This window comes from Cyanobacterium sp. Dongsha4, assembly GCF_036345015.1.
GTDB lineage: Bacteria > Cyanobacteriota > Cyanobacteriia > Cyanobacteriales > Cyanobacteriaceae > PCC-10605.
Genome location: NZ_CP084098.1, coordinates 2941245 through 2998915 on the forward strand (window position 1 = coordinate 2941245; position 57671 = coordinate 2998915).

Genomic DNA, 57671 nt, shown 5'->3' on the forward strand with positions numbered 1-57671 from the left:
AAAACTCTAAAGATAAGTGATTAATCATCTGATTTCCTCTCTTTTTTTGTAATGACGATTGTACCTAAAATTATTAAACTTTGGAAAAAAAAGGATGTGGAGGTTAAGAGTTAGGAAAGAGTTGTCAGGTTTCAGGTGTTTTTATTATTTATTATCAACTATAAACTATTGCCCATTGCCTCTTGCCTATTCCCTATTGCCTCGTCTTAATTACTAAATTATTCCTTTATCATTTTCTATGACTAAGTATTGCTTATTATTTTTGGAAAGTTTATCTAATTCCGACACATGATTTTCACTAGAAAACTGAGGTAATATTTCTTTGATAAAAGCCTCTGCCGCTTTAGAACGATAACGATTAGAATTAACAATGACAGATAGTGTTCTTTTTATCTCTACATCGTCAATATAGGCTCGGTGAATAATGCCCATTTTTAGCTCTTTCTCAATAGCAGTCACAGACACAAAAGAAGCCCCCAATCCCGATTGTACAGCGTTTTTAATAGCTTCGATCGAATTTAACTCCATTTCAATTTTCAAATCACTGGTATTAATCTCACAACGAGTTAAAACTTGATCTAAAACTTTACGAATAGTCGATTGAGAATCTAAGGTAATATAGTTGAGATTATATAAATCTTCTTTAGCAATGGTCTCTTGTTCCGCTAAAGGATGATTCGGAGGTATAATCAAGGCTAATTCATCTTCCGCATAAGGGATGATTTCTAAAACATCATGTAATTCTGTTGGCACTTCCCCACCAATGATAGCCAAGTCAACCTGCCCATTTGCCACTGCCCATGATGTGCGTCTGGTAGAGTGAACCTGTAGTTGAACAGAAACATAGGGATACTTTTGGTGAAATAAGCCTATCATACGAGGTAAAAGATATGTACCTGTAGTTTGAGAAGCCCCGACAATTAAAGTCCCACCCTGTAAATTTTGTAAGTCTTCGATCGCACGACAGGTTTCTTGACAAAGGGTAATAATTTTTTCACCATAGGCAAGAAGTAAATTACCTGCTTCTGTCAGTTGAGCTTTCCTTCCTCCCCTATCAAATAAGGGTACGGATAATTGTTTTTCTAAATTTTGGATTTGTAAACTAATAGCCGGTTGAGACACAAATAAGCTATCAGCCGCTCGTTTAAAGCTACCTTCATCAGCAATGGCTTTTAGAATCCGTAATTGGTCAAGAGAAAAAGGAATATCTGACATAAGTTGATTAAATTAGGTAATAGTGGCAATTATAGTCTTAATTCTGAGATGACTAATTTTCAATAAAAAGGGGGCTAATTTTAACTTTTCTTATTAATAAGATACCATTTACCAATAGAATAAGTATTAATTATATATCTATTCCCTAAGTATAAACTCTATGTTGCACTTTTTCTCAGAAAAGATGTTTTTTTTTGCGTATGAATCTATTTATCGATGTTTTTTTGCTCAATTCCACCTCAAACTGCCTTTATGGATGAACAATAGCCATTTTATCATCATTGCCCTACTATTCACATTTGCGATCGCACATAGTGGGTTAGCCGCCTTGAGAATGTGGGCAGAGAAAAAAATAGGAGCTAGGCTATACAGAGTTTTTTTCGCCCTTGTTAGCATACCTTTAGCCACTGTATTGATTATTTATTTTTTCAATCATCGCTACGATGGTTTGGTATTATGGCAAGTACAAGATATTTCAGGAATTAAAGAAACAGTGTGGATTCTCTCTTTCATTTCTTTTATCTTCCTCTATCCCGCCACTTTTAACCTATTAGAAATAGCCGCCGTTGCCAAACCAGAAGTTCATCTCTACGAAACAGGTATTATCCGTATTTCCCGTCATCCGCAAATGGTAGGGCAGGTAATATGGTGTATTGCTCACACCATTTGGTTAGGTACTACTTTTACCCTCGTTACATCCTTCGGTTTAATTGCTCATCATCTGTTTGCTGTTTGGCATGGGGATTATCGCTTAACAAAACGTTACGGAGAAGCCTTTATAAAAGTTAAAGAAAGAACATCTATAATTCCCTTTCTCGCAATAATAGACGGCAGACAAAAGCTAGAAATAAAAGAATTTTTCCGCCCTGCCTATGTGGGAGTAACGGGCTTTGTTTTGCTATTTTGGTGGCTTCACCCTTGGTTAATGACAGCAACCAGTAGAATAAATCTTTAATTTAACTAGATGAAACCCTCTGTTTCCTGCAAAATATAGTAAAGGGATCAACTAGAGTGATAGTGATATTTATTTTTCAACCAACAATCAATTACTATCAACTCTTATCACTTTCATAATAAAATACAAACAATTGCAATAATAATTATATATACACATGATTTCTGTCAACCAAGATACTTTTAATCAACAAGTTTTAGAATCATCTCAAACTGTGTTAGTTAATTTTTGGGCGCCTTGGTGTGGTTTATGTATGATGCTTAATCCGATTTTGAGTCAGCTAGAATCTCAGTGGGAAGGAGAATTAAAAATTGCGAGTATCAATGCTGATGACAACTTACAATTAGCTAATACTCACCGTCTCAAAAATTTGCCTACACTTATTCTGTACAACAAAGGAAAGATAATTCATCGTTTTGAGGGCTTTCACAGTCGAGAGGATTTATATAGTACAGTTAATAATATTATGCTTAGTTTTGTTCCTGAGTCAGCTTGAAATCAAAAAATTCATCTGAATTCCCTCATTAGTCAATTAACAGAAAAGACTATTATTTTAACCTTTTCCCTATTCTTTTTGAGCAGATAAATTTATACTAGATTGTTGATATTTAAAATTTGTATAGGATTAATAATTTATTCTTAGTAAAAAAAATTTATTGGCTTAGTTTAATACTTTAATATTTGATAATGATAGCTATTTACCCCGGCAGTTTTGACCCTATAACCTTGGGACATTTAGACTTAATAAAAAGAAGTAGTATTTTATTTGAAAAAGTTATTGTTGCAGTCCTAAAAAATCCTAACAAAAAACCTTTATTTTCCATCGAAAAAAGAGTTCAACAAATCACACAATGTGTAAATAATATTCCTAATATAGAAGTTGATAGTTTTACTGGCTTAACGGTGGAATATGCCAAGAAAAAAAAGGCAGGAGTATTACTCAGGGGCTTAAGAGTTATGTCTGATTTTGAGCAAGAATTACAGATGGCACATATTAACAAAACTCTTGAAAATAGCCTAGAAACCGTTTTTTTAGCAACTAATACGGAACTTAGTTTTATTAGTAGTAGTGTAGTCAAAGAAATTGCTAAATTGGGGGGAGAAATAGAGCATTTAGTTCCCCCTACCATAGCAGAAGATCTAAGAATTTATTTGAGCAAATAAGATACTTTAAATAAGTAAATCTAGTGTCTCTTTAGAATGTGATTATGGTAAATTACTATAAAATAATTAGTACAAACTTTAACTGACAAAGTTTTGCTCAGATCGAAAGTACAATTGTTATAAATTAGCAATTTTAATTCAACTAAAACCTACCACCTGATGCCTGATACCTTTTTTTTACAGATAATTTGTCATATCCAAAGTAAGAGAGCCAATTCTATTTATGACTGATGTTCAAAAACATTGTTGTAATACATCAAATCTAAGTCAACAAAAAGAGAAATAGCTTCAAAGCATCTTTGAGTTAATGACCAACGGTCTTCTCTTTGTAACATTGTAATTAATTTATCTTTCACGGGGATAAGATAACGAACATCATTGGCGGCATAGCTCAATTGTTCGGGTGTTAGACTATTAACATTCCCCCAATCGGAACTTTGGGCTTTTTTGTCTAACTCAACCCCTTCTAATTCTTGTACTAGACTTTTTAAGCCGTGACTTTGAGTATAAGTACGGGCAATTTTACTGGCGATTTTAGTGCAGAAAATAGATTTTGTTTCTACTCCAAAAGTATTTTTAAATTGAGCTACATCGAAACGGGCATAGTGGAAAATTTTAGTGATGTCAGGATTTTCTAAGAGTTTCTGTAATAAAGGGGCTTCTGTTTGTCCTTTGGCAATGCGAATGGCTGTAACTAAACCACTGCGATCGCACACTTGTACTAAACAGAGGCGATCGCGCTGAGGGATTAAGCCCATAGTTTCTGTATCCATTGCCAAACAGTCAGATTCTGAATATTGACGGAAAATTTCGGGAGATAAATCCCCTTCACACACCTGAAATTGATTTAAAGACATTCTTAATTGTGATTAATACAACTAAATACTGGAAAAAATAAGGCTACACGAAACCGGTAAATTGAAAATTAGAGGTCTTGATCCTGATGACGAGGGTAAATTTGTTCTGCTTCAGGACACTCATCAGAAACTAATAAATCCGTATAGCCCCGAGGAACAGATGCTAGTTTACGACTAACTGCACCAATACTATCTAAACGGACAAATTCTTCCCACGAGCTATTTTCGTAATCTTCGTCCATTTCATAACGGATGGTCACGATGTCACCTTCTATGCCGATGATACGTGCATCTTCAATCCAACGTTGTTGATCCCGCAAGAAAATAGAGACATCACAACCTTCTTTGTAAATTTGATAGATCTTGCGGTCTAACATAGACTTCTCCTTAAATTACTAAAGTTGAAAATGGATTTTAGGATAATTGTAAGGCTAAAAATTGTCAAGGTGAATTCTTTTTGTAGATATATTTTGTTTAGATCCTTTCTATTGTAACTAATTTTAGCTGATAGGCAATAGTTTTTGATGAAGTGGGAGAGTAAATCGAACAATCATTGTTCTTGTTTCTAATATTAATCCTTTCTTAAAGACTTTAATCTTTCTAATTCATTAATTGCGTTTATTATTTCTTGTTGATAAAAATCCATTTTTTCATAATTATTTTCTTGACTAAATTCACTATACTTTTGTTGGCAATATTGTTTATATTTTTCTAAATTAATAGTTTCTAAAGATGCGATCGCAGCTTGGATATAATGGGAAGGATCAGATAATATAGGTTGTCTATTTTCTTGAATATGAAATAAAGGAATTAATAATTGATTAAATTCGCTATTATCAATAATAGTTTCTTGGAGAGTTAGTAATAAATAATTAGTATTTTTTTCCATAACTTGACTAACAGGTACTTCGTGAATTTTTTGCCATAAAAAACGATGGTGAGCCAAACTAAAAACTAAATCTTTTTCCTCTAATAAATCAAGAATTTGCTCTCGATAACTAGGGCAGTGAATATAAACTAACAGTAATAAAAACTCAGCCTCAGATGTTTGTTGATTTTGAAAAGATTTTCCTAAAGACTTATAATATTTTTTGCGATTAAATCCATTATTAAACTGTTTTAGAGATTGATGGAGACTTTGATATATCCTTTTAAACTCCTCACTATTTAGACCAATTAAATTACTTCTCTTACTACTTAAAATTTCCGCACAAGAAGATAAATAAACATCTCTAGTCGCCTGATTACTAATTTTATTTAATAGTCGAGATAAAGCACTGAAAACAATTTCATAATCATCACTTTTAGTTAAATTATAACCCTCAATTAATTGCTCAATTTGCCAATCTAACCATAAGGGAGCTTTGCTAATTAATTCCTGATATTTATTAATACTATTTTCATCAGATTTTAAAAACTCATCTGCATCTTTACCTTCAGGAATCGTTAAAATTTTTAACTTAATTTGTCCTGCATAAACTAAACTTTCTACTTCTTTTATTGCCCTTTCCGTCGCTTTAACTCCTGCTTTGTCTGCATCAAAATTAACAATGATTTCCTTGGATTGAGTATAGCGAGATAGTTGTTTAATATGCTTTTCTGTCAAAGCAGTACCCAACACCGCCACCACATTTTTAATTCCTGCTAGTTGTAAAGCAATAGCATCAAAATAACCCTCTACTACTATTACTTTATCTTGTTTGATAATTTCTGATTGGGCGTAATTAATCCCAAATAAAGTTTTACTTTTAGAAAATAAATCCGTTTCAGGAGAGTTTAAATATTTTGGCTCACTTCCATCTAAACTTCTCGCCCCAAAAGCGATGATTCTACCTTGATTATCTTGAATAGGAATAGTAAGACGATCTCGAAAATAGTCAATGTAACCATCTCCTTTTGATTTTTTTTTAATTAATCCTGCTTGTTCTACTAATAATAAGGGATAGTTTTTAATTTCCACTAAATAATTATATAAAGTATTCCAACCACTAGGAGCATATCCTAATTTATATTCCTCAATATTTTCTTTGCTTAAACCTCTTTGATTAAGTAAATAGTCTAAGGCAAATTTTCCTTCCTCTTGCTGTAAACTATGTTGATAAAAATAATTTGCTACCGCTAAAATTTCATATAATTGCTCTTGTAAAGAAATCTGTTTTTGAATCTCTTTTTGCTCCTCAGCCCCCAAAGTTTTAACAGGTATTTGATACCTTTGAGCCAAATTTAAAATAACATCCTTAAAAGACTGTTTACCAATTTCCATTAAGAATTTAATCGCCCCTCCTCCTGCCCCGCAACCGAAACAGTAATATAATTGCTTGGTAGGATTGACGGTAAAGCTAGGGGTTTTCTCCTCATGAAAAGGGCATAATCCTGTATATTGTCTGCCTCTTTTCTGAATCACCACATAATCAGAAACAATTTCCACTAAATCAACTCTTTCTTTCACCTCTGCGATGGTATCTGGATGTAAGCGAAAATTTCCTATTTCCATAAATATAATTAGTAATCGAAATTGATTGTAGCTTTGAAGGAAATCTAATACGGAATTCAATTATTATAAAGGTTTTGCTTCTCTTAAAACACGATCTCTAATTAAATGATTAATTCCATCTTCGGTAACAATATCTACTTTACACCCCAATAAATCTTGTAAATCCATTAATAACCCTCCCGGAAACCAAGATGTAACCTTATGTGGGTCATAGTCAATTAAAAAATCTATGTCACTATTTTCTTTCTCTTTACCCGTTGCCACTGAGCCGAAAACACGAACATTAAAAGCCCCATGCTTTGCGGCGATTGCTATTATTTCTGCTCGTTTCTCTTTTAATAAAGATGTCAAGGACATTTGATGGTTGATAAAACTCTTTGATGACTTTAGTTACACATCTGCCGGGGATACATTTTGAGTAAAATACAGGCAAGATGCCTGTTTCACGGAGAGGAGAGGGGAAATTCTGATCTTTATTTTAACTCATCACTCTTATTGATTAACCATGATACCATGAGGACAAACTTGGGTTAACCAACAATCTAGGTTGGGATCATTTATACTTTCTTTTACTTCTTCCATGATTGTTTCGGCTTCCTCTTTTTTGTCGCACAATGCAAATACTGTGGGTCCTGAACCAGACATCATCGATCCTAATACATTTTTGCTTTTAAATGCCTCTATAAGTTCATTTACGGCATTATATTCAGGTAAAACGACTTTTTCAAGGTCATTGTACAGTAAAGCTCCAATTTGCTTGTAATCGCTTTTACTTATAGCTTTGACTAAGTTACCGCTATGAATTTCGTGGGTGCGTTGTTTCACTTCTTGGGGATTGGAAATGTATTCATGGTTAAATTGTTCTCGATAAGTATTGTATGCCCATCCTGTGGAAACGCTGATGTTACTGAATTTTGCGAGGATTACCCACAAATTTTTTAAATCGGGTAATGGCTCAATTTGCTCTCCTCTACCAGTAGCGATCGCAGTTCCTCCTGAAATACAAAAGGGTACATCAGAACCTAATAAAGCCCCTAAATCTTTTAATTCTGGTTGAGTTAAGCCTAAATTCCACATGAGGTTAAGCCCTACTAAGACGGCGGCCGCATTACTTGAGCCTCCTGCCAATCCTGCCGCAACGGGGATATTTTTCTCGATGGTGATGTCTATTCCGCCATAGTTACGACTGAGGGTAGGATATTTTTCTTGTACTAAACGCACTGCTTTATAGGCTAAATTAGTATCATCTAAAGGCACTTGAGGATTTTGACAAAAGAGGCGAATTTCGTCAGTACCATTGGCTCTTAAGTGAATTATATCTCCTAAATTAACGCTTTGCATGATCATCACTAATTCATGATAACCGTCAGCGCGATCGCCTATAATTTCCAAATGGAGATTAATTTTAGCAGGGGCAAAAAGAGAATAGGATTGCATACAGTTTTAATCAAAAATAGAGAGTTAGAATAAGTGGCGTTGGTGAATTAAGCAATGATTTTTAGTTTAGATCGGGAATGGGGAATAGGCAATGGTAATAAATATTACTATTATTAAACTGTTTCACTTTCATTTGAAACTAATATAGTTTACTGTTGAGAGTTGTTCATAAGCAACATTGTCTTAAAAACCTAAGTCAGAAAGGGCGGATTTGGCTTCTTTAAATACTTCTTCATCACTCTTATTTTGCCAGTCATTATCCCCTATTTCCTCGTAAAAAGTACCATCATAGGGACGAGTACGCACAACTACAGGCATAGGCACAGCGTGACCTAATACTAAGGCTTGTTGTTTTGAATCTAATTTTGATAAAACTGATCTTAACCCACTAGCGCCTGATACACCCGTAAAAATAGCATCAATGTCTTTCTCATCGTTAAGTAAGCAAGTTATTCTAGTGCCTACCTGTGACATTACTTCGTTGTCAATCCCTGATGGGCGTTGATCCACAATTAGTAAGGTAACAAAATACTTACGCATTTCACGAGCGATTGTACCGAAGATGGTTTGATGAACTATTTTGGAATCGAGAAAACGGTGAGCTTCTTCTATGGTAATCACTAATTGACGGGGGCGATCGAGAACATTTTTTGACTGGAGGAATTTTTCCGCTTTTTTCACATATTCGGTATGGATACGACGGGTAATCATATTGGTGACGAGCATATAAGAAAGCATACTTCCTTGAGAGCCAAATTCTACTACTACGTTTTTACCGCCATCCAATAAAGAGAGAATTTCTTTGATATAGTTGTGGGGACAAGCCGACTTCATATATTTTAAATCTTCAAGGCGTTTTAATTTTCTTTGTAATGCCATGATTGAGCCTTGATGCCCTTGTTTTTCGTTGCAAAATACGGAAATATCTTCATTTGTCATGTTTATTAGCTGATAAATCCAATCTTTGCCAAATTCTGACGCTAAAATGTTGGCGTTGTCGAGACTTGCTTCTGATAAACCTAATTCTCTGGCAATAAGTCGTAAATCTTCAATCTCAATTTGACTATAACTTAAATACAATTCATGGGCATTGGTGACACCCCGCCGACGGGTTGATTCTGCATCGAGGGTATAGATTTCCACTCGGTTAGGGAAAAGTTGTTTTAAACCTTTGACGGTAACGGCTTGTTTCGCTTCGCTGACTGCTTCCCAACCATATTCTGAGTGCATATCAAACATCAAGTTAACGGCGGCTTCTTTGCGAATAACCCCAGAAATCAATAGGCGAGTGAGAAAGGATTTACCTGTGCCAGATTTTCCAAAAATACCGTTACTTCTTTCCACAAAACGAGATAAATCCATACAGACAGGCACATCCATATCTAAAGGTTGTCCGATGGAAAAGTTACATTTGTAGGGGTCATTTTCCCACCCAAAGACGCAACGGAAGTCTCTTTCTGTGGATTCATATACTTGACTGAAGTGGCTAGGGATGGTTTTGACAGGTAATAGTTGCAGGTTGGTTTCTATGCCTTCTAATTGAGGAATATTGTCATAGTTAACTAGCTCTTTTTCTGTGTCGGTGAGAGTTAACATTAACATGGGGGCAATTTCAATTGTGCCGTAGGTGTCGCTACCTGCTAAAATGTCCATCCAAAAGCTATCATTATGATCGGGCGGATGGGTAAAGATTCGAGGGTTAGATGTGCCTAATGAGACATCCGTTAATAAACAAAAAAAGCGCGATCGAGTCCCTTGTACTACTAAAAACTTACCTACCCGCATATCTTCCACGGAAACATCGGGATGGAGTCTCACTTCTAATCCTTCACTTAATGAACCTTGAATGACTGATCCTAATGCTTGTGGTTGATTATTGGTCATGTTTACATCAATCTTCAGATTAAAATAATACCATTGTACAAGTTATTTAGTATTATTTAAAGTAATATAGTTATTCTATTAGAATCATGTCCTTATGGACAAAATTTAGAAGTTGCAGAGTAAGTATTTTTCATAACCAGAAAATTTTTTGTTATTTGTATATTTACTACAAACTTATTTATGATTGCTATACACCAATTTTTTTAGGTGAAACTTAGATGGATAGTTAATGGTTATGGGATTAGTAGTCAACTTTGACCTATTGTCATTATTTACATCATTATTTCTGTCGTTATTAGTATAATTAACCCTAGCTGTGAATTTTATTTATTCTCAAAATGGATGGTATTTTTGAACCCGATATTGCAGAAACAGCAGAAATACTGAAATTCGATCGCATTTTAGTTCTGAAGTTTAAATATAGTCATGTATCTCTAAAAAATATAACAGAAATTGTAGGTTCAACTAAAGTAGAAGTTTTATATCAATATGATTCTTCACAGCAAAACAGTAAAGAAAAAAGCGAGTTTGTTTATACATTATCTGATTCACCTCTCACTGCTTATGCGTGGGAAAAAGCACCAGAAATTATTAAAATAAATAGTAAAAAACAATTAGAAAAATTAGATATTCTATTAGATAAAGAAAAAGTTTTTCCCCTAGATTTAATAAAGTCTTTATTGATAGTTCCCCTATTTAAAAAAAGAGTAAATAGTAATAATTCTAAGCCTTTAATTTTAGGTTTATATATCGTTCAAAACAAGAAAGAAAAACGCTGGAGTAGTACCGAAGTTGAATTGGCAAAATGGATGGCAAAACAAATCACCAATTCTATTGTTAGCGAACAGGCTTTCTTAAAAGTTCAATCTCTTGTGGAAGAAAGGACATCTCAGCTACAAGTTAGTTTAGAAGTTCAGGCGAAATTAGGTCAAAAGTTACGTAATTATGTAGAGGAATTAAGAAGAGTTAATAAAATAAAAGATGAATTTATTGCTAGTTTAAGTGATGCTTTAAAAACACCTTTAGCTAATATGAAAATGGGGATAAAAATGCTAAAGTTACTCAACAAAAATGAACAAAGTATCCGTTACTTAGATATATTAACTGATGAGTGTGAAAAGGAAATCAATTTAGTTAATAATTTACTAGCACTGCAAACTTTAGAAAGCAATAATGTTACTATTGAGCCACAGAAAATTTATCTTCAACCACTATTAGAAGAATTTTATAATTTTTTCTCTCAAGAATTGCATTATAAACAAATTAATTTAGTAATTGATAATTCTTTAGACTATATTTATACTGACTTAAATAGCCTGAATTTGATTTTACGAGAATTAATTAATAATGCCTGTAAATTTTCTCATGAAGATACAGATATTATCTTACGAATTTATGAGCAAAATTCTGATAATATTATCGAGGTGACAAACTGCGGATTTCCCATTTCCATCGCTGAAGAGAGTTTAATTTTTCAGCCTTTTTATCAGGGTAGTCGTGTGGAGAATGTCACCAATAGCGGTACAGGATTAGGACTAGCTTTGGTACAATCTTTAGTGCAGAATTTAAACGGAATTATTACTGTGGAAAGTAATCCTTCTAGTCAAACTGATCATTTTTTGAATACTTTTGTTATTACTTTTCCGAGTTTAGGGAAGGAATGAGACTTATTAATTATAATTTATCATGGGAACGAAATCGATATTCTCTATTTGCTCGTCAGTGGGATATTACGATTACTTTTTTACAATTTTCTTGTTTATTATTAATAGATTTTATCAGCAAAAACATTAGCAGTTCACAAAAGAAAAAAAGAGCAAGATGGTTAGTAAAAAAATTAATTAAGTTAGGTCCTACTTTTATTAAAATTGGTCAGGCTTTGTCCACTCGTACCGATCTAATTCCTTTAGAATATGTGGAAGAATTTAGTCAATTACAAGATCGTGTTCCTCCATTTTTATCAGAAGATGCGATCGCACTTATTGAGTTAGAATTAGGGGATAATATTGAGACTATTTTTGGAGAGTTTGAACGTGTACCCATTGCGGCGGCAAGTTTAGGGCAAGTTCACAGAGCCAAATTAAAAACGGGAGAGAAAGTAGTTGTTAAAGTTCAAAGAAGGGGATTAGAGCAACTATTTCAATTAGATTTTAAAGTTTTAAAAATTTTAATTGGCATTGGAAATCAGTTTATTCCTAGTTTTAGAAAATATGAGTTAAATCTTATTTATCAAGAGTTTTTTGAAATTTTATTTGCAGAAATAGATTACTTAAAAGAAGGAGAAAATGCCGATAGATTTCGTTTCAATTTTCAAAAAGAATCTAAAATAATTGTTCCCAGAGTTTACTGGCAATACACCACAAAGAAAATATTAACCCTAGAATATTTACCCGGTATTAAAATTAATGATAAAGAGGCTTTATTAGAAAAAGAAATCCCCATAAAACCCTTAATCGAGCTAGGAATTTGTACATACTTAAAACAACTATTAGAAGATGGTTTTTTTCAATCAGACCCCCATCCCGGTAATATGGCTGTAAATGATGAAGGTGCAATTATTTTTTATGATTTTGGGGCAATGGCAGAGGTGAAGGGATTAGCAAAAGAGCAGATGGTACAAACATTCTTTGCTATGTTACAAAAAGATACAGACCAAGTCTTAAATACTTTGATTTATATGGGTTTAATTGAACCAGTGGGAGATATGACAGCCGTAAAGCGTTTAATCAGTTTTTCCCTGACAAGATTTTTAGACAAACCCATTGATGTCAATGCTTTTAAAGAAATCAGTGCAGAAATCTATGTTATGTTTGAACAACAGCCCTTCCGTTTACCACCCCAATTAACATTTATTATCAAGGCTTTAACCACCTTAGACGGTATTGCTCGTACTTTAGACTCAAATTATAGTTTACTAGCGGCGAGTCAACCTTTTGTCAGGAATCTCACTCGCTCTGGTAATCCCACTAATATTCTATTACTGATTGCCAGAGAAGGAAAAAATATTATTCAAAAACAACTATTAAAACCGAGTCGCCTAGAAACCGCTTTTTCTAACTTTCAACAACGCTTAGAACAAGGAGAATTACAACTGCGTTCTCGTTCTTTGGAAGCAGAAAGAATCAACAAAAGTATTTACCTAGCTATCAAAACTCTAATTTATGCCTGTTTGAGTGGTTTTTCTCTGTTGGGAGGCATTTTACTCGCATCAACCTTGTATCATATTTGGGCTTTTATTCTATTTGGATTAACTGGGTTATTCAGTTTGTTTTTGATGCGATCGCTCTTTCGCTTAATGGTAGCAGAAAAGCTGTTAAAATAATTGAGGGCAATAGGCAATTAGTCATTAAACCTGCAACCTACAACCTGACACCTCTTTCCTAACTCCGAACCCTTATGGGATATTCTTAAATAGAATTGAGGTTATATAAATAAATTACCACTACGGGGCAGTAAATTAAATACAATATTTTCTTTTCCGTCTATTTGTTCATAAATAAAGGTACTATCTCCAAAGATTTTTTCATTAATTTTAATGGGGAAGTTACAAAGATTTAGTGTTAAATTTCGAGGTTGCGTATCAATGTTAATAATAACAATAACTGTTTCTTCGCCATATTTACGACTAAAAATATAAATATGTTCGTCTGCATATAAAGGTTGATAATTACCCCTTCTTAAAGCAATATATTTATGTCTTAATTGAATCAAATTTTTATGGTATTTAAGTAAATCTTGATTCCATGATTGTGGTGGTGGAAAAACACGACGTGAATCAGGGTCTAAGCCTCCCAATAATCCTACTTCATCTCCATAATAGATGCTCGGTGCACCGGGGAAGGTAAATAACAAGAGAGTGGCGATTTCAACGGTTTTAATATCTCCTCCAGCGATGGTTAATAGCCTAGCGGTGTCATGACTAGCAAGAAGATTGAGTTGGGTTAGAGTAATTTCCCAATCATAAAGATTAAGCAAATGGTGAATTCTTTGGGCGTATTTACGAGGATTTAAGGGAGGATAGGGATAATAAGGCGGAATATCAACGTGTTGACGTAAAATGCGATCGCCTCCTGCAAAAGCCAATGTAGCTTCTGTAAATTGATAATTCATTACCCCATCAAATTGAGTACCATCTAGCCATTTTTCGGCAGGTTTCCAGATTTCTCCAACGATATAGGCTTCTGGGTTAATTTTTTTCACTCTTTCTCTAAATTCTTGCCAAAAACCCTCTGCTTTAACTTGATCTGGTACATCTAAACGCCAACCATCAATGCCTTGATGTAACCAATATTCTCCCACTTGCATAATATATTCCCTAACTTGAGGATTATTATGATTAAATTGGGGTAAAGCACGATTGCCCACCCAACTGGCATAATTGGCAGGTAAAGAGCCATCATAGGCAGAAACAGGCCATTTCTCCACCTTAAACCAATCTAACCAAGCAGAAAAAGGACCATTTTCCAGAATATCATTAAAAAAGAAAAATCCTCTCCCCACATGATTGAAAACACCATCGAGGACAACTTTAATATTGCGTTGATGTGCCTGTTTTAAAAACTCTTGAAAAGCGTAATTACCCCCCAATAGGGGATCAACTTGATAATAATCATGGGTATGATAACGATGGTTACAGGTGGACTGGAAAATAGGGGTAAAGTAAATAGCGTTAATACCCAAATCTTGAATGTAATCTAGCTTGTCGATAATTCCCCAAAAATTTCCTCCTTTGTATCCTTGAGGAGTTGGTTGACTGTGCCATGATTCAGTATTATTCGCACGGATATGCCCATAGTGTGATTGAGGCGGTTTACCTATGGAAAAGCGATCGGGAAATATTTGATAAAAAACTGCATCTTTAACCCATTCAGGTGTTTTGATAACCATTACAATGATTTTTTTGTTGTGCAACTTCTAGTTAACCATACAATGAATTACCTGAATTTTGTCAAGTTTGAGATGTTTCTTAATCTTAAATATGTGAAATGTTCCTAACTTATAAAATTTTATGGTATAATATTTACTTAGGACAGGGAGAAGGGAAAAGGATAACAATGGGCTTAAGCCCATTGCCTTTTTAAGATAATATACCCCCATGCCAAGTCTATATAGCTTAGAGGTTTCCTACACATACACTGAAAGCAAAAAGGCTTACCAACCACAAACTTCATAATAAAGCCCAGTGCGTTGAAGTCGTTGAATTAAAATATTATTTTCGTTGCGGGGGAAAAGGACAAAGTTAAAACACTTAGCTAAGGGTAAGAGGCAAACCTCCCTTTATCTCTCCTAAATAGACAGGGCTGTTTCAAAGTAAGCTGTTTAAAATCTTGGGATATTAGGGGATTAGGGGGATTTTTGATTTGCAGATTTTAAGTAATAATAAAAAATATTGAAACAATCAATTAATCATTTTAAATTATCAAAATTCATCACTCACCACTCGTTACTCATTACTCTTTCTTAACCAAAAATTAAAAAATGAAACAGTCCTGCCCCGAAATAGGGAGGAAGACAAAAGTGTTTAATTAACAACTAACCCTGACACCCTAACACCTTAAGCCTTTACTTCCTCAAGCCTTTATCTAATTCTATTGCTTATTACTACTGATTAAGACTTATTAACTAGCAGAAGTCAGTTCATAACGATGAGTTAATTTATCTAATTGTTGTACTAATAAACTGAGGAATAAGCCGACATCAGTGACAATACCAACAGATTCAACAGAACCTCGATCGCTCAATTTGGTTACAACCGCAGGATTTATGTCCACACACACCATTTTTACGCCAGAAGGGGTCATATTACCAACACCAATCGAATGTAGCATAGTGGACAACATTAAAATCATGTCTGTTCCCTTGAGAAGACGAGCGTATTCTGCTTGGGCTTTAACCAAGTCCATATAAGTGTCAGGCAGGGGGCCATCATCACGAATTGAACCTGCTAAACAGAAGGGAACATTATTCTTCACGCATTCATACATAATCCCCTGAGAGATAATGCCTTGTTCTACTGCTTGAGCGATGCTACCAGCACGACGCACCATGTTAATGACTTTTAAATGATGACGATGGCCACCGCTTACGGGTACGCCTTTACGCATATCTACCCCTAAAGATGTTCCCATCATGGATTGTTCCATGTCATGAACTGCGATCGCATTTCCTCCTAATAAACATTGAATATAACCTTCACGAATTAAGCGAGAAAGATGACCTGAACCACCAGTATGGATAACTACAGGACCTGCGACAACGGCAACTTTGCCTCCTTGATCTCGTATATGGCGCATTTCCCAGGCGATTTGTTCTACCAATAATTCTACACGGCGTTCACTAGAAACACCACCGCTCATAAAACTAAACTCTTGGGTTTTATTTCTTTCTTCTCGAGATTGGGGCGATCGCACTGTGCGGATTCCTTCCACACCAACAACTACTTTTTCTCCCGCTTCTAAATCTCGTAATAGCTTACAAGTAGCGGTTATTCCTTCGTTTTCTTCAGAAACTACGATCGCTGCATCCATGCGTTGATTCGTTACTCGTTCCCAATAACCGTTAATACGTACTTCTGTAGGATAGATAGTAGTCACATAAAAATCATCAGGAGAAACCCCTGCTTTCACAACGGTTTCGAGATTAGCGTCCACCTGTTTATCGGGAGTAGAAACAGCCCCTAAGTCAATTAATTGACTGATAATGTCCTCCATCACATCATTGGAAGGTGCAGACACTCGGACTTCTGCATTAGATGGACTTTGTCTTTCCAAACCGAGGTTAAAATTAAGAACTTTGAAACTACCGCCATCTTTAACAATAATATCTAAAGCCCGATTCATCAAACCAGAATCGAGAAGATGTCCTTCCATTTTCAAGACTTTACTAACCACAGAAACATTAGCATGAACATCCTCTAAAATAGGTTCAGTTACCCTTAAAGTGAGACATTTCGCCGCTCCCCCTGCTTTCAAAAATTCTGTCAGAGGTGTTTGAATAACTTTAAAACCCTTTTCTATAATTCGGCTATTTAAGTCATCACTAATTTTATTCATAATGACGACATCGTTAATATTTACCGCATTACAGGCAAAATTAACCGCATCAGCTTCATCAATAGCAATACGTTTTTCTGCGGGTACACGCATCTCAATTAAACGATTAGAATAACTATCAAAGGCTTCGGGATAGTAGAGTAAATAACCGTCTTTCAAAGGACAGAAACAGGTATCAAGATGATAAAAACGATTATCAATCAACCGTAAAGATAAAACCTCTGTATCTAACCACTTAGCAATGTAAGGGTGAGAATCCAATTCTGAGCGAAAACCATAACCTGCCCATAACCAACGCCCTTCTCTATCAAATAAAGCATCTCCTGCTCCTTCAAAGGGTAAATCCTTGGGTAATTCATAAACAGTGAAACCATTTTCTTCAAACCATTGTTTAAAAAAAGGCTCTTCTCCTTGTCTTTCAGGATGATAAAAGCGACTTAAAACAACATTATCTCCCAAAACTAAACCCGCATTAGCGGTAAATACCATATCAGGGACACCTTTTTGAGGAGTTACTAAGTCCACAATGGCATATTCTTTAATAATGTGGTATAATTTTTGCCATTGCTCAACGGCACGGTCTTGACTAGATTTGTGTATGTTTCCTTCCATCCAAGGGTTGATCACATAGTCAACATCGTAGTGATCGGGGGAACACATCAAAATGCGGATACTGTCAGTCATAAATAATTTATCTGATAACTTACTATAAGGCTTAAACTAAGATTCGGGGTTTTGTTAAAATAATTAGTTTGTGCCAACATTTAATTATATCTTTCCCTTGTGAGTATTTCTGCTCTTTTGTTTGCTATGTCTAGGAATCATGACATTTTAGGCAAAGGGTAAAGGGCAAGGGGCAAAGGGCAAAGGTAAATAGTTGATAATTAATAACTTCTAACTCTTAACCCCTAACTCCTAACTCGTTTCTCGTTTCTCGTTTCTCGTTTCTCGTTTCTCCCCAATACCCCGACATCTCAATCCGATATTCTTAAACCAAACGGAGGTTAATTAGTGACTACTTTTACTTGACTACCATCTTGTAAATAATTGACTCCTTGAAGTGCGATCGCATCTCCAACATCTAATCCCGATAAGATTTCCACTCTATCGTTACCAATTATTTCCCCTAATGTCACTAGCTGAGATTTAACCGTATTATCCGTTTGCAGGGTGTAAACCAATCCTTTCCCATCCACTTGAGGTAAAACCGCCGCCATAGGTACTGTTAAACTAGGTTTAATGGAAGTAATAATCGTTGCTTGTACAAACATCCCCGGTTGTAAATTAGTGTCAGGGGGCAAATCAACATTGACAATTCCTTGACGGGATTCAGAATCGATAATGGGGTTTATATCTCTGACTTTTCCTTTTAGTTGAATATTGTCATTCGCTGAAGAATAAATATTAACAACTTGTCCGCTTTTAATATCTTTTAGCTGGTTTTCTGGTACTTTTAACTGTAATTCTAGTCTTTTATCTTCAATGATCGTAAATAATTTTTGAGAATTAAAAGATGAAGTTACATCTCCTACTCTGGCATTTCTTTCCGCTATTTTACCCCCTGTGGGAGCAGTGATAATGGTTTCTGCTAATCTTGCTTGAATTAATTCAACTCTGGCTTTTGCCTCCCTTAAATTCGCTTCGGCTTGGGTAATAACTTCCTGTCTTTCTCCTGCTTCTAATTCTTGCAATCTTTGTTTTGCTTCTGCTAATCTTGCCCGTGCCTGAATTAAGTTAGATTCCTGACTCAATTTATTGTTAATAAACTCATCTAATCTATCTCTAGGAATTGCCCCTTCTGCTTCTAATTGTTTATTTCTTTCTAATCTGGTTACTGCTAATTGTAAATCTGATTGTGCTTGATTAACTTCTGCTTGGGCAAAGGTAACATTTTCTCTCGCCCTTGCTAATTCTTCTTTTCTTGTTCCCGCTTTTAATTCTGCTAATCTTGCTTGAGATTGACTAACCCCTGCTTGGGCTTGAGCTAATTCTGCCTTGAGAATGGTGTCATCTAAACGAAGTAAAATATCTCCCTGAGCCACTATATCTCCTTCATCGACTAAAACCTCTTTAATCTGTAAGTTACTGGCTGAAGACATTACAGGTATTAACTCAAAAGCCGAGACTGTGCCTGTGGTTTCTATTTTGTTTTCTACCTGTGTAATTTGTGCTTCCACTGTGGTTATTGTTTGACTAGAGTTGGTGGCAGGTATTTGCGTTTGAGGGGTAGAAATGTTATTTGTGGTCGTGGAAATTTTTGTTTCAATTACTTTCATGATAATGAATGTTCCGATAACCCCTAGTAATAAACCTAAAATGAGATTGTTACCGTGTGTTTTGTCTTGAGTTTGTGGGGAAATTTCTCGGTTTGGGAAATCATTATCTTTATTCTCATTGGATGTTACGAATGAATTTCCATTCATTGGTTGACTATCTTGCCATTTTTTAGTCATTTTTTGCCCCTAGTCGCTTCTGGTGGAAATAAGATTAACTTTTATTAAGATGCTTTTCTTATTCTAACCTGAGTTCTGAATAAATTTTCTTGGTCATGGGCAAAGTTAAAAGGTGCAACGATGCACAGGTGAATAGTTGATAATTAAAAGGTGACAGGTTTCAGGTTTCAGGTTTCAGGTGTTAGATGTTAGAAAATTTCCGAATTTTTAATTCTCCCTACTCCCTACTCCCTACTCCCCACTCCCCTACTTTTATAAAACCCCTAACTCCTAACTCCTAACCCCGAACCCCTACTTTCCTCACCGAGTATATTTTAGTAAGAGGGAGTTGGTGACGACAAAAATGGAGCTAAAAGCCATAAAAGCCCCAGCAGTGCTAGGATTTAACCAAAAATGTTGATAAGGTAAAAAACAGCCCACGGCAATGGGAAGGGCAATCAAATTGTAACTTAATGCCCAAAAAAGATTCTGTTTGATTTTCTTTAAGGTCATTTGACTTAGGTTAATGGCGGTGATTAAGTCTGGTAATTTCCCTCTTGTTAAAACTATTCCTGCTGATTTTAAGGCAACTTCTGCTCCTTGTGCCATAGCGATCGCAATTTGGGCGGTACTCATAGCTGGAGCGTCATTGATACCATCTCCCACCATTGCGACTAATTGATGAGGGTTTTTTTGTTGAATTTGTTGAATTAAATCACATTTTCCTTGTGGGGTTAAATCACCATAGTATTGCTCAATTCCTACTTTTTCGGCAATATATTTCACTACATCAGGGCGATCGCCACTCATGATCATGACTTCTAAGCCCATATTTTGCAAATTTTTCACTGTTTCACGGGCAAAAGGTCGAATCGTATCCCCAAGGGCAATTACTCCAACAATATGACTATTTTGGGCTAAATAGACAACGGTTTTTCCTTGTGCTTCTAATGGCTTAATTTGTTCTGTGATTTCATTAGTAATACTAATTTGATGATCTTCTAACCATGACGGATTACCTAAGTAAAACCATGATAATTGTTCCTTGATTTCTATTACTCCTTTCACTCCTTTGCCTGAAACTGTTGTCAATTCATAGGTTTTAAGAGTTGTTAAAGACTGATTCTGAGCCTGTTTAATAATCCCTTGGGCGAGGGGATGATTGGAAACCATTTCTAAGCTAGAAGCAATTTGTAGTATTGATTGATGATTAAATTCTGGATGGAAGGAAAGAATAGTTGTAATAGAAGGGATACCCTCAGTTATTGTGCCTGTTTTATCAAAAACGATGGTTTTCAGGTTTTTAACTTGCTCTAATATATCTCCTCCTTTGATTAATAGTCCTTTTTCCGCTCCAATGGTTGTACCTACTAAAATAGCGGTGGGAGTGGCTAAACCTAACGCACAAGGACAAGCTATAACTAAAACATCAATAGCTAATTTCACACTCAAAATGGCTTTGCTTGTATCTAATTCTGTTAATAGATTTGCCCAAATTTCAGTTCCCCAAAAATACCAAAAACAAAAAGTTAAAGATGCGATCGCAATTATGCCATAGGCAAAGTAACCAGATACCACATCAGCTATTTTTTGAATAGGTGCTTTTCGGGTTTGAGCTTCTTCTACCGTCGCAATAATTTGCCCTAAAATAGTTTTACTACCCGTGTTAACTGCTTCGACAATAACCATATTTTCCTGATTAATAGTACCAGCAGACACCTTATCCCCTTCGCCCTTGGATACAGGAAAAGACTCCCCCGTCAGCAATGACTCATCAACAATGGTTTTTCCTTTTACAATCAGCCCATCAACGGGAAACTGCTCCCCTGATAGCACCCTAACCCACTCATTAGCCTTAACCCCTACTGCTGGAATTTTAACACCTTGGTCTTCCTCATAATTGTTTTTACCCACTAAACGGGCGAATTGCGGCTTTAAACCTAGTAAGGTTTCCAGAGAATCCATAGCTTTGTATCTCGCATTTGATTCTAATACCCTACCTAAGAAAATAAAACCTAATAACATAACAGGCTCATCAAAAAAACATTCCCAACCCAATTCAGAAAAAATTAAAGCAATACAACTGGTGAGATAAGCGGTAGTTGCACCAATACCCACCAAGCTATTCATATTCGGTTTACCATGCCATAAACCCTGCCAACCATTAAGTAAAATATCTCTGCCAGGTATCAACAAAGCAAGGGTTGCTAATGCCCAATGAAACCAAATGTTACTGAAAAAAGCCCCTGTATGAATGCCAAAATGATGTAAATGCCCAATAGTAGAGAAAAGAAGCAGTAAACCTGCACTAATTAATTCATAAATCCTTTTTTGCTGTTCTTGTTTTCGTTTTTCTTCTATTTTGTTTTTTTGTTCCTCTTCTATTCTTTCTCCCTGCCTAACCTGACTAGGAAAACCCAATGCGGTTAATTTTTCCGCCAAAGATTGAGGTTGAATTGAGCCTTTTTCATACTCGATCGAAGCTACTGCGGTAATTAAATTGACATTGGCACAAATAACCCCTTGATGTCGAATAATTTGTTTTTCTACTGCTTTGACACAGGCGGCACATTTCATGCCTTGAATATCGAGAATAAGAGTATCAATAGAATTAAGTTTAGATTCAAGAGAAATCATTATGAATTAAATAAGTTATGGGAAATTATTAAAATAAGTGTTTTTAGTGATCAACTAATATTGATTTTTTCAAATAGTTAACAAGACTTTGTTCTTGACCACACTTAAACTAATTATAAATTCTAAATTTCCACTAACTTTCTTGTTTTCCCCTGTAATAGAAAAGTTTATTTCTCTCCTAGAGGTAAAATGATATGAACCACTGTCTGGTTGTCAATAAAACTTTCAATTCTCATCGAACCCTGATAGATATTAATTAATTTTTTGACGATTGCTAATCCTAAACCGCAACCTTCTTGAGAGAAAAATTCTTGGTGAAACTGTCGAAATGAACCAATTTCGTCTAATTGTTCGGCAGTCATGCCCTTACCTTCATTAATTACGAATAGATGGTAAGAGTTATCATCACTAACTTTACTCAAAATTTTCACCTGTTGCCCTTGAAGAGAGAATTTAAAGCCATTATTGACTAATTCTTTAACTATTTTGTGTAAATCATTTTCAGAGGTGTTAATGGATGCTTCTTCTATCTCTAGGACTAAATCTGATGATCTGTTAAATGTTTGGGCTTCTATTTTGGCAATGCTTTCAATAATAGTTTTTGTGAAACAATTATATTTTTTTTGTCGGACTTGCTCTAACTTTTCTGGATTACTAGTAAGAAATTCTAAATAGGTATAAAGAACAAATTTTTCACTAATTTGATGTAATCTTTGAGAAGAATCTAAAAGAGTTTTTGCCATGTCTTTAATTTCTTCAATGCTCATAGATTCAGCGTATTCATTCAGCAGTGAAGCCGACACCATCATGCCATTTAAGGGAGTATAAAGTTCGTGGGGCAAGGCTTTTTGTATCCGACTACTTAATTCGTCCATTTTTTCCTGTGCCTGTTTTTTCATTTTTTGATGTTTTGCGAGGCGTGTACTTACTGCTGTTAACAATTCATCGGGGGTGAAAGGTTTGGTTAAATAATCGTCTGCACCTAATTCCATTCCTTTACGAAAATCGGGGCGATCGGATTTTGCTGTTAGAAAAATAAAAGGAATATTCTCGGTTTTACTATCTTTTTTTAATTCCGTAAGAACCTGATAACCGTCTAAATTAGGCATCATTACATCGCACAAAATTAAGTCTGGTATTTCCTCTTTCGCTAGTTCGACTCCTTCCGCTCCATCTTCTGCCGTAATTGTATAAAAGTCTGATAAGTCTAGGATTTGTTTAATATTTCTAGCGATGTTTATTTCATCTTCAATGACTAAAATTTTTTCCATGACTAATAATTTTCTGTATGATTTTTACTGATAATTTTATTGTTTAGATAGTTTTCTCAAAGATTTTATAAATCAGTATTTTTTATAGCACCTTTTATTTTTAGCTTTTATATTTTTTACTTTTTTGATAATTATCTAAACATTACTTTGCTTAACAATTTTATTATAAGTTATTTGTTAATGGTATCATTCTTTATCTTAAATTATCATATTTTTACAAAATTATTTTATCTTTAATTATCCTTTTATATTTAGGTGCTAATATTCATTTTCAGATTGACACTTATGGATAAATACCTTAATCTTTTATTTCAACCATTTTGCATACTTACGTATATACTATTAATTTTTTAATTGTTGATTTTAAAGAGTAAGTATAATATGAAATATTCTTTTTTTAAGTTTAAAATATTGCTGATATAATAGAGTAAATTTATAAAATTTTCTTAACTTTGTTAGAAATATATAAAGTGACAAGTAAAAATTATTGTGGTTATTTTTTATTAATATTTGAAGCATTCAACAGAAATATTTAGCGTCCCTAAAAGATTGATAGATTGACTGTTGCATCGTTTACGAATTGTCAAAGATGTGTGGCACTTTTTTTTCGAGCTTTATTTCAATAATTCAAGAAAAAGGATGTTTAATAATACTGAACAAAAATCTATCAAAAAAAACTCTTATGATATAAAAGATATGATCGACTATCAACCTTTAACTGTCTCTTCAGAAACAAAACTATCGGCAGTTATTGCTTTAATGAGTGAATATAATAATCATTGTTCTCTACCTTCTGCTCATGGAGATGAATGTCAAAGATTTTCTCGTGGTAGTTGTGTTTTAGTGGTTGAAAAAAATAAAGTTAAGGGGATAATTACGGAAAGGGATTTAGTTCGATTAACGGTACAAAAAATTAACTTTAATCTGGTTTGTGCAAAAGAGGTAATGACTACTCAGGTGATAACTTTATCTGAGGACTCATTTACTGATATATTTGTTGCCTTATCTATTCTACGTCAAAATAAAATTCGTCATTTACCGATACTGAATGAAAATAAAGAGTTAGTGGGGATTGTAAACTCAGAAACTCTACGGCAGAGTTTAACCCCCAATGACTTATTAAAGGTGAAGTTAGTTAAGGAAATAATGGTTTTCCCGGTGGTAACGGCTTTTTTAGATTCTTCGGTGGAAGAGTTGGCAACTTTAATGAACTTTCATCAAATAAGTTGTGTGATTATTGTTGGCAATCAAGGGGTTAATTTACCGATGATTCCTTTGGGAATTGTGACGGAAAGAGATATTTTGCAATATAAGGCTTTAGGGCTTAATTTGTCGGAAACAAAGGCGAAAAAGGTGATGAGTAGTCCTGTTTTTTCTATCAGCCCTTCTGCGTCTTTATGGGAGTTGCAAAAACAAATGGAAACGAAAAAGGTTCGTCATTTAGTTTGTTGTAATAAAAAGGGGGAGTTGGTGGGAGTTGTTACTCAAACTTCTTTGTTGCGTTCTCTTGATCCCATCGAGATGACTAATGTGATAGAATTACTACACGATCGCATCCATAAATTAGAAAATCAATTAAAAGTTTTTACCCAATTTGTGAATCATGAACAGAGTTTAGAAAAAATAAAGTCAGTAAATATACTGATGATAGAAGATAGTATTACCACCGTGGAAATACTTAAAAGACGTTTGGGTTTAGAATCAGACTATAAGTTTGATGTGATTCACTATTCCACTCTCAGAGAAGGAAGAGATGCGATCGCAGTTTATGGCAGAAATTATTTTAATTTGGTGATATTAGATTTGAATTTGCCAGACAGTCAAGGATTGAATACCCTAGAAACATTTAAACAGAACTTCCCAGAAATTGCCACTATTGTTCTAACGGCTGAATATCAAAAAAAAGTTGCTTTAAATGCTATTAAAAAAGGAGCTCAAGACTATCTAATAAAATCTATCTTTTTAGGACAAAAAAATATTGAGCAGGATTGCTTTATTTTACCACTTTTAACAGCGATCGAAAGACAAGAAAAAGAAAACAAAATTGAAAAACAAAATATTGAAATTTACCTTGCTAATGAAAAGCTAAAACATTCATTAAATGAAAATAAACAAATCAAAAAAACCTTAGAAGACTTTAATTTATTATTAGATAATAGAGTTAAACAGAGAACTTCAACTCTTAGAAAAATAGTTGATAAACTCAATCAAGAAATTAAAGAAAGAAAACAAATTGAAAAGAATTTAACTTTAAGTGAAAATAAACTAGATAGAATTATTAATGATGCTTCTGATGGTATTTTAATTGTTGATTCAAAAGGTACTATTGTTTTTGCTAATGCCGAAGCCACAAGAATTTTACAAAAAGCAGATGAAAATATTATTGGGAATCAATTTGATATTCCGATTATTGATAACCAGCCTTTAGATTTAACATTAGTAGATAAAAATGGACAGCAATTATTTGAAGAAGTTAGGGTATCCTCCACTGAATGGGAAGGAGATTCAGCTAATTTAGTTATTTTAAGAAATATTAATGAACGTATAGAGTACGAAAAAAATCTTGCTGAAAATGAAGAAAAATTCCGTCAATTAGCAGAGAATATAGAGGAAGTTTTTTATATTTTTGATATTCAAGAAAATCAGTTAATTTATCTAAGTTCTGTTTTTAAGAAAATTTGGGGTTTATCAGAACAGAAAGTATTAGAAAATCCAGCAATATGGTTAAAATCTATTCACCCTCTGGATTACAAAAATTTAACTAACCATTGGCTAACAAATCCTGAATTAATTTATGACTATTATCGAGAAAATACAGAAGTTGAATATAGAATTATTAGACCTGATAAACAAATTCGTTGGATTAATCAAAAAAGTTTTATTGTCAAAAATAAACAAGGTTCAATTTATCGTATCGTAGGCATTTTGACTGATATTACCGAACGTCGTCAAACTCAAGAATATTTGCAACAGCTAAACCGAGAATTAAAAGATAAAGTTGATTTACATACTAAGGAGCTACTTGATTTTAAATCAGCTTTGGATCAATCAGCAATTGTTACAATTTCTGACCCTGATGGAAATATTACCTATGTTAATGACCAATTTTGCCAAATTTCTGGTTATTCCCAAGAAGAATTATTAGGAGAAAATCATCGAATTGTAAACTCTCACTATCATCCTGATGAATTTTGGCAAGAGTTTTGGATGACTATTTCTCAAGGTAATATTTGGCGTGGAGAAGTAAAAAATATTAAGAAAAATGGTGATTATTTTTGGGTTGATATGGTTGTTGTTCCCTTTTTTGATCACTATCAAACTATTTCCCAATATATTGCTATTCGTTATGATATTACAGCACGAAAAGAAGCTCAAGAAATTATTGAACGCAATTTAGCTACTTTTGATGTTGCCGCCGATGGTTTGGCAATTTTGGAGGGCGATCGCTATATATATATGAATAGAGTACATTTAGAAATGTTTGGTTATTCTGGTATGGAAGATTTACCCGAAAATAATTGGCGTTGTCTTTATGAAACTGATCAAGTTAATCTTATTGAAACACAGATTTTCCCTCTATTAATGGTAAATAAAAAATGGACAGGAGAAGCGATCGCAAAAAGGAAAGACGGTACAACTTTTCCTGAAGAATTATCTTTAACTCTTACTGATAAAGGATACTTAATTTGTGTTTGCCGTGATATTACCCAAAGGAAAAAATCAGAAAAACAATTAAGGGAAGCATTAGCCAAAGCCGAAGAAGTCAACGAATTGAAATCTCGACTAATTACCCTTACTAGCCATGAATTTCGTACTCCCTTAACAGTTATAGCCTCTTCTGTGGGGATTTTAAAGAGTTTTGGACATAAACTTTCCCCTGAACAACAAGCAGAACACTTTAATACTATAGAAACTTATATTCAACATACCACTCAGTTACTCGACGATATATTATTAATTAATCGTTCAGAAGCAAAACAATTACACTATCAACCCCAACAAATAAATATTAGGGATTTTTGTCTAAATCTAGTCAATCATTTACAAAATACCTATGGTGAATATCAAATCATATTTGAAATAAATAACGAATCATCCCTCAAAGAAGAGCAATATAATAGACTTTTAGATCCTAAATTATTAACTCAAATTTTGACGAATCTTGTATCTAACAGTGTCAAATACTCTGCTGTTAATAGTCGTATCGATGTTTTACTAACTGTAGAGGCTAAAAATATCATCTTGCAGGTTAAAGATAGGGGTATTGGTATTTCTGTCAATGACCAAAAATACTTGTTTGATACTTTTTATCGTGGAGATAATGTGGGCAATATTCAAGGCACGGGATTAGGACTCCCTATTGTTAAGGAATGTGTTAACCTTTGCAAAGGTACTATTACTTTTACAAGTGTTATCAATCAGGGAACAACTTTTTCTATTAATATACCTTGTTAACTTGAGTTCGGGATAAATTTTCCTAAGTACAGGACAAAAATTTTAAACAGTCAATAAGTTGAAAACTACTATCCATTTTATCTCAAATACTCTTTACCTATTTTATTATTCATATTAATCTGCTAAACGGTCAAATCTACCTCAAGTAAATGGGTCTTATGATACCATGTCACAAATATTATATTTTTAAAATTATAAAAAAAGTCGATCAATGAGTAGTTTTTTGATCCGTCAATGGTTATCTTTGCTCCCGTTTAAACTTTTATCTTTATTTTTTGCTTCTTATTTTTCTATATTATTAATAGGGTTTTGGAATGCTCCCATTTTTTCTCAGGATGCACCAGAAATTAGAGCAGTTTGGCTAACTACCAGTGATACTGATACACTACTTGACCGTCCAAAAATGAAAGAGGCGATCGCATCTTTGGCTTCCCTTCATTTTAATACTATCTATCCTGTGGTGTGGAATTCGGGTTATGCCCTTTATCCGAGCAAAGTGGCACAAGAGGCAAAGATACAACCATTTGTACATAAAGGATTACAAGGACAAGAACCATTAGGGGAGTTGATAGAAGAAGCCCATAAACATAAGATGTTAGTTTTACCTTGGTTTGAGTTTGGTTTTATGGCACCTCCTTCTTCAGAATTAGCCTTAAAACATCCTAATTGGTTAACCAAAGCCCAAGATGGCACTCAAACAACCTATAGTGCCGCCGGGGAGGTTGTGTGGCTTAATCCCTTTCATCCAGAAGTACAAAAATTCATTACTGCTTTAGTTATGGAAGTGGTGAATAATTATGATATTGACGGTATTCAATTCGATGATCATTTGTGTTTACCTGTGCAGTTAGGTTATGATGCTTATACTGTAAATCTTTACAAGCAAGAGACGGGTTTAGAACCTCCTAAGAATTATAAAGACGCAGATTGGATGCGCTGGCGAGCTAATAAATTAACGGAATTTGTCGCACAACTTAACCAAACAATTAAAGCCCAAAACCCGAATAAAATTTTGTCTATTTCTCCAAATCCTTACCACACCGCTTATAATTCTTTTCTACAAGATTGGTTAGACTGGGTGAGAAAAAACTTAATTGATGAGTTAATTATTCAAGTATATCGCTCTGATTTTGCTGTTTTTCAAAAGGAAATTAGTCGTCCAGAAATCAAGGAAGCAAAAGAGAAAATCCCCGTTGGTATTGCTATTTTAACAGGATTACCTAACCGTATTACACCCATCGAGTTTGTCAGGGAAAAAGCCTTAGCCGTTCGACAGCAAAGACTGGGAATTGCTTTCTTTTTCTATGGTAGTATGTGGAATACAAGCCCAGAATTAAAGAGCGATCGCAAATCTAGTTTTCAATCTCTGTTTCCTTATCAATCCCGTCGCATTGTAACGGTAAATCCGAATACTCCTATTATTACTCCCACTAATTCTGTTACTCCTGTCACTTCTACTAAACCTGTTACTCCTATAACTCCTTCTAATCCCATTACACCCGTCACTTCTACCAATAATGTTGTTAATCCTACTAATAAGGTGACTCCAACTAATGTCCCTATTATTGATTCAAGTATTGATCCAACTAATGTAACCAGTGAACCAATTCCCATAGATGAATTTTTAGAGTTTTCCCCATAAAAAAGGTGGGCATTACCCACCCTATAATTAATTACACGTCTAACTCTGTCAGGTTTAATCTCGGTCCGTGTGTCTCAATGAACTCTCTGCGTGGTGCAACGCGATCGCCCATCAAAACAGTAAAGATGCGATCGGCTTCGGCTGCGTCTTCAATCTCAACTCGTTTCATCATACGGGTTTCAGGATTCATAGTAGTATCCCAAAGTTGTTCGGGCATCATCTCCCCTAAACCTTTAAACCGTTGGATATTATAGTTAGCATTGGCAGGAAGTTCAGCTATTTTCTGCTGTAATTCTCGATCGCTATAGCAATAGAAATGATTTTTACCCCTTTCCAATTTATAGAGAGGAGGACAAGCAATATAGATGTAGCCTTGCTCTACCAATTCCCGTTGATAACGATAGAAGAATGTTAACAAAAGAGTACGGATGTGTGCGCCATCTACATCAGCGTCCGTCATGATTACAATATGATGATAACGTAGTTGACTCGCATCAAATTCATCCCCTTTAATACCCAATCCTAAAGCGGTAATTAAGGATTGAATCTCGTTATTTTTGTAAATCTTCGCATCATCGGTTTTTTCGATATTCAGGATTTTACCCCTTAAAGGCAGTATAGCTTGGAAGCGGCGATCGCGCCCTTGTTTAGCACTATTATGAACGAAAATACCACTAGCGAGGGCGAAATTATGGGTATGAGGCACTTCTATATCATAAACATCAAAAGTTTCTGTAACCGATTCAATTTTGACAACCCGATGATTATAGTTAGCCACTGCTTCTAAAACTTCGCTTTGATTACCATTGAAGAAGCGATCACAAAATGTCTCAAATTTCAATAAAGACTTATCCTTCGTTTGTAAACGATACTGACGATAAGCATCCAAATCGACACAACCGCAATCAATTTCGATTTGTTTTAGTGCCGATAAAGTTTTATTGTAATAGGTTTTAGCTAAGGCTTGACGGCGTTTTTCTCGAAACTCAGGAGTCCATTGTTTACTTGTAGTTTCCCGTCTCCATGCTAATAATTCCTCATTTTTCCACTGTTTTTGTGCCACAATGGACAATTCTTGACGAGCGGAGGGATTATCACGATAATATTCTTTTACCCTGTCACTTTGAGCTTTACGATTAGATTCTTGACTCCAATACTCTTGTTGTGCCAAGTATAACTGTTCAGCATTTTGTTGACGATAATCCTCATTACTGTTGTAAAAATCTTGCCACTGAGTCATCATATAGGCTTTATACTCAGGATTCTCCCATTGTGCCTTAGCTTGAGAAGATAACATTTGACGAGTATCCTCTTGTTTCATTCTCTCACTCATCATCTGACGAAAATCATCAGTTTGTCTTATCTGAGAACATTTTTCTTTCACATCAGGACGATGTAGAGTATGCTCTAAATGATTACGATGTAAAGCTAAATGCTCTTCTGCATTTAAACGGATTAAATTAGTGGGATTATTATTTCTTTTGTTAAAATCTACATGATGACAATGTTCTCCATCACCTTTTTTGTACACACCCTGCCAACGATTGTACCAGTCAGCAACTAAATGAGTAAATAACCATGAATCAGAACGAGGATTCCACACCATTTCATAACCATCAATGGTAATACCCTTTTCTTTGGTAGAAGAAATTTTCCGATATAAAGGCATCAAAGAATCATCCGCAGTTAAAAATTGAGCCTGTTTATAGCTACCATCTCGTAACATAAAACGATGATCAGGAGTACAAATAATTTCCTCGCCATTGTCTAAAGTAACTTTGATAACTTGGGCATTATGTTTCGTTATACGGGGATGAATAATTTTTTCTACCCCTACAGTGCAATCATGACGGATAGTATAACAGAAATGCTCTTTTCCTTCTGCTTGTTCTTTCACTAACTCTTTAAAGGAGATATGCCTTCCGTCAACCAAAGCTATCCTTGTATCCCCATGAAAACATCCCCCTGCACTATCACCTTCCACGAGGAAAATCTCGGATTCTGCTGGATCACGGGAGCTACAATCTGCTAACTTACCCGGTAGGGGTGAAGACTCTAACACCGATTTACGTCTCACCAATTCCCTTGCACGTCTTGCGGCTTCGGCGGCTTTAAAGGCTTGAATCGCTTTTTCAATGATACTATCAGCAACATGAGGATTAAACTCTAAATACTCGTTTAAGGCTTCTCCCACCAAAGAATCGACAATACCCCTTACTTCTGAGTTGCCTAATTTTGTCTTGGTTTGCCCCTCAAATTCAGGATCGGGTACTTTCACAGAGATAACCGCCGTTAAACCTTCCCTGACGTTTTCTCCCCCTAAATTAGAATCATTTTCCTTGATTTTATTTCTTTTTCGTCCAATATTGTTTAAAGTACGAGTTAAAACAGTTTTTAAACCTTCTAAATGTGTACCGCCATCAATAGTACGAATATTGTTCGCAAAGCCTAAAATAGTATCGCTATAGGCATCAATACACCATTGTAAAGCCACTTCTACCTGCACCCCATTTTTATCTCCAGAGGTGTAGATAATATCTTGGTGTAAAACTTCTTTTTCCCTCGTCATGTAGGCAACGTATTCTTTAATACCTCCTTCATAACAATAGGTTTCCTCTCGATTAGGAGTAATACGGCGATCGCAGAAAGTAATTTTCACCCCTGCATTCAAATAAGCTAATTCTCTTAAACGATTAGATAAAAGATTGTAGTCAAATTCGGTAGTTTCCGTAAAAATTTGATTATCGGGCAAAAAAGATACAGAAGTACCTGTAGAATGACCTGTATCATTATCTTTTGTTTCTAAATCAGTAAGAGGTTTTCCTCTCTCATAACGTTGGGTATGGACTTTATCACTACGCCATACTGTCACTTGCACCCATTCAGAAAGGGCATTAACCACGGAAATACCAACACCGTGTAAACCCCCAGAGACTTTATAACCACCGCCTCCGAATTTACCCCCTGCGTGAAGTACGGTCATAACTGTTTCTAATGCTGATTTTTTGGTGCGAGGGTGAATATCTGTGGGGATACCTCTACCGTCATCAGTTACACTGACTGAACCATCCGCATTCAAATCTATTTCAATATGAGTACAATAACCTGCTAAGGCTTCGTCAATAGAGTTATCAACTACTTCATATACTAGGTGATGTAAGCCCCTAGGTCCTGTTGAACCAATATACATCCCCGGACGTTTCCTAACTGGCTCTAACCCTTCTAGGACTTGTATCTGTTCAGCATCGTAATTACTTGAGTTACTTGTCTGATTGGTTGTACTCATCTAATATTCTACTCCAAATCAAGGAAATTAATTAACTTATACCTTGAATGACTTTTTTGTCAAAAACTAAGTTTCATTACAGTTTAGCATTATTTTAAGCCTATTTCCAAGAATATTTTTCATGGGGTGCAATTGACTTTGAATTTTATTAATTTAAACGAATTGTATGAGAAATTTGAGATAAAATGATATGTAACCTGAGTTCGAGATAAATTTTCGTCATTAACTCATAGATGAAAAGGGCAAGGGGCAAAGGTAAATAGTTGATAATTAAAAGGTGACAGGTTTCAGGTTTCAGGTTTCAGGTTTCAGGTGTTAGATGTTAGAAAATTTCCGAATTTTTAATTCTCCCTACTCCCTACTCCCCACTCCCCTACTTTTATAAAACCCCTAACTCCTAACTCATTTCCCCCCAATCCCTTAACAACTTGATACCTACTCGATATTATTAAACTGAACTGGGGTTATGTACTTAAAAAACTCCCATGTCATGTTTAAAAGTAAACTAGACCAAATCCTAGAAAATAAGCGTTTTCAACTAGAATCAAGGAGAAAGTATTTGTTAGAGAAAACCTAGCACTAGTTGGATAATTATGGTTCGGTATTATGGACAATTGAAGATTAATTTAGACAAATCATTATCTTTGTTCCCTTTATTGATTAATGATTTACAAATGTTTTTACATAAATTAGTCTCTGACACTTATATGAATTCTAATTCAAGACTAATATTTTTTGATAAATTTTTGTATGATTGCCAATGTGCAATTTTCTATCAGCTTTTCTTCTGGTAATATAAGGGTAACTGGACCATTCCCACACCTTCCAAAACAATATTTAGTGGTAAATTCCACCGTATTGTTAGCATTTTCCTTGATATATTTGATTAAATGATTTGCTCCATCTCGACGACAAGACTTCCCGTTACAAATAACTATAAGTCTATTTTTCTTATTCATCATTAGTTTTTTGTGCTGAAATTTCTTTGACTACATTAGGAAAATCTATTAATTTTTCATCAAGCAAATCTAGTTCCATGTTGATAATATTATCAATTAAAGTTTGAGCATAGTTTAATAAGATTGGATAATTATATTTTATGGCTTCCTTTTCTAAATTTTGAGCAAATTTACGAATGTGAGATGTTATTTTTGTTTGTTGTATTGTTTCCCATTCCTTTATATATTCAGATTGTAATTTTTGGATTAGTTTATCGATTGCTTCTTGTATATCTTCTATTTTTTCTGTTTTTTTAGTCCAAAATTTATTAATTTTTGAAGGAGATAAATTATCATCGTATAATAATACTTTTTTGAGTTCTTTTACTAATTCTTGTCTTTGAATTGGTTTCAATAAAAATCCTTGGACAAATTGTGATAAATTAAGTGTTTCTTGATAATTTATGGAAGCGGTAATTACTACAATTGGAATATTTTTTATTTTTTTATTTTCTCTAATTATTTTGATTACTTCTTCTCCATCCATTTTTGGCATTTTTATGTCTAATAAAATTAAATCTAAATCATATTTAATTGCCAGTGCGATCGCATCTTTACCATTTTTAGCCGTTAAAATTTGGTGAGAAGTTCCTTCAAAATAAGCCTTAATTAAATTAAGATTAGAGTCAATATCGTCCACTACTAAAATTCTGCTAGGATGAAATTGATCTAAATTATTATCTACCATTAAAAAATCGTCATTGGGAGCGACAGTTGTACAAGCAACAACGGGAAAATCAACAATAAATTTACTGCCAACATTCGGTTCACTTTCTACTGTTATCGTACCATTAAGCATATTGACTAATTTTTTCGTGATAGTCAAACCTAGTCCTGTACCACCGTATTTACGGGTGCTTTGTCCATCCTGTTGAGTAAAAGATTCAAAAATGCGATCGCACTGTGTTTTATCTATACCTATTCCCGTATCTTTTATTTCTAAACGAAAACCACAATTACGAAAAGAATTATCATTAATACCAAGGTTTTGGTCAGCAAAAATTTTCACAAAACCCCTATCTGTAAACTTAATAGCATTACCCACTAAATTAAACAAAATTTGTCTTAATCTGACTTCATCAAAAACAACAATATCAGGACAATTTTCACTAATTAATAACTGTAAATTTAACTTTTTTTCCTCTGCTTTTAAGGTAAAAATATTAACAATATCTTCTAATAATAATTTTAAATGAACTGGCTCATATTCTAAAGTCATTTTTCCCGCTTCAATCTTAGATAAATCTAAAATATCATTGATTAAAGATAGCAATGTTTGGCCACTGGTAATGATGGAATTAAGATAACTTTTCCCCGTCGAATCTAATACTAACTCCTGCAACAAGTCAGAAAAACCTAGAATTGCATTCATGGGGGTGCGAATCTCATGACTCATATTTGCCAGAAACTCACTTTTAGCTAAATTTGCCATTTCTGCCGTTTCCTTTGCCATTGCTAACTCTTGAGATTGTCTTTTCACCTCTCCAAAAAGTTTTGCTTGTTCAATCGCTATACCCAATTGACTAACTATCTGTTTTAATAAATAAATTTGCCGAGACTGCCACGAAAAAGAATGATGAAAATAACTACCTAATAAACCCCATAATTTATCACCGCAAAAAATAGGTACAACACATAAAGATTTTATTTTAAAATATTGATAAATTTCTCGATGACAGAGAGATAAATTTTCTTGGTCAATATCATTAATGGTGAAAATTTCCCCATAACGGTATCTTCCCCCCTGATTATCTTGAATATAAGTATCATTCCAATATCTTTTATTACTTGCAATCAAAGAAATATTATTATTATTTGCACTTTCAGAAACAAATTCCCCCCCCCAATCTTCATTAAATTGATAAACAGCAACATGATCACAATTTAATAAATTTCTTACTTCCGCAGTGGTTGTATCGCAAATTACCTGAAAATCAATACTTTCCCTCATTTTTCGCATAATTGAATTAACTGCCCTTTGTAATAATGCGTTTTCTCTTAGGGCAATTTCTCTTTGTTTTTCTATAGTTACATCAATAACAATGCCATTCCAAATAATTCCTTGATTGCCTAATTTTTGGGGAGAAGAATTAATGCGAATATACTTATGTTTTCCACTAGGAGTAATTATTTGACAATCAAAATTAAAAGAAGTGTAATATTTACGGGATAGGGTAATAACTTGATTTAATTCATTAATTTCTCTAGGATCAACTAAAGAAAAAATTTTTTTTGCATTATTTAAAACATCTTCCACGCTAAACTCAAAAATATCTTCCACTGCCTGACTAACAAAAGTGAAAAAATATTTATCTTGGGAATTATAAGTTAATTGAAATACCATCCCCGGAATTAAACTGGTGATTTGAGTTAACTGATTTTCATGACCCCAAAAATCTCCATTAATACTTAAGTTTTGAGAGCTAAGATATTGATAATGTTCACAATAGGATTTTAAAGCACTTATAATCTTATTTTCTAGGATTTGAAAGTTAATTTTTTTTAAATCTATATAATCAAAAATAGTTTCGTTATTTAATAATTTTTGTCTAAAATTTTCGCTTATTTCTCCGTCAAATAAAATTATAAACTTTACAAAAAGACTATTTATTTTTTTTCTAATTTTGTGCAAAAATACCTTAGATATTTTGTCATTCTTATCATTTTCATTGATTACAACAAAAACTAATGGAATATGATGTTGAGTAGATATGTCATCATTATAGTTTAATAAATAACAATTTTTTTCCTGAAAAGTTATATTGTCACAGTAATCTTTTATTTGTAAAAATATTTGACTATAATCCCCTATATATAATACATACCAATCTTTTTTATTATTACTTACAAGTCCTTTATCTTCTGAATCTAACATTATTTATATACTAAATTCTCTCAATGGAAAAATTATTTATTATGGGGATATATTATTTTTTACTTTCTCAGATTGTAATTCATTTTTGAAGATAATTCTCAGAAACAAAATAAAACTTAATAGAAGCTGGGTTCTGATTTAGGAGTTAAACTTAACGGATATTGATTGAAAAGTATTGTAATTAGCGAGGTTATTAAAAGATTTTACTAATAAAAATTATTTTTCTCTTTTGCTATTATTTGATCATGAATTTTTATGAATAACAGGCAGGATGATTTTATTTGAGAATAAAAGGTTTTTCTTGCCAATCTACAGACCAATTTTTTTCATTCAAATACTTTAATAAAACCATCGTTAATTCTATATTTCGACAAAACCAATATTGATTTTCCGTTTTATCATCCATGAATGTAACTTGATACTGATAAGCATGGGATAAAGTTCGTAAGAGTCCGGGATATTTTTGTAGTTCTCTTTCTATTTCTGTTTGAGAATAGGTAATAAGGGGATTTTTTTGAAAATGAGAGGGAATATTAACTCTTCTGGGAGAAGATAAGGGGAATGTTTTTTTCTGAGGGATAATGACTTTTTTATTCGGTTTACGAGGAGGAAAAGGGAACATTTAAAGAAATATATTAAAAAATTTTGTTATATAAATAAAGGGGGATATTAATATTATTAACCTCACTTAGGTTTAAGAATATCGGGTAGGTGTCAAGTTGTTGGGGGATTGGGGGGAAATGAGTTAGGAGTTAGGGGTTTTATAAAAGTAGGGGAGTGGGGAGTAGGGAGTAGGGAGAATTAAAAATTCGGAAATTTTCTAACATCTAACACCTGAAGCCTGAAACCTGAAACCTGTCACCTTTTAATTATCAACTATTTACCTTTGCCCCTTGCTCTTTACTCTTTTTATTATTACTCATAGATGAAAATTTATCTCGAACTCAGGTTATTATTAGTAAATTTTGAATTTCTCATTGATGCCTAATTCCTAATTTTATATCCCCAAGTAATCACTATTTTCTTGATTTTAAATCAATAATTAAATGGTTTATATCTTAAGCGGCAAAAGATTTTCCACAACCACAGGTTTGAGTTGCATTGGGATTTGTGAATTGGAAACCTCCACCTATCATGGCATCACTATAGTCCAACATTAAACCATACAAATATAATAAACTTTTGCGATCGCAAATTATTTTAAAACCATCGTAATCAAAAATATCATCATGTTCAGTAACATTATTAATGTTCTCAAAATCCATCATATAAGACATCCCTGAGCAACCCCCCTGCCTAACACCCACTCGTAAACAAAGGTCTTGATTTCCTTGTTGCTCTTTTAAGGTTAACAGATGTTTGAGGGCTTTTTCGGAAATTTGAATGCCTTTTTCTGAACCAGTAACTGCTTGTGTCATTATTATTTCAGGATAAAAAGTTTACTCTCTCTATTTTATACTTTACCAAAAATCTGTGGGTCTAAAGCCTTTATCATAATCTCGATTTGGTTGTGGGAGAATGTCAAAGTCTGTTAAAATAAATGTAAAGAAATCTTACAGAGACAGATGGGTTATTCCTACAGGTTTCCTTAAGATTAAACGACAACAAACATCTGACCGACAACTATCACACTTCATCGTAGTAGTATTGTCGGTTTTTTTTCTTTAGAAACCAACATCCAGACAAGGATTTAACCAACGGGAAATTTGTTGATGGAGGTTATATAAATCTCTGGAAAAATTGTCTTGAAACCACTGTGAAATTCCTGCGATAGGAGAGAATAATTGTCCGCCCATTTCCCAATCAATATCTTGCCCTAAAGGGGTGAGGTGATTTCCTGACAGTTGCAAAGCTGTAATCATATTAGGATGTAGTTGTTTTAAAATAGGATGAAGTTCGAGAGTTTGATCAATGGTATCATCACTAAATTTAATTAATAAATTACGTCTAATGTGATAGTTTTCTTGGATAATTGTATTTGTTTCTATGGGAGTAGGGGTAAAGTCTATGTCTAAATTTGCTTCTAACTGTAAATAGTTTTTTATATTATCTTGTAAATAAGGAATTATATTTTCTGCAAAAGGAATGGCTTTTTTAAAGGGATAGTTATTAAAAGAAATAAGTATATTTCCTGCTCTTTCTACTTTTAATAAGCTACCGATTAGAAGATGTAATTTACACCCCATGCTATGACCTAAACCATAAATGGGTAAGTAGTTTATATCAATACCTTGTTTGTATTCCAAACGATATAAAATATTTTCTAGGCGATTTTGAACATTAACTGCGATCGCTTTATGATCAAGAGTATTAAGAAAAGAGGTTGCAATAATAATATATCCCTGACGAGCTAATTTTTCCAGTAACCATCTATAGGTAATATGGGGTGCAGTTGCGACAAATGCTCCTCCTAAAAAGTGAATGATGCCTAAAGGATGAGGAGGTGTTAAAACCCAACTACCTGAAAATTCTTGCCACTCCATACCATTAAATTATTTGTTTTTTAATAATTATAAATTATTTCCGAACTCGTAACTCCGAACTTCTAACTCAAGCAAATCTATGTATCCTAAGACTGCTATAATAATAGGTTTGTGTAAGTTTACTTTCCTAAGTATGGGAAAATAGTTTATAAATATTTGTTATATAAAATAGCTTATTATTATGCGAACTCATTATTGTGGCGAATTAAGGTTAGAACATCTTGATAAAATTGTAACTCTTTATGGTTGGGTCGATCGCCGTCGGGATCATGGCGGAGTTATTTTTATTGATCTGCGCGATCGCACTGGCGTAGTACAAATAGTCAGTGATCCGCAACGCACTCCTGAATCCTACAAAAATGCAGATAGTTTAAGAAATGAATATGTAGTCAGAATCACAGGACAAATTTTTCAACGCCCTCCCGAATCTTTGAATCCGAAATTACCTACGGGGGAAATCGAGATTTATGCCACAGAAATTGAAATTCTCAACGGTGTTAATAAGCAATTACCTTTTCAAATTGCCACAGTGGAGGAAGAAAATATAAGGGAAGATTTAAGATTAAAATATCGTTATTTGGACTTGAGGCGCGAGAAAATGAGTCGTAACCTCAGCCTCCGTCATCAGGTAGTCAAAGCCATGCGTCGTTACCTCGAAGATGATTACAATTTTATAGAGGTAGAAACCCCTGTGTTGACTCGCTCTACTCCTGAAGGGGCTAGAGATTATCTTGTACCTTCTAGGGTAAATGAAGGACAATGGTATGCCTTACCCCAATCTCCTCAGTTGTTCAAACAATTACTTATGGTAGCAGGATGCGATCGCTATTATCAAATTGCTCGTTGTTTCCGTGATGAGGATTTAAGGGCGGATAGACAACCTGAATTTACTCAGCTTGATATGGAAATGAGTTTCATGAGCGAAGATGAAATAATTGAGCTGAACGAGGGTTTAATCTGTCATATCTTCAAAACTGTCAAAAATATTGATTTACCCCGCCCCTTCCCTCGTCTAACCTACGCAGAATCAATGAATCGTTATGGGTGCGATCGACCCGATACCCGTTTTGGTTTAGAATTAGTAGATGTATCCGAAATCGTCAAAGATTCAGGCTTTAAAGTATTCTCAGGGGCAATTAAAAGCGGTGGTATCGTCAAAGTTTTACCCATCCCCGAAGGCAACGACAAAATATCAAACGTCAGAATCAAACCCGGTGGAGACTTGTTTAATGAAGCAACTATTGCCGGGGCAAAAGGTATCGCTTATATTCGAGTCAGAGAAAACGGTGAAATCGATACCATAGGTGCAATCAAAGATAACCTATCAGAAGAACAAAAACAGACATTATTAGAGAAAACAGGAGCAAAAGCGGGACATTTACTCTTATTTGGAGCAGGAGACACCGAAACTGTCAATAAATCTCTCGATAGACTTCGTTTAGCCATTGGGAAAGAATTAGGCTTAATCGATGAAAATAAACTCAACTTTGTTTGGATTACCGAATTTCCTATGTTTGAATGGAATGCGGATGAAAAACGTTTAGAAGCCTTACACCATCCTTTCACTGCACCCAATCCAGAGGATTTAGACGACTTATCCAAAGCTAGGGCATTAGCCTATGACTTAGTATTAAACGGTATCGAAATCGGCGGAGGTAGCTTAAGAATTTATCAAAGAGAAGTGCAAGAAAAAGTATTTGCTACCATAGGCTTATCTGAGGAGGAAGCAAAAGAAAAATTCGGCTTTTTACTCGAAGCCTTTGAGTATGGCACTCCCCCTCACGGCGGTATTGCTTACGGCTTAGACAGATTAGTGATGTTAATGGCGCAGGAAAATTCTATTAGAGACGTAATCGCTTTCCCGAAAACCCAACAGGCTAGTTGTCTGTTAACAGAAGCCCCCGCAGAAGTGGATAAAAAACAACTCAAAGAGTTGCACATTAGTTCAACAGTTAAGTCTAAAGCAAATTAAAAGTCTTAGGGTGGGCAGTAATTGAGTTCGGAGTTCAGGGTTAGGAATTCAGTGTTAAAATAATTAGGAGTTGATTTTTTCAGTGATTTACTAATTTTAATACTGAGGATAAATCGGTAAACGAAATATTAGGTTTATCCAAATATTTATCTCTTAGTTCTACAGTTTGATAAAATCGTTCTTAATTAAAACTACTATAATTTATCTTGAGGTAGTTGATTTATTTGGGATAAAACTTGTTGCCGAAGATTAATTATACTGTCCATTATTATCTCCTAATTTGCACTTTATTGTATTGTATTTATCCTAGTCTATTCTAATGAATCTCATTCTAAGGATATATTATTGGTTATCATATTCTTTAAGTTGTATCACTTCTCGCAAATGAGTTTCTTCGACCTAAGAATTTTGCAACAATCGTCCATCAAATAGAGAAACAATGGTAAACACAGAAACTATCAACCCAAAGAAACCAGATTGGTTAAGAGTAAAAGCTCCTCAAATTCAGAGAGTAGGCACAGTTAAAGACATATTGAGAGACTTAGAATTAAACACCGTCTGTGAAGAAGCATCCTGCCCTAATATAGGAGAATGCTTTAATGCGGGTACTGCTACATTCTTAATTATGGGTCCAGCTTGTACCCGTGCTTGTCCTTATTGTGACATAGATTTTGACAAAACTCCTAGGGGATTAGATGAAACTGAGCCGTTACGATTGGCAGAAGCGGTAAAACGTTTAAAATTAAATCATGTGGTAATTACTTCGGTGAATAGGGATGATTTACCCGATGGTGGTGCATCTCAGTTTGTGGCTTGTATTGAAGAAACCCGTAACATTTCACCCAATACCACTATTGAAGTGTTAATTCCCGATTTATGTGGCAATTGGGATGCTTTAGCTACTATTTTAAAAGCTCAACCTGAAGTGTTAAACCACAATACGGAAACTGTGCCTAGATTATATCGTAAAGTACGCCCCCAAGGAGAGTATGTGCGATCGCTTCTTTTGTTGGAAAAAACTAGAGAATTATCCCCGAAAACCTATACAAAATCAGGGATTATGGTAGGCTTAGGAGAAACTGATGAGGAAGTAAAGCAGGTAATGTTCAACTTACGTAAAGTTGACTGCGATATTATCACCATTGGGCAGTACTTACAACCTTCTTCTAATCATTTAGCTGTCAAAGAATTTATTACTCCTGAACAATTTAAGGCATGGCAAGAATACGGAGAAAGTATCGGCTTTTTACAAGTGGTTTCTACCCCTTTAACTAGAAGTTCATATCATGCAGGAGAAGTAAGAAGATTAATGCAAAAATACCCTCGTTTTTAAGATATGTTTCAGGTGGCAGAGTTGAGGTTAACCTGAGTTCGACATAAAATTTTCAGTGAGGGTAAGTTGTCAGATGTCAGGTGTTAGGTTAAAGAATTGACAAAAAAAATATATTAATTGATTTTCCTGTTTTCAATTCTTGGATAAAATAATATAATCTTATGAAAATTAAACCTGCTACCTATTACCTGATGCCTGAAACCTACCTCAGTCGGATATTCTTGCATAGAGCAGAGAGTTAGGGGAAGAATTATAGAGTTTTTTTCTTAGGTTCTTCCGAATCCTGATGATAATAAGAATAGTTGTAATAGTAATAATAATTATTTTTGTCTGTAGTGAAACAATTGGGAATTAGACCTAATATATTAACTTCAGCTAATTCCAAGGATTCTTTGGTAATTGATAACAGAGAAGTATTCACTTTTCCTTGTCTAACTACTAGCAACATTCCATCGCTCATTCGCGCCAAAATTTGAGCATCGGCGGCGACGCTTACAGGGGGGGCATCAAGAATAATTAGATCATATTTTTGTCTGAATTCTTGAATTAAATAAGCCATTTGAGGTGAACCAATCAAGGCAACAGGATTATTTTTATTATTCCCTGCAAATAAAACGTCAAGGTTTTCTTGTTCTTTAATAATATACTGGGAAAAGTTGGATGGTTCATCTGTGCTTAATAAATCACCTAAACCTTTTTGCTCACCTTTTTCTGTCCATATTTTTTTCTGCCCTGGTTTACGTAAATCTGCCTCAATAAGTAAAACTCGATTGCCTAACCCTGAAGCTGCGATCGCCATATTTGCGGCAATAGTTGATTTTCCTTCTGCTGTGACGGAACTAGAAATAGTTACAACTTTAAGATTATTTTTAGGGCTACCATCTTGAATACCGATAAATTTAATGGCAGTACAAAGGGTACGGAATGATTCACTGATGGGGGAAGAAGGATGATCTCTTACAGGAAGATCACTGGTGATATTCTGCTTAATACTTTTACTTTTTCTGAAAAAATTGGGGATAGTTGCTAAGATGGGTCGATCGAAGTATTCTTTTATTTGTTCTACATCTCTAACGCCTTTATCTAGTTGTTCTAATAGATAAGCAACCAGTGAACCCATCAAAATTCCTGCTAAAAAACCTTGTATTAAGTAAGTATTTTTCCTTTCAATGGCTGGTGTGGTGGGAATTTTCGCCAATTCAACAAAACGGACGTTACCTTGAGTATTATTGAGAGCAATTTGGGAATCTTGATAATTTTTGATGAGACTTTGCAGTATTTCGTCTTTTGTCGTTAATTCTCTTTGTAACTGTTTTTGTTCAAATTCGAGAGATGGTAATGTATCGACTCTTTCTCTATAGGTATTGATTAAATCATTCAGTGAATCTAATTGAGCTTCTAGGCTTTTAATATTTCTTTCGGTTTCTGCGTATTGTACTAATAGTTGACTTTGAGAAGCTCCGGGTTGATATATATTATTTTCGTTTATATCTTGTTGAGTAACATTATTTTGGGGAGAAACATTTTTTAAATATTTTTCTAATTGTTCTTCTAAAATTTGTTTTTCCTTTTCCAGTCTGCTTACTTCAGGATGGCGATCGCCAAATCTTAACTTTTCTTGCTCAATTTTAGTTTCAATTCCTTCTAACTGTTGAATAAGAGAACTAACAATCGGAGATTCATTGATAAAGCTAGAAGTAACCGCCGTATCGGAATCAATTTGAAATAGTTTTCTTAAATCATCCCTACGAGATTTTTGTGCCGCCAACTGAGCTTTAGTTTCAGCTATTTGGGCATCTAATTCGCTGAGAATTTCTGTGGTTGAACTAGCTTCAGCATTAATATCAAGAATACGATTATTTTGCTTAAAATCCTTAATTTTTTCGGCTGTTGCTTCTAATGATTCCTGAGTTTGAGGTATTTGTTGTTGTAAAAACTGGGCTAACTCTCTTGTTTGAGTTTGTTCTAACTCTTTATCCAGTTTTACATAATTTTCAATCCAAGCGTTAACTATGGCGGCGGCTTTTTCAGGATCTTGATCGGTAAAGGATAATTGGATAACGTCAGTATTCTGGGGATTGGTAGCAACTAGGTTTTGTAGTAAATTCTGATTATTAACTTCTGTTCCTAACTGTAAATCGTTCCGTACTTGTTCAGCAAACGAGTCCGACTTCATTAAAACAAGATCATTGGTCAAGTTTTTTTCTTCTGAAAGTCCTAATTCGCTAGTAAGACTAGGAGTGCTAGATTGAAAAACTATTGTTCCATTTGCTCGATATAAAGGAACGGCTTTTCGAGATCTTTCCCATCCCATAATGATAAAAACCACTGCAAAAACTAAGGAAGCGGGAAGCCACCTTTTTTGTATTATTTTCAGATAAGCTATTAGTTCTTCCATGGAAAATGAAAATTATTTATTAAAAACTATGAAACATATAATAATAAAAATACTTTTTATTCAGAAAAACCCACTTTATCAATAACCTATAAATATTTGGTGATGACAATTTTTTTGTGAAATAGTCACAAAAGTACTGTCTGGAATTGTATCCTATTTCTCGACAAATCTGTAATAAATTCCGATTATTAACTTACGTACCTAAGTGTAAATCATTCCGTACTTGTTCAATCAATGAGTCTGATTTAGTTAAAGTTAAAATCATTGGTCAATTTTTTTCTTCTGGAGAACATAGTTTGTTGGCAATACAAAGAATTACATTAAAAGACTATTATTCCATGGAAAATGAAAATTGTTTATTAAAACAATGAGAAATATAATAATCAAAACAATACTTTTTGTTTAGAAAAACGCACTTTATCAATAACCTGTAAATATTTGCTAATGGCAATTTTTTTCGTGAAATAGTCACAAAAGTACCGTCTGGCATTGTATCCCATTTCTTGACAAAGTTGTTCGTTATTACTCAAATCAAGAAGAAAATTTGCTAGAGCCTCGCTTTCACCGTTACGGAAACTTTTTCCACAATTAGCAGTAGTCATTAATTCGTTTAAAAAGGAATTTTCTGGGCAAATTGTAGCTACGGCTTTTCCCGCCGCAAGGGTTGAATATAGTTTACTTGGCGCTACTACTCCAGCCATATTTTCACCCATAGAAATTAAAGACACATCACAAGCAGTTAAGGAGTAAGGTAAAACTTCTCTTTTTTGATAAGGAAGAAATAAAAAGTTTTGCAACCCCATTTGATTAATTTTTTCTTGTCCCCATTTTTGTTTACTGCCACCACCAATGAAAACAAACTGAATTTGACCTTGATATTCTTTAAGCAAACAAGCGGCATTAACAATTGTTTCCATATCATGACAACGTCCCATATTACCAGAATAGATAATGGTGAATTTTTTATCTAAACCGTATTGTTTGGCAAACCAGTTGTCTTCTTTCTTGATTGGTTTGATAAAGTCGCCATCTGCCCAATTATCGATAATAGTTATTTTATGTTCACAAGGAGGATAAATATCAGCAATTAAACTTTTCATGGGTTGAGATAAAACAATTATTTCATCTGCAAATTGCCATGTTTTTTGATTGAGTTTTTGCCAAAGCACTATTATGGGATGTTTTTCTGGTAATATTCCCAAAGCTGTAACGACGTTGGGATAAAGGTCATAGATTAAGCAGATATATTTTTTTTTCCAAATTAAATGAGCTAAGTAACCTAGCCATGTCATAAAAGCGGGAGCAGTAGTAACAATTAATAAATCTTCTTTTTTTTGATGACGGAGAGTATGTAAAAATGCTCTTATGAAAAAAAGTGTACTATTTCCAATCTTAGCAAGTATTCCTTGAGGTAACAAATTTGTAACGCGCGATCGCCTGATGTTTAATCGACCTTTTTTTTCGTTTCTAGGGGCTTTTTGAATATCGGTGGCGTATCCCGGTTGTCCGCTAAAAACTCTTATTCTGACACCTTCTCTACTAACCTCAGTGGCTAACTCCTCTATAAATTGCCCTGTAGCCGCATAATCTGGGGGATAAAACTGGTTAAAAATAAGAACTCTAAATAAATCTTCTGACGGGGAGTAACCCATAATGATTAGAATAAAGTGATGAACGACTATTTGTCTAAGTATATATCAAAACTTTTATTTTGTTATCAATTTTTTAAAGTTTAATTACTAGGATAAATCTATATCTTGTCTTCATGAAAATTATTAATAATTATTTGATTTACTACCATAAATTTACTGATTAAACTAGGTAATTTTACATAATTAAATATTTAAGTTTTACTTAATCAAATTCCTTAAAATATCTATATTCAATTAATCTTAAAGATAGTAAAATTTCGGCAAACATTCTCTGAAAAGCGTAATATATACCTCTCCAACCATCAAATATTCCCCCTTTAATAGTTAAACAATAGATAAAAATAATGAAAGGTGCAAATATGATTTGTTTACGTATTTTGTCGCCTATACTTAATTCACTTAAGGGAAGACTGGAAATTTTTTCTACTTCTAGTATCATATATTTATCTTGTGCCCATAGCCACCTACTTAAAGATTTGGCATACTTGTTACAAATTAACTTATTTATTTTGTTTTATTTTGTATTTTATTTCAAAAATTTTGGCATCTACTAAAAAACGATACCAAAAACCTTGTAAAAAATGGAACATCATTCCCTCTATACCATCTAAAAAACCTAAACCAATAGTATAGCGCAATAGCCAATAAATGAATGCTCTTAAAAATAAGGGGGATTTGCTATATAAATTTTTTTTAACCCATCGTCTTTGAGATGCTTGAGAAATTTGATTTTTTTTTAAAATATTTTGCTCATTTTCCTCGGCTTCTTCCATCGCTAACATATCTTTAACTTCCCTATCGGCATAGCTATTGTGTTTATTTACCCAAAAACTTAAACCTTTTTGATTTTCATCAATAATATCGTGTTGAAGATTGGCTATATTACCATTGGATAAGATAATATGTTCATCCATCCATCTTTGTTCACAAATACCATTGCCATTACGCCAAATTCTCAATAACCATGTGGGATAGTAACCTCCATGACGTATCCAACGCCCCATAAAATATACTCTTCTTTTCATTTGATAACCACCTATCTCTTTTGGAGTAATAGGCAATGTTTCCTTTATTTCTTTTACTAACTCTGGTGTTAAATATTCATCTGCATCTAAACGCATTATCCAAGAAGCTTTAATTGGTAAATTTTCTAATCCCCAATTAAGTTGCTGTGCGTAATTTGTCCATGAATTAATATATACTTGGCAATTATATTTTTGAGCAATTTCTAAGGTACGATCACTACTACCAGAATCAACAATAAATACTTCAGCCTCAAGATCCTGTAAACTGTCTAAACAGGTAGGCAAGTTAGCTTCTTCGTTATAAGTAAGAATGATTATTGATAAATTCATTGTCTTAATTTATTTATTTAATATCCAAAAAGAATAACTTTTTTTGCCTATCTGAATCAATTTAAGATACGGTAATTTTTTATCTGTGATTTGTTTTATATATTTTTGAGAGAATTTCTAAAAGCTCTTAAAACTGCTGTTTCTCCATCGATTAAACTTTGTTGAATTAACTCAGGAATCAAGTCTATATTGATAAAGGGAAAGGCTAAACTTTCCTCAAGCTCTCGGTAATTATTTGTCTCTTTTTCAAGGATAAAAACAGTTAATTTTTCCCCATCATAACGCCATATTTCTGGTATGCCTAAGTTAGCATAAATAGGTAATTTATGTAATGAACCGCTCGTTATATCTATTTCTAATACTAAATCAGGGGGAGGATCGATGGTTAAATCAATTTGTTGCTTATTTCTTACCTTTGGTTCATTTTGTAAATAATAACAAGAATCAGGCTCTACTGCTTGTTGAAATTGCTCAGATTTTAGAGTGAGTGAGCCGAATTTTTTGAGATTTAATCCTAATTCATCTGCGATCGCACGAATAAGATCATCAATAAAACGGTTATTATTTTCGTGTTTTCCTAATGGACTCATAATTTCTAAAATATGATCATGGTAAGTTAAACGTTGATTTCTTTTATCACCCAATTCATTGAGAAGGCGATTAAAAGTCTCCCAACTAACTGAATTTAACTTAACTATATTTTCCCCTCTCGGTTTAGTGATAACTGCTGTCATAGATTTTTATTAATGATTAATAAATAGTTTTACAGTAATTAAATAGTAATAGATTATTACGCAATTAGTTGTGGAATATTTATCTTGACTTCAGGGAAAGAAAGAGGTGAAATTTGACCAGTTTTCATGGTTAATTCTGATGTGTAATGACTATTAACTAAATCTCTAAATACTTTTAGCTGTAGATTTTTTAAATCTACCACCCAATATTCTCTAATACCAGCTTCAGCATAAATGTCTTTTTTTTCATTCAAATCTTTACTGAGGGTTGCTTGAGAAAATTCGATAATCCAGAAAATATCTTCAGGATAGGGATGGTGTTTTAAGTATTCTTTACCTAGCGGTTTAACTATAGCAATATCTGGCTCTGGTTCGGAATTATGAGGTAGTGTGATAGGTTTCGCATCTCTGATTTTAACTCGATTTCCCAATAAACTGCGGAGATAGTCAGCAACTTCGCTATTATAATAGGCATGAGGTTCTCTTTCTGGTGACATAATAATTATTTCTCCCCGCAATAACTCTACCGCTTCACCATTAAAGATGCCACTATCAAGGGCTTGATGATAAGTTTCTGTTGTCCATTTATAGGTAGTTAGGGTCATAGATAGTTACCTTTATATCGACAATGCCTACTCAATTATTTTACTCCAGTTCGATTAGGAGAATATTTGAAAAAAGCAGTTTATAGAGTTTAAATATGGCTATAACATATCATGTCTTTCCAAAGAAAAGGTAATCTTCCCGCAAATTTGAAGTTAATATTGCTAAAACCTTGAGACTTTAATAATTCTGTCAAAGTAGCTATGGAAAAAAACTTAATATGTCCACCATCCCATAAAACCGTTAAATGTTGATCCCATTTTCCCATGATTGAAAGGGCTAAATTCTTCCAATAGCCGTTGTAAGGTGTCGTTACAATCAAATATCCGTCGGGATTTAAACACTTTTTCGCAACTTTAGCTAATTCTTTGGGATAAAATAAATGCTCAATCACATCGATCGCAATTATAACATCAAATTTTTTACCTAATTTTTCAGGAGAAATATCGTATGTACTTTCTTGAATAAACTGGCAATTACCGTAAGTCTGTTGAGCAAACTTAATTCCAGAGGGAGAATCATCAACCCCTGTCACTTCATAACCTGCTTGAGCGATTATATTACTAAAACTACCATTGCCACAACCAAGATCTAAAATACTAATTTTTCTCTTGTTCCTATTAGGAGGGAGTGACATAGGCAACTCATTCAATAACTCTAAAATTGGCTTTTTTAAATAGCTATGATGATGGGATTTTTGACTGGATTGATAAGAATATTCGTATTCTTGATATTGATTGGTCATAGTGATAATTGAAGTTACATTAATTAATTTTTAAGTTTAAACGTTTTGATTTTTTTTTGAGATAATTTCTTGATAAACCGAGATTAAGTTACCTGCTATTTTATCCCATGTATAATTGTTTAAAATAAATTCTCTAGCTCTTAATCCCATTTCTTTTGTCTTTTGGGGGTGAGATAAACACCAGGATAAAGCGTCTGTAATTTCTTCTTCGTTTACTCCTACTACCTTTGCCGCTTGAGCTTCTTTTGCTTCAGGAAAGTTACAGGCATTGGTAAAAATACAGGGTAATCCCGAAGCCATGCCTTCCAAAATAGACATACTAAAACCCTCAGAGTAGGAAGGTGCAATGTAAATACTGGCTGATGCCAATGCAGAGTATTTCATTTCTCCTGTTAACATTCCAGTAAAGGTGACTTGATCTAAACAACCTAATTCTTGAAAATGGTTTTTTACTGTAGGTGAATATCCCACATTATCAGGTCCTGCGAGAACCAAATGAGTATCAGGAAATTGCTGATTAATTTTAGCGAAAGCCGATGCTAATAAATCTAAACCTTTTTTGGGATCGACTCTACCTAAAAATAAGATTAATTGACGATTTTTTGTTTCAGGAAATTTCTCTAAAAATAAAGACGAAGAAGGCAAAGATATAAAATCTTCGGCAAAAATACCATTAGGAATTAAAAATAATGGCGGTTTAAGATTGAGAGCTTGAATATTATTTTTCTCAGAAGTCGCTAATACTTGTATTCCACTAGCCTTATTTATTGCGGGTTTTTCTAGTAAATAGTAGAATAACTTTTTTTTATATGCTTTATAGGATAATGCCCAAGGTTCTAACATTCCACGAGGGGTTATGATATAGGGGACATTCTGTTTTTGACAAGCCCAGTAAACGGGAATATTTGGTAAAGAAAAAACTGCATTAGTATGAACAATGTCGTAATTTTTTATATTTTTATCTAGCCATTTAGTTAAGCTAAAACTAAATTTATAATCTCCCCAACTAATATAAGGAAAATACTGAATTTTTAAATCATCATGCTCAATCCATTGGAATTTGCGAACGTCTAATTCTGTTTCACCGTTGGCAGTGGTAGTCACCAGATCAACCGTTACCCCCTGTTTGGCAACTCTTTTAGCTAGCTCCAATACACTTTTAGAAGGGCCACCATATACTGAACCAATAGCAGGAATCATCATTAAAATTTTCATAGAGCAATATGTTAAAAATGAAATTAAAATATTATTGAGACTTAAGTTTTCATTTTCATGAGGTTCGATCGAGCTACTGTTAATATACGGAAGCGAAGTAGCACTGCACGATCAGGGCATCGCTTCATCATCTAATCCGCTACGTACTTGTTTAAGGACTTCTTTTTCTATTCACATTAAATCAATCTAAGTCCCGAATAGACGAACTTTCTTTAATAATAATCGGTAATTATTTTTTGATAATGGCTTTTATTTCTGGTCATTTTTTATCGATTCAATTTTTCTCTTTATTTACTATAATACGTGTTTAAGAATCAGGGAAAAAAGTTCGATCGAGATTGAAACAGTGTGGTAAATATATTTTTCATACATTGAGCTATCTCGGCGAATAATGAAAGATGAGCATTTAATTTTTTGATAAAAATAAGCAAACCCGTCATAAATATAGTTATGGAAAAACTCGCTGATTATAATAGTCCAAAAGAATGGTATCAGGCAAATAAAAAAGAACTAAAAAAATATCGTGGACAATGGATTGCTTACACCAAAAAAGGAGTTATCGCCCATCATCCCCATTGTAAGGAAATGTTAGCTCAAATTCCCGATAAAACTATTGATTTTGTCATTGAAAGAATTTATGAGACAGAATTTATTGAACCTTTGAAATTCTTACCCATTCGTTTCCGAAATGTCAAAAAACATGAGTAGCTCTGGTTTTCACCAAAATCAAAATACTATGGATGAAATTACTTTTTTCCCATAGCAAATTCGATCTCACTTTTCAACCCTTGAGCAAAATAATCAGGGGAATAGTTCTCAATATGGCTCAAAGATGCCTTACCCATAGCTTCCAAATCTATATCTTCCGAACTCATTTTCACCATTAAATTAGTTAATTCTTCTTGATTTTCAGGATTAAAACCAAAACCATTAACTCCTTCCATCACCAAATCCTCAAAACAACCACAACGATTAGAGACAATTACGGGCAAACCTGCCGCCATCGCCTCATTTACTACCAATCCCCATTGTTCCGTTGTACTAGCATGAATAAAAGTCTTAGCATGGGCAAAATAGGGTAAGAGTTCATCCTGTTGTAAAAATCCGGGGAGATGAACATGATTTTCTAATTGATATTGCTGAATTAAACCTTCAATTTGAGGACGTAACCCACCATCACCACACAAAACTAAATCCCAAGCCTTCTCTTCTACTTTCTGATGATAGTAAGCATAAGCAGTAATTAGTAAAGGTAGATTTTTCTTGGCAACAAAACGATTAATACTCAAAAAGTAAGGCTTATGAATAGGAGAGGGTAATTGTTTGATTTTGTCGGGATGAAAAACGCTATTGTCAACCACATCGTAACCCATAAAAATAGCATCTTCAGGAAAACCTAATTTTATTAAATATCTTTTGTGAGGATGTCCACCAACTAAGGCACTAGAGTATCTCTTGACAAGGAAACTTTTAATGGCTTCTTTCCACCAAATACGAGATTCATCATCTTCTTTTGATTCTGAGAAGATAATTGTAGGTTTTTGACGCCAAAGACTCCAAAATAATGCTGATAGCATGGATAAATAGCCATATCCGGCAATTACTAACGCATCAGGATTAATGCGGGATAACAGATCAAAAGTTTTTTTGATTATAATGTTTTTACTAACTTTATCAGGTCTTAGACTGCCTAATATAGAATATATTTTTAGATCGCTATTTTCAATTTGAGTTTGCCATTGATAGTCAATGCTATCACGACTTATTTCTATAGCAACTACCTGACAAACATTATTTTTTTTAACTAGACTTTGAAATGCCTTTACTCTAGCTAAATGATATGGTCCATAATTAGCAAATAAAATTGCCACTTTATGTTGATTCATTTATTTTTATTTTCCAGTATTGGGTTTTGATAATAATTGCTGACAAATTCTATATACTTAATTGGAATTGAAAAAATAAAAAAAGTTATCATATTATAGATAAATCCATCTAAACCTCCTAAGAAAAGTGGAAATGTAAATACTAAAGCAAGAGGGTATAAAATTTGATTTGATATTTTAAATTTTTGATTTACGGATAACCATAAATTTTTAAATTGCTTTCCGATAAAATAACAAATAAAAAAGCCAAAAAACCAAAACTGAGAGAATAAATCCCCCATAATAGGTAGAATATAACCTGTTTGAAAAGTTTGAGTAGAAAAATAATCAAAAATCCTAACTTGAAACGATTCATTAACTTGTAAATAGAATGATTCTTTAAAAGTTTTCCCCAAAAACTGGGCAGGAATAAAACCAAAAATAATTCTGTTCCAATAGCGTGTACCATAATCAAATTGACTGGTTTCACTTGTTACTTGAATCACGGAAGCCGCATATTTAGTTTCTGAGGAGTGAGTCGTAAATAAATAGTCTTCACTTTCTGATGATTGAAAAAATTTTATGTTTTCTTCCCACCAATCAACATTTTGAAAGGCGGTTAGCCAATCATCCATCCAATTAAAACTAAAAAAGTCTTGCCAATTAGAATATCCTATATTGATTTGTGCAAGTTCTGCCCGAAATGCTCCAATAGCATTAATAAAGAAAAAGCCTACAATTATTCCAATCAGGATTAATTGACGTTGAGGTATAAATCCCTTAATAAACCAAAGAGTTAACAAAACAATGGTAATATAGGTTACAGCTTCAGTCCTTCTAGCATAAAACAACATTTTGAAGATAGGCCAAAATGCGGAAACCCCAAAAACAAACCAGTACAGAAAATGACGTTTAATAATGGCAAAATAGAGATTAATAGCAAATCCGAAATATAAAAGTCTTTGAAAAAAAGCATAAACTGTCAAAATACCTGTCCATTGAGTAATTCTTTGTTGTTCAATATCAATATTTCCGATTGCTAGATTACAAAAAAGACCAATTACTGTATAAACAATTCCTATATAAAAAATTCTTTGATCCAAGTCTTGAATATTATTCTTTTTATTGATAATTTCTTGATCTTTATTTTTTTTAACATAGCCATAAAAGAATAGAAATAAAGATAAAATTGTCAGAAAAATTGTTAAATCAACATAATCAGGACTAACAGGGTAAGGATCTTCGATTAAAGCAAGAATTTGAGGTACAATATATACGAAACAAGCGGTAGTTATAAAGAAAGGAAATTGATAAAGTCTCAGAGGTTCTTTAAAACTCCACCAAATTAGATAAACACAAAAACATATTAGAATAATAAATAGAATATAACTAAAAATCATAACAAGTTCGTCTATAAGAAAAAATTGTAAAAAATCAAGAAATAAGACTAAGTAAATTTTTTAGTCTTATACCTGTTTCTTCTATGTTAAAAATTTTGATTTTTTCCCAAGCATTTTGCCCATGTAAATCTACCAAGTTAATATTTTCCATATACATTAATAGTGATTTAACAATTTGCTCAATACTTTGTTCTTTTATGATTTGTCCCTCCATGCCATGAGTTACCCATGAACCTGATAATTTTGTGGTTATAACTGGCAAACCAAAAGCCATTGCTTCATAAATAACTCCTGCACTCCCTTCAGATAAACTAGGGAAAACAAATACATCTGCCCATTCATACTGTTGAGCTAACTCTGGTTTGTTCATTTTACCCATAAAGGTGGCAATATCTGAATATTCTTTAACTTTACTCTCATTAATTTTTATAGAACCAACAATTCTAGCGGTAAATTTATGAGGATTTAATTTTCTGAGTGCTTGTAGTAAATAAGGAATACCTTTTCTCAGATCAACACTACCCACAAACAAAATTCTTAACTTACCCTTCGAAGTGGAACTTCTCATAATCCTAGTAGAATTTTTCTTGAAACAAGTATTGTAGTCATATAACCAAAATGGAGCAGGGTAGGGATTGAGGAATACTTTTTCTTCATCAATACATAAGTCATTAATTAAGCTTTCTTTGACTGAATTTGATGGAGCAAAAAAATAGTCTGTTGATTCTTTATCTTCTTGTTCCATCTTCATCCACCAATCTTTTATACCATTAATCATTGTTTTATCTTTTACCCAATCAGAATTTTTTTGTAGTTCAGATTCAATCATTGGAACAAAAAACTTTATCACAGATTGAATCTGGTCAGTTATGACAGGAGTATTTTCAGAAAATGTTTTACAGTTTTTAGAATTCCATGTATAGCAGTAAATATGACTTATCTCTTTCCTATGATTTTTAATTAGTTGAGCTATAGAAAAAGATATTTTTTGATTAAGTAAATATGATTCTTGATAGGAAAAAATTTTTTTGGATGGGCGAGACAACAAAAATAACCAATCTAAACTAGAAACTTTATCATCTGGTAAATCGTGTTGTCTTCTTTTAGATAACTTCTCAGTTACTGATATTTTACCATTGCTTAATTTTTCTATGACTTTTGCCCATTCCATCATCCAAGAGTAGGCATAAAAGTCTGTGAATAAGTTTTCTAGCAACCCTTGCTGATATAAAGCTAAGGGAAGAGCATAATTTCGCCTAGCACCAGGTTGATGAAAAGCTATATTTGTATCTTTCATATGCGAAATATCCTGTGTATAAAAAATAAGTAGAATTGATAATAATTAGTCTAGCTTTGATTCATTTAATTCATCTCCAGTCAACGCTCTATGTAACTTAATAAAGTTGATTTCTGTGGAATAATCTGATTCCACAATCTTTCTACTTTTAGCTCCCATTTTTTTTCTTAATTCTTTATTTTTACAAAGTAATAATAAGCTGTCTAACCATTCTTCAGAAGAACTACAAAGAAAACCGTTATCTCTAACAACTTCCTTATTCATGCCCACAGGAGAAGCGATGACTGGAATACCCACTGCCATATACTGTAATAATTTAAAAGAGCATTTTCCTCGACTAAAAGGATTGTCTTCCAAGGGCATTAAGCCAATATCAAAAGATTGTAAGTCCGCCAATTCTTCTTCTGCACTCCATTGTTTTAACTCCGCAATATTTTTGAGATTTAAAGGTAAATCTTCGATATTGGTAACAATTTTAATCTTGATATTGGAAATTTGGCTTTTAAGATTCTTTAAACTGGAAATAATCAAGTTGAGATGGATTAGATTAATCCATCCTCCCATCCAACCAACTGTAATCTTATCCTCATCCTGAGTATCGTAGTCTGTTTTGGGAACATAATAATTAGTTTCAATTGGTGTGGGAATAATGTGAATATTTTTTTGATATTTATGAGCAAATTCAGCTAAATACTTATTGCCAACTATTACGGCATCACAAAGAGGCAATAGTTTTTTCAGCTTCATCTCTGTTCTTTTATTTGTAGCAAATATAGCATCATCCATATCTAATACCATTCTTAAAGATTTTTTTCTTACCACTTGGGCTAGATAGTCTGTTTCTAAAAAAGGGGTCAAAAAGGAGTGTATATACACTATAGTGTCTGAATCATTTATTTGATTAATCTTTTGCCAACGATTAACTACATTTTTCAATTCTGTCGAATATCGTGCAATGTTAAAAATCAAAACAGAGATCGAAGATTCTGACTGAGGTTTTTTTATGCTAGAAGCTAAAGATGTGCAGAAGATAGTTGTATATCCATACTGGTGGAAATATGACAAATACTGTTGCGATCTAAACCTTGTTGTGGGATATTCTGGAGGATTTGTGAAGAAATAAATTTTTTTTGTCATTATTATTTTTATTAAGCTATATTTGATTCTCTTCTTTGACACATATTACGGTTAATCTTTCAGCTTGATTCTTCCCGAAAATTAAATAAACGAAAATAGATAAGAATCGATCAATAAGTTTATTGACAAAATTAATAGGAGTCCATTGTTGATTTAAAGTAACACTTGTTTTACCCCTCCATAATAAAATGCTTGGGAAAAGACACCCTATAGTATTCTGTCCGTAAATCTCAACTATATTTAGCCCAGATTTTTCAACTACTTGACGAATACTTTTCTCAGAAAAATGACTGACGTGAGTAGGAACTTGTAATCCTGCCCATTTATTTTTAAAGAGATGAAATTGCCAACAGTCAGAATTGGGAACACTAAAGGCAAATATCCCTTGAGGTTTAAGGACTCGCTTAATTTCTTCTAAAGTTTCAATGGGTTGATAAAGATGCTCTAAAACTTGCCAAGCAAATACTGCATCGAGGTGATTATCAGGGAGATTGATCGATGGAAGGTTGGTTTCAATAAACTTTGCCCCCATATTAAAAATAGTGGATTGTAAATCTCGATTAAGATCTGTTCCGATCGTATTCCATCCACGAGAAATACATTCTCGAATAAAACCCCCACTGCCACATCCTAATTCTAAAACTGTTGCACCTTTGTTTAAGTTAGGAATAGCCCAGCCTCTACTCCCCCAAAATCCTCCGTAAAAACCGTATTTTACAGAGTCATTGCTTTGTATTTTTTCAGAAGTTGAAGATTCGATAATTTTATTGGTAGAAATATTATCATCTCGATAACAATGATAGTCCCTGGTATAATAGTCAAAAATAT

42 protein-coding genes (2 of these 42 cut by a window edge) are annotated in these 57671 nt (G+C 33.7%); 10 read left to right on the forward strand and 32 right to left on the reverse strand.

From position 1 onward, the window contains the following. Together psb35 and Dongsha4_RS12625 are read right to left on the reverse strand one after the other, a co-directional pair. Positions 1 to 28, reverse strand: the beginning of a protein-coding gene (psb35, locus tag Dongsha4_RS12620) for a photosystem II assembly protein Psb35 (RefSeq protein WP_330202724.1). The gene continues 185 nt to the left of window position 1, outside the view; only the first 28 of its 213 coding nucleotides appear in the window; its start codon is at positions 26 to 28; its stop codon lies off the left edge, out of view. A gap of 185 nt (positions 29 to 213) precedes the next feature. Then, positions 214 to 1215 (reverse strand): LysR family transcriptional regulator, encoded by a 1002-nt coding sequence (locus Dongsha4_RS12625; protein WP_015218700.1) that lies wholly within the window; start codon positions 1213 to 1215, stop codon positions 214 to 216. A 256-nt stretch (positions 1216 to 1471) separates the two neighbouring features. Here Dongsha4_RS12625 and Dongsha4_RS12630 point away from each other — a divergent pair, with 256 nt between their 5' ends. The 3 genes from Dongsha4_RS12630 (at position 1472) to coaD (ending at position 3334) form a co-directional block, all read left to right on the forward strand. Beyond that, positions 1472 to 2170, forward strand: a complete 699-nt coding sequence (locus Dongsha4_RS12630; protein ID WP_330205435.1) for an NnrU family protein — start codon at positions 1472 to 1474, stop codon at positions 2168 to 2170. Between the two features lie 157 nt (positions 2171 to 2327). Continuing rightward, positions 2328 to 2666 carry a thioredoxin family protein gene (locus tag Dongsha4_RS12635; RefSeq protein WP_330202725.1) on the forward strand — a complete coding sequence of 113 codons (339 nt, stop codon included), beginning with the start codon at positions 2328 to 2330 and terminating at the stop codon, positions 2664 to 2666. A gap of 191 nt (positions 2667 to 2857) precedes the next feature. Continuing rightward, entirely contained in the window at positions 2858 to 3334 is a 477-nt protein-coding gene (coaD, locus tag Dongsha4_RS12640; protein ID WP_330202726.1) for a pantetheine-phosphate adenylyltransferase, read from the forward strand. Between the two features lie 221 nt (positions 3335 to 3555). Here coaD and Dongsha4_RS12645 read toward each other — a convergent pair whose 3' ends face one another. The 6 genes from Dongsha4_RS12645 to Dongsha4_RS12670 form a co-directional block, all read right to left on the reverse strand. Then, a complete protein-coding gene (locus Dongsha4_RS12645; RefSeq protein WP_330202727.1) occupies positions 3556 to 4191 on the reverse strand; it encodes a ribonuclease D in 636 nt (211 codons plus the stop codon). Between the two features lie 68 nt (positions 4192 to 4259). Beyond that, the gene (locus Dongsha4_RS12650; RefSeq protein ID WP_015218707.1) at positions 4260 to 4568 is read right to left on the reverse strand and encodes a DUF6679 family protein; all 309 of its coding nucleotides are present in this window, start codon (positions 4566 to 4568) and stop codon (positions 4260 to 4262) included. Between the two features lie 194 nt (positions 4569 to 4762). Further along, positions 4763 to 6685 carry a DNA primase gene (dnaG, locus tag Dongsha4_RS12655; RefSeq protein ID WP_330202728.1) on the reverse strand — a complete coding sequence of 641 codons (1923 nt, stop codon included), beginning with the start codon at positions 6683 to 6685 and terminating at the stop codon, positions 4763 to 4765. Between the two features lie 63 nt (positions 6686 to 6748). Further along, entirely contained in the window at positions 6749 to 7042 is a 294-nt protein-coding gene (locus tag Dongsha4_RS12660) for a nucleotidyltransferase family protein (RefSeq protein ID WP_330202729.1), read from the reverse strand. Positions 7043 to 7177: 135 nt separating this feature from the next. After that, a complete protein-coding gene (ispE, locus tag Dongsha4_RS12665) occupies positions 7178 to 8122 on the reverse strand; it encodes a 4-(cytidine 5'-diphospho)-2-C-methyl-D-erythritol kinase (RefSeq protein ID WP_330202730.1) in 945 nt (314 codons plus the stop codon). Between the two features lie 183 nt (positions 8123 to 8305). Beyond that, on the reverse strand, positions 8306 to 10006 hold the full coding sequence (locus tag Dongsha4_RS12670; protein ID WP_330202731.1) for an ATP-binding protein: 1701 nt from the start codon (positions 10004 to 10006) through the stop codon (positions 8306 to 8308). A gap of 338 nt (positions 10007 to 10344) precedes the next feature. On the opposite strand from Dongsha4_RS12670, the gene Dongsha4_RS12675 reads away from it, so the two are divergent. After that, complete coding sequence (locus Dongsha4_RS12675) at positions 10345 to 11670, forward strand: HAMP domain-containing sensor histidine kinase (protein ID WP_330202732.1); 1326 nt, start codon at positions 10345 to 10347, stop codon at positions 11668 to 11670. Next, entirely contained in the window at positions 11667 to 13328 is a 1662-nt protein-coding gene (locus tag Dongsha4_RS12680) for an AarF/ABC1/UbiB kinase family protein (RefSeq protein WP_330202733.1), read from the forward strand. The genes Dongsha4_RS12675 and Dongsha4_RS12680 overlap by 4 nt, the downstream gene beginning before the upstream one ends. A gap of 101 nt (positions 13329 to 13429) precedes the next feature. Here the strand turns inward: Dongsha4_RS12680 and Dongsha4_RS12685 are convergent, their stop codons facing one another. The 5 genes from Dongsha4_RS12685 to Dongsha4_RS12705 all read right to left on the reverse strand — a co-directional run bounded on the left by Dongsha4_RS12685 (position 13430) and on the right by Dongsha4_RS12705 (position 23398). Further along, the gene (locus Dongsha4_RS12685; protein ID WP_330202734.1) at positions 13430 to 14893 is read right to left on the reverse strand and encodes a glycoside hydrolase family 13 protein; all 1464 of its coding nucleotides are present in this window, start codon (positions 14891 to 14893) and stop codon (positions 13430 to 13432) included. A 731-nt stretch (positions 14894 to 15624) separates the two neighbouring features. Continuing rightward, positions 15625 to 17742: a TIGR00300 family protein gene (locus Dongsha4_RS12690; protein WP_330202735.1), complete on the reverse strand. Its 2118-nt coding sequence runs from the start codon at positions 17740 to 17742 to the stop codon at positions 15625 to 15627. Between the two features lie 320 nt (positions 17743 to 18062). Continuing rightward, positions 18063 to 19511 carry an efflux RND transporter periplasmic adaptor subunit gene (locus tag Dongsha4_RS12695; protein ID WP_330202736.1) on the reverse strand — a complete coding sequence of 483 codons (1449 nt, stop codon included), beginning with the start codon at positions 19509 to 19511 and terminating at the stop codon, positions 18063 to 18065. 300 nt (positions 19512 to 19811) lie between these two features. After that, entirely contained in the window at positions 19812 to 22127 is a 2316-nt protein-coding gene (locus tag Dongsha4_RS12700; protein WP_330202737.1) for a heavy metal translocating P-type ATPase, read from the reverse strand. 167 nt (positions 22128 to 22294) lie between these two features. Then, positions 22295 to 23398, reverse strand: a complete 1104-nt coding sequence (locus Dongsha4_RS12705) for a hybrid sensor histidine kinase/response regulator (RefSeq protein WP_330202738.1) — start codon at positions 23396 to 23398, stop codon at positions 22295 to 22297. Positions 23399 to 24037: 639 nt separating this feature from the next. Between Dongsha4_RS12705 and Dongsha4_RS12710 the strand changes: the two genes are divergently transcribed. Beyond that, the gene (locus Dongsha4_RS12710; protein WP_330202739.1) at positions 24038 to 27853 is read left to right on the forward strand and encodes a PAS domain S-box protein; all 3816 of its coding nucleotides are present in this window, start codon (positions 24038 to 24040) and stop codon (positions 27851 to 27853) included. 211 nt (positions 27854 to 28064) lie between these two features. Further along, positions 28065 to 29495 carry a glycoside hydrolase family 10 protein gene (locus Dongsha4_RS12715; RefSeq protein ID WP_330202740.1) on the forward strand — a complete coding sequence of 477 codons (1431 nt, stop codon included), beginning with the start codon at positions 28065 to 28067 and terminating at the stop codon, positions 29493 to 29495. Positions 29496 to 29526: 31 nt separating this feature from the next. Here the strand turns inward: Dongsha4_RS12715 and gyrB are convergent, their stop codons facing one another. The 6 genes from gyrB to Dongsha4_RS12745 form a co-directional block, all read right to left on the reverse strand. Then, positions 29527 to 32781, reverse strand: coding sequence for a DNA topoisomerase (ATP-hydrolyzing) subunit B (gyrB, locus tag Dongsha4_RS12720; protein ID WP_330202741.1), 3255 nt, complete (start codon positions 32779 to 32781; stop codon positions 29527 to 29529). Between the two features lie 725 nt (positions 32782 to 33506). Beyond that, entirely contained in the window at positions 33507 to 33743 is a 237-nt protein-coding gene (locus Dongsha4_RS12725; protein WP_330202742.1) for a (2Fe-2S) ferredoxin domain-containing protein, read from the reverse strand. Next, complete coding sequence (locus Dongsha4_RS12730) at positions 33733 to 36654, reverse strand: ATP-binding protein (protein WP_330202743.1); 2922 nt, start codon at positions 36652 to 36654, stop codon at positions 33733 to 33735. The genes Dongsha4_RS12725 and Dongsha4_RS12730 overlap by 11 nt, the downstream gene beginning before the upstream one ends. 277 nt (positions 36655 to 36931) lie before the next feature. Next, entirely contained in the window at positions 36932 to 37276 is a 345-nt protein-coding gene (locus Dongsha4_RS12735; protein ID WP_330202744.1) for a hypothetical protein, read from the reverse strand. A 436-nt stretch (positions 37277 to 37712) separates the two neighbouring features. Continuing rightward, a complete protein-coding gene (locus Dongsha4_RS12740; RefSeq protein WP_015220917.1) occupies positions 37713 to 38072 on the reverse strand; it encodes an iron-sulfur cluster assembly accessory protein in 360 nt (119 codons plus the stop codon). A gap of 246 nt (positions 38073 to 38318) precedes the next feature. Continuing rightward, positions 38319 to 39137 carry a DUF1350 family protein gene (locus Dongsha4_RS12745; protein ID WP_330202745.1) on the reverse strand — a complete coding sequence of 273 codons (819 nt, stop codon included), beginning with the start codon at positions 39135 to 39137 and terminating at the stop codon, positions 38319 to 38321. A 181-nt stretch (positions 39138 to 39318) separates the two neighbouring features. Here Dongsha4_RS12745 and aspS point away from each other — a divergent pair, with 181 nt between their 5' ends. Further along, complete coding sequence (gene aspS, locus Dongsha4_RS12750; RefSeq protein WP_330202746.1) at positions 39319 to 41109, forward strand: aspartate--tRNA ligase; 1791 nt, start codon at positions 39319 to 39321, stop codon at positions 41107 to 41109. A gap of 439 nt (positions 41110 to 41548) precedes the next feature. Continuing rightward, complete coding sequence (gene lipA, locus Dongsha4_RS12755) at positions 41549 to 42442, forward strand: lipoyl synthase (RefSeq protein WP_330202747.1); 894 nt, start codon at positions 41549 to 41551, stop codon at positions 42440 to 42442. A 250-nt stretch (positions 42443 to 42692) separates the two neighbouring features. Here lipA and Dongsha4_RS12760 read toward each other — a convergent pair whose 3' ends face one another. From Dongsha4_RS12760 to Dongsha4_RS12795, 8 genes are all read right to left on the reverse strand, one after another. Next, complete coding sequence (locus Dongsha4_RS12760) at positions 42693 to 44840, reverse strand: GumC family protein (RefSeq protein ID WP_330202748.1); 2148 nt, start codon at positions 44838 to 44840, stop codon at positions 42693 to 42695. Positions 44841 to 45223: 383 nt separating this feature from the next. After that, positions 45224 to 46492 carry a glycosyltransferase family 4 protein gene (locus tag Dongsha4_RS12765; RefSeq protein ID WP_330202749.1) on the reverse strand — a complete coding sequence of 423 codons (1269 nt, stop codon included), beginning with the start codon at positions 46490 to 46492 and terminating at the stop codon, positions 45224 to 45226. 202 nt (positions 46493 to 46694) lie between these two features. After that, positions 46695 to 46931, reverse strand: a complete 237-nt coding sequence (locus tag Dongsha4_RS12770; protein ID WP_330202750.1) for a hypothetical protein — start codon at positions 46929 to 46931, stop codon at positions 46695 to 46697. A gap of 61 nt (positions 46932 to 46992) precedes the next feature. Further along, entirely contained in the window at positions 46993 to 47847 is an 855-nt protein-coding gene (locus Dongsha4_RS12775; protein WP_330202751.1) for a glycosyltransferase family 2 protein, read from the reverse strand. Positions 47848 to 47942: 95 nt separating this feature from the next. Next, positions 47943 to 48581 (reverse strand): Uma2 family endonuclease, encoded by a 639-nt coding sequence (locus tag Dongsha4_RS12780; protein ID WP_330202752.1) that lies wholly within the window; start codon positions 48579 to 48581, stop codon positions 47943 to 47945. A 56-nt stretch (positions 48582 to 48637) separates the two neighbouring features. Beyond that, the gene (locus tag Dongsha4_RS12785) at positions 48638 to 49186 is read right to left on the reverse strand and encodes a Uma2 family endonuclease (protein WP_330202225.1); all 549 of its coding nucleotides are present in this window, start codon (positions 49184 to 49186) and stop codon (positions 48638 to 48640) included. Between the two features lie 89 nt (positions 49187 to 49275). After that, a complete protein-coding gene (locus Dongsha4_RS12790) occupies positions 49276 to 49929 on the reverse strand; it encodes a class I SAM-dependent methyltransferase (protein WP_330202753.1) in 654 nt (217 codons plus the stop codon). Between the two features lie 36 nt (positions 49930 to 49965). Beyond that, positions 49966 to 51144 carry a glycosyltransferase gene (locus Dongsha4_RS12795; protein ID WP_330202754.1) on the reverse strand — a complete coding sequence of 393 codons (1179 nt, stop codon included), beginning with the start codon at positions 51142 to 51144 and terminating at the stop codon, positions 49966 to 49968. A 450-nt stretch (positions 51145 to 51594) separates the two neighbouring features. Between Dongsha4_RS12795 and Dongsha4_RS12800 the strand changes: the two genes are divergently transcribed. Next, positions 51595 to 51852: a DUF5678 domain-containing protein gene (locus Dongsha4_RS12800; RefSeq protein ID WP_330202755.1), complete on the forward strand. Its 258-nt coding sequence runs from the start codon at positions 51595 to 51597 to the stop codon at positions 51850 to 51852. A gap of 38 nt (positions 51853 to 51890) precedes the next feature. Here the strand turns inward: Dongsha4_RS12800 and Dongsha4_RS12805 are convergent, their stop codons facing one another. The 5 genes in view from Dongsha4_RS12805 to Dongsha4_RS12825 are tightly spaced (at most 45 nt apart) and all read right to left on the reverse strand, a layout consistent with a single transcriptional unit that may run on beyond the window. After that, entirely contained in the window at positions 51891 to 53030 is a 1140-nt protein-coding gene (locus tag Dongsha4_RS12805) for a glycosyltransferase (protein WP_330202756.1), read from the reverse strand. After that, positions 53027 to 54409 carry a hypothetical protein gene (locus Dongsha4_RS12810; RefSeq protein ID WP_330202757.1) on the reverse strand — a complete coding sequence of 461 codons (1383 nt, stop codon included), beginning with the start codon at positions 54407 to 54409 and terminating at the stop codon, positions 53027 to 53029. Before Dongsha4_RS12810 ends, Dongsha4_RS12805 begins: the two co-directional genes overlap by 4 nt. A gap of 34 nt (positions 54410 to 54443) precedes the next feature. After that, on the reverse strand, positions 54444 to 55706 hold the full coding sequence (locus tag Dongsha4_RS12815) for a glycosyltransferase family 4 protein (protein WP_330202758.1): 1263 nt from the start codon (positions 55704 to 55706) through the stop codon (positions 54444 to 54446). A gap of 45 nt (positions 55707 to 55751) precedes the next feature. Then, positions 55752 to 56843 carry a glycosyltransferase family 4 protein gene (locus tag Dongsha4_RS12820; protein ID WP_330202759.1) on the reverse strand — a complete coding sequence of 364 codons (1092 nt, stop codon included), beginning with the start codon at positions 56841 to 56843 and terminating at the stop codon, positions 55752 to 55754. 16 nt (positions 56844 to 56859) lie between these two features. Then, positions 56860 to 57671, reverse strand: partial view of a class I SAM-dependent methyltransferase gene (locus Dongsha4_RS12825; RefSeq protein ID WP_330202760.1) — the 3' portion only. Its footprint extends 178 nt past the window's final position; only the last 812 of its 990 coding nucleotides appear in the window; its start codon lies beyond the right edge, outside the window; its stop codon occupies positions 56860 to 56862.

Bases quoted from the DNA above. Each gene is read 5' to 3' on its own strand.
- Dongsha4_RS12625 (WP_015218700.1), bottom strand. From the start codon at position 1,215: ATGTCAGATATTCCTTTTTCTCTTGACCAATTACGGATTCTAAAAGCC.
- Dongsha4_RS12630 (WP_330205435.1), top strand. From the start codon at position 1,472: ATGAACAATAGCCATTTTATCATCATTGCCCTACTATTCACATTTGCG.
- Dongsha4_RS12635 (WP_330202725.1), top strand. From the start codon at position 2,328: ATGATTTCTGTCAACCAAGATACTTTTAATCAACAAGTTTTAGAATCA.
- coaD (WP_330202726.1), top strand. From the start codon at position 2,858: ATGATAGCTATTTACCCCGGCAGTTTTGACCCTATAACCTTGGGACAT.
- Dongsha4_RS12645 (WP_330202727.1), bottom strand. From the start codon at position 4,191: ATGTCTTTAAATCAATTTCAGGTGTGTGAAGGGGATTTATCTCCCGAA.
- Dongsha4_RS12650 (WP_015218707.1), bottom strand. From the start codon at position 4,568: ATGTTAGACCGCAAGATCTATCAAATTTACAAAGAAGGTTGTGATGTC.
- dnaG (WP_330202728.1), bottom strand. From the start codon at position 6,685: ATGGAAATAGGAAATTTTCGCTTACATCCAGATACCATCGCAGAGGTG.
- Dongsha4_RS12660 (WP_330202729.1), bottom strand. From the start codon at position 7,042: ATGTCCTTGACATCTTTATTAAAAGAGAAACGAGCAGAAATAATAGCA.
- ispE (WP_330202730.1), bottom strand. From the start codon at position 8,122: ATGCAATCCTATTCTCTTTTTGCCCCTGCTAAAATTAATCTCCATTTG.
- Dongsha4_RS12670 (WP_330202731.1), bottom strand. From the start codon at position 10,006: ATGACCAATAATCAACCACAAGCATTAGGATCAGTCATTCAAGGTTCA.
- Dongsha4_RS12675 (WP_330202732.1), top strand. From the start codon at position 10,345: ATGGATGGTATTTTTGAACCCGATATTGCAGAAACAGCAGAAATACTG.
- Dongsha4_RS12680 (WP_330202733.1), top strand. From the start codon at position 11,667: ATGAGACTTATTAATTATAATTTATCATGGGAACGAAATCGATATTCT.
- Dongsha4_RS12685 (WP_330202734.1), bottom strand. From the start codon at position 14,893: ATGGTTATCAAAACACCTGAATGGGTTAAAGATGCAGTTTTTTATCAA.
- Dongsha4_RS12690 (WP_330202735.1), bottom strand. From the start codon at position 17,742: ATGACTGACAGTATCCGCATTTTGATGTGTTCCCCCGATCACTACGAT.
- Dongsha4_RS12695 (WP_330202736.1), bottom strand. From the start codon at position 19,511: ATGACTAAAAAATGGCAAGATAGTCAACCAATGAATGGAAATTCATTC.
- Dongsha4_RS12700 (WP_330202737.1), bottom strand. From the start codon at position 22,127: ATGATTTCTCTTGAATCTAAACTTAATTCTATTGATACTCTTATTCTC.
- Dongsha4_RS12705 (WP_330202738.1), bottom strand. From the start codon at position 23,398: ATGGAAAAAATTTTAGTCATTGAAGATGAAATAAACATCGCTAGAAAT.
- Dongsha4_RS12710 (WP_330202739.1), top strand. From the start codon at position 24,038: ATGTTTAATAATACTGAACAAAAATCTATCAAAAAAAACTCTTATGAT.
- Dongsha4_RS12715 (WP_330202740.1), top strand. From the start codon at position 28,065: ATGAGTAGTTTTTTGATCCGTCAATGGTTATCTTTGCTCCCGTTTAAA.
- gyrB (WP_330202741.1), bottom strand. From the start codon at position 32,781: ATGAGTACAACCAATCAGACAAGTAACTCAAGTAATTACGATGCTGAA.
- Dongsha4_RS12725 (WP_330202742.1), bottom strand. From the start codon at position 33,743: ATGATGAATAAGAAAAATAGACTTATAGTTATTTGTAACGGGAAGTCT.
- Dongsha4_RS12730 (WP_330202743.1), bottom strand. From the start codon at position 36,654: ATGTTAGATTCAGAAGATAAAGGACTTGTAAGTAATAATAAAAAAGAT.
- Dongsha4_RS12735 (WP_330202744.1), bottom strand. From the start codon at position 37,276: ATGTTCCCTTTTCCTCCTCGTAAACCGAATAAAAAAGTCATTATCCCT.
- Dongsha4_RS12740 (WP_015220917.1), bottom strand. From the start codon at position 38,072: ATGACACAAGCAGTTACTGGTTCAGAAAAAGGCATTCAAATTTCCGAA.
- Dongsha4_RS12745 (WP_330202745.1), bottom strand. From the start codon at position 39,137: ATGGAGTGGCAAGAATTTTCAGGTAGTTGGGTTTTAACACCTCCTCAT.
- aspS (WP_330202746.1), top strand. From the start codon at position 39,319: ATGCGAACTCATTATTGTGGCGAATTAAGGTTAGAACATCTTGATAAA.
- lipA (WP_330202747.1), top strand. From the start codon at position 41,549: ATGGTAAACACAGAAACTATCAACCCAAAGAAACCAGATTGGTTAAGA.
- Dongsha4_RS12760 (WP_330202748.1), bottom strand. From the start codon at position 44,840: ATGGAAGAACTAATAGCTTATCTGAAAATAATACAAAAAAGGTGGCTT.
- Dongsha4_RS12765 (WP_330202749.1), bottom strand. From the start codon at position 46,492: ATGGGTTACTCCCCGTCAGAAGATTTATTTAGAGTTCTTATTTTTAAC.
- Dongsha4_RS12770 (WP_330202750.1), bottom strand. From the start codon at position 46,931: ATGATACTAGAAGTAGAAAAAATTTCCAGTCTTCCCTTAAGTGAATTA.
- Dongsha4_RS12775 (WP_330202751.1), bottom strand. From the start codon at position 47,847: ATGAATTTATCAATAATCATTCTTACTTATAACGAAGAAGCTAACTTG.
- Dongsha4_RS12780 (WP_330202752.1), bottom strand. From the start codon at position 48,581: ATGACAGCAGTTATCACTAAACCGAGAGGGGAAAATATAGTTAAGTTA.
- Dongsha4_RS12785 (WP_330202225.1), bottom strand. From the start codon at position 49,186: ATGACCCTAACTACCTATAAATGGACAACAGAAACTTATCATCAAGCC.
- Dongsha4_RS12790 (WP_330202753.1), bottom strand. From the start codon at position 49,929: ATGACCAATCAATATCAAGAATACGAATATTCTTATCAATCCAGTCAA.
- Dongsha4_RS12795 (WP_330202754.1), bottom strand. From the start codon at position 51,144: ATGAAAATTTTAATGATGATTCCTGCTATTGGTTCAGTATATGGTGGC.
- Dongsha4_RS12800 (WP_330202755.1), top strand. From the start codon at position 51,595: ATGGAAAAACTCGCTGATTATAATAGTCCAAAAGAATGGTATCAGGCA.
- Dongsha4_RS12805 (WP_330202756.1), bottom strand. From the start codon at position 53,030: ATGAATCAACATAAAGTGGCAATTTTATTTGCTAATTATGGACCATAT.
- Dongsha4_RS12810 (WP_330202757.1), bottom strand. From the start codon at position 54,409: ATGATTTTTAGTTATATTCTATTTATTATTCTAATATGTTTTTGTGTT.
- Dongsha4_RS12815 (WP_330202758.1), bottom strand. From the start codon at position 55,706: ATGAAAGATACAAATATAGCTTTTCATCAACCTGGTGCTAGGCGAAAT.
- Dongsha4_RS12820 (WP_330202759.1), bottom strand. From the start codon at position 56,843: ATGACAAAAAAAATTTATTTCTTCACAAATCCTCCAGAATATCCCACA.